At 68.6% G+C, this 57671-nt stretch carries 39 protein-coding genes (2 of these 39 cut by a window edge); 24 read left to right on the top strand and 15 right to left on the bottom strand.

All coding sequences use genetic code 11. The features are described from left to right. From OWM54_RS00235 to OWM54_RS00275, 9 genes are all read left to right on the top strand, one after another. Positions 1–619, top strand: partial view of an amino acid adenylation domain-containing protein gene (locus OWM54_RS00235; protein ID WP_267696282.1) — the final stretch only. Its footprint begins 2717 nt before the window's first position; the window shows 619 of its 3336 coding nt (coding positions 2718–3336); the start codon falls outside the window, past its left edge; it ends in the stop codon at positions 617–619. Between the two features lie 27 nt (positions 620–646). Then, positions 647–3955, top strand: a complete 3309-nt coding sequence (locus OWM54_RS00240; protein WP_267696283.1) for an amino acid adenylation domain-containing protein — start codon at positions 647–649, stop codon at positions 3953–3955. Next, entirely contained in the window at positions 3952–10557 is a 6606-nt protein-coding gene (locus OWM54_RS00245; protein WP_267696284.1) for a non-ribosomal peptide synthetase, read from the top strand. Before OWM54_RS00240 ends, OWM54_RS00245 begins: the two co-directional genes overlap by 4 nt. Further along, the gene (locus OWM54_RS00250) at positions 10554–12170 is read left to right on the top strand and encodes an AMP-binding protein (protein ID WP_223748743.1); all 1617 of its coding nucleotides are present in this window, start codon (positions 10554–10556) and stop codon (positions 12168–12170) included. Before OWM54_RS00245 ends, OWM54_RS00250 begins: the two co-directional genes overlap by 4 nt. 27 nt (positions 12171–12197) lie before the next feature. Continuing rightward, positions 12198–12497 (top strand): acyl carrier protein, encoded by a 300-nt coding sequence (locus OWM54_RS00255; protein ID WP_046713658.1) that lies wholly within the window; start codon positions 12198–12200, stop codon positions 12495–12497. After that, the gene (locus OWM54_RS00260) at positions 12494–13471 is read left to right on the top strand and encodes an amidohydrolase family protein (protein ID WP_267696285.1); all 978 of its coding nucleotides are present in this window, start codon (positions 12494–12496) and stop codon (positions 13469–13471) included. Before OWM54_RS00255 ends, OWM54_RS00260 begins: the two co-directional genes overlap by 4 nt. A 27-nt stretch (positions 13472–13498) precedes the next feature. Further along, positions 13499–15115, top strand: coding sequence for an FAD-dependent oxidoreductase (locus OWM54_RS00265; RefSeq protein ID WP_267696286.1), 1617 nt, complete (start codon positions 13499–13501; stop codon positions 15113–15115). Between the two features lie 128 nt (positions 15116–15243). Continuing rightward, positions 15244–19734, top strand: coding sequence for a CHAT domain-containing protein (locus OWM54_RS00270; protein ID WP_267696287.1), 4491 nt, complete (start codon positions 15244–15246; stop codon positions 19732–19734). A 95-nt stretch (positions 19735–19829) separates the two neighbouring features. Then, complete coding sequence (locus tag OWM54_RS00275) at positions 19830–20486, top strand: DMP19 family protein (protein WP_267696288.1); 657 nt, start codon at positions 19830–19832, stop codon at positions 20484–20486. Positions 20487–20502: 16 nt separating this feature from the next. Here the strand turns inward: OWM54_RS00275 and OWM54_RS00280 are convergent, their stop codons facing one another. Beyond that, the gene (locus tag OWM54_RS00280) at positions 20503–21408 is read right to left on the bottom strand and encodes a serine protease (protein ID WP_267696289.1); all 906 of its coding nucleotides are present in this window, start codon (positions 21406–21408) and stop codon (positions 20503–20505) included. A gap of 430 nt (positions 21409–21838) precedes the next feature. On the opposite strand from OWM54_RS00280, the gene OWM54_RS00285 reads away from it, so the two are divergent. Further along, positions 21839–23248, top strand: coding sequence for a hypothetical protein (locus OWM54_RS00285; protein ID WP_267696290.1), 1410 nt, complete (start codon positions 21839–21841; stop codon positions 23246–23248). Between the two features lie 24 nt (positions 23249–23272). Here OWM54_RS00285 and OWM54_RS00290 read toward each other — a convergent pair whose 3' ends face one another. The 4 genes from OWM54_RS00290 to OWM54_RS00305 form a co-directional block, all read right to left on the bottom strand. Beyond that, complete coding sequence (locus tag OWM54_RS00290; RefSeq protein WP_267696291.1) at positions 23273–23752, bottom strand: trypsin-like serine protease; 480 nt, start codon at positions 23750–23752, stop codon at positions 23273–23275. Positions 23753–23850: 98 nt separating this feature from the next. Continuing rightward, positions 23851–26913, bottom strand: coding sequence for a hypothetical protein (locus OWM54_RS00295; protein ID WP_267696292.1), 3063 nt, complete (start codon positions 26911–26913; stop codon positions 23851–23853). 55 nt (positions 26914–26968) lie between these two features. Next, positions 26969–28231: a Tat pathway signal protein gene (locus OWM54_RS00300; RefSeq protein ID WP_223783202.1), complete on the bottom strand. Its 1263-nt coding sequence runs from the start codon at positions 28229–28231 to the stop codon at positions 26969–26971. A 216-nt stretch (positions 28232–28447) separates the two neighbouring features. Next, positions 28448–31516, bottom strand: a complete 3069-nt coding sequence (locus tag OWM54_RS00305) for an error-prone DNA polymerase (protein WP_267696293.1) — start codon at positions 31514–31516, stop codon at positions 28448–28450. 497 nt (positions 31517–32013) lie between these two features. Here OWM54_RS00305 and OWM54_RS00310 point away from each other — a divergent pair, with 497 nt between their 5' ends. From OWM54_RS00310 to OWM54_RS00325, 4 genes are all read left to right on the top strand, one after another. Beyond that, positions 32014–32598 (top strand): DUF6310 domain-containing protein, encoded by a 585-nt coding sequence (locus OWM54_RS00310; RefSeq protein WP_267696294.1) that lies wholly within the window; start codon positions 32014–32016, stop codon positions 32596–32598. After that, on the top strand, positions 32595–33353 hold the full coding sequence (locus tag OWM54_RS00315) for a DUF5953 family protein (protein WP_223783199.1): 759 nt from the start codon (positions 32595–32597) through the stop codon (positions 33351–33353). The genes OWM54_RS00310 and OWM54_RS00315 overlap by 4 nt, the downstream gene beginning before the upstream one ends. Positions 33354–33375: 22 nt before the next feature. Next, on the top strand, positions 33376–33663 hold the full coding sequence (locus OWM54_RS00320) for a hypothetical protein (protein ID WP_267696295.1): 288 nt from the start codon (positions 33376–33378) through the stop codon (positions 33661–33663). A gap of 110 nt (positions 33664–33773) precedes the next feature. Next, complete coding sequence (locus tag OWM54_RS00325) at positions 33774–35063, top strand: adenylate/guanylate cyclase domain-containing protein (protein WP_267696296.1); 1290 nt, start codon at positions 33774–33776, stop codon at positions 35061–35063. Here the strand turns inward: OWM54_RS00325 and OWM54_RS00330 are convergent, their stop codons facing one another. Continuing rightward, a complete protein-coding gene (locus OWM54_RS00330) occupies positions 35064–36506 on the bottom strand; it encodes a serine hydrolase domain-containing protein (protein WP_267696297.1) in 1443 nt (480 codons plus the stop codon). 151 nt (positions 36507–36657) lie between these two features. Further along, positions 36658–37299, bottom strand: coding sequence for a hypothetical protein (locus OWM54_RS00335; RefSeq protein WP_223748755.1), 642 nt, complete (start codon positions 37297–37299; stop codon positions 36658–36660). Positions 37300–37806: 507 nt separating this feature from the next. Here OWM54_RS00335 and OWM54_RS00340 point away from each other — a divergent pair. Next, positions 37807–38901, top strand: a complete 1095-nt coding sequence (locus OWM54_RS00340; protein WP_267696298.1) for a helix-turn-helix transcriptional regulator — start codon at positions 37807–37809, stop codon at positions 38899–38901. Positions 38902–38950: 49 nt separating this feature from the next. Here the strand turns inward: OWM54_RS00340 and OWM54_RS00345 are convergent, their stop codons facing one another. Both OWM54_RS00345 and OWM54_RS00350 read right to left on the bottom strand, forming a co-directional pair. Further along, positions 38951–39649 (bottom strand): iron-containing redox enzyme family protein, encoded by a 699-nt coding sequence (locus OWM54_RS00345; protein WP_267696299.1) that lies wholly within the window; start codon positions 39647–39649, stop codon positions 38951–38953. 76 nt (positions 39650–39725) lie between these two features. Next, positions 39726–40544: a GNAT family N-acyltransferase gene (locus tag OWM54_RS00350; protein WP_223783193.1), complete on the bottom strand. Its 819-nt coding sequence runs from the start codon at positions 40542–40544 to the stop codon at positions 39726–39728. A gap of 271 nt (positions 40545–40815) precedes the next feature. On the opposite strand from OWM54_RS00350, the gene OWM54_RS00355 reads away from it, so the two are divergent. After that, complete coding sequence (locus OWM54_RS00355; protein ID WP_223748759.1) at positions 40816–41409, top strand: hypothetical protein; 594 nt, start codon at positions 40816–40818, stop codon at positions 41407–41409. A gap of 27 nt (positions 41410–41436) precedes the next feature. On the opposite strand, the gene OWM54_RS00360 is transcribed toward OWM54_RS00355, so the two are convergent. The 4 genes from OWM54_RS00360 to OWM54_RS00375 all read right to left on the bottom strand — a co-directional run bounded on the left by OWM54_RS00360 (position 41437) and on the right by OWM54_RS00375 (position 45491). Then, a complete protein-coding gene (locus tag OWM54_RS00360; protein ID WP_223748760.1) occupies positions 41437–42357 on the bottom strand; it encodes a hypothetical protein in 921 nt (306 codons plus the stop codon). Positions 42358–42586: 229 nt separating this feature from the next. Then, entirely contained in the window at positions 42587–44176 is a 1590-nt protein-coding gene (locus OWM54_RS00365) for a caspase family protein (RefSeq protein ID WP_267696300.1), read from the bottom strand. Continuing rightward, the gene (locus OWM54_RS00370; RefSeq protein WP_267696301.1) at positions 44173–44943 is read right to left on the bottom strand and encodes a hypothetical protein; all 771 of its coding nucleotides are present in this window, start codon (positions 44941–44943) and stop codon (positions 44173–44175) included. The genes OWM54_RS00365 and OWM54_RS00370 overlap by 4 nt, the downstream gene beginning before the upstream one ends. Next, positions 44940–45491: an RNA polymerase sigma factor gene (locus OWM54_RS00375; protein WP_141332539.1), complete on the bottom strand. Its 552-nt coding sequence runs from the start codon at positions 45489–45491 to the stop codon at positions 44940–44942. Before OWM54_RS00375 ends, OWM54_RS00370 begins: the two co-directional genes overlap by 4 nt. Positions 45492–46274: 783 nt before the next feature. Here OWM54_RS00375 and OWM54_RS00380 point away from each other — a divergent pair. Both OWM54_RS00380 and OWM54_RS00385 read left to right on the top strand, forming a co-directional pair. Next, on the top strand, positions 46275–47195 hold the full coding sequence (locus OWM54_RS00380; protein WP_267696302.1) for an NADPH-dependent F420 reductase: 921 nt from the start codon (positions 46275–46277) through the stop codon (positions 47193–47195). Positions 47196–47399: 204 nt separating this feature from the next. Beyond that, positions 47400–48149, top strand: a complete 750-nt coding sequence (locus tag OWM54_RS00385; protein ID WP_267696303.1) for a hypothetical protein — start codon at positions 47400–47402, stop codon at positions 48147–48149. Positions 48150–48164: 15 nt separating this feature from the next. On the opposite strand, the gene OWM54_RS00390 is transcribed toward OWM54_RS00385, so the two are convergent. Then, positions 48165–49454 carry a glycosyltransferase gene (locus OWM54_RS00390; protein WP_267696304.1) on the bottom strand — a complete coding sequence of 430 codons (1290 nt, stop codon included), beginning with the start codon at positions 49452–49454 and terminating at the stop codon, positions 48165–48167. A 267-nt stretch (positions 49455–49721) separates the two neighbouring features. Between OWM54_RS00390 and OWM54_RS00395 the strand changes: the two genes are divergently transcribed. The 6 genes from OWM54_RS00395 (at position 49722) to OWM54_RS00420 (ending at position 56394) form a co-directional block, all read left to right on the top strand. After that, on the top strand, positions 49722–51443 hold the full coding sequence (locus tag OWM54_RS00395; protein ID WP_267696305.1) for a Hint domain-containing protein: 1722 nt from the start codon (positions 49722–49724) through the stop codon (positions 51441–51443). A 118-nt stretch (positions 51444–51561) separates the two neighbouring features. Then, a complete protein-coding gene (locus tag OWM54_RS00400; RefSeq protein ID WP_267701072.1) occupies positions 51562–52011 on the top strand; it encodes a GNAT family N-acetyltransferase in 450 nt (149 codons plus the stop codon). Positions 52012–52248: 237 nt separating this feature from the next. Next, the gene (locus OWM54_RS00405) at positions 52249–52914 is read left to right on the top strand and encodes a hypothetical protein (RefSeq protein WP_223748767.1); all 666 of its coding nucleotides are present in this window, start codon (positions 52249–52251) and stop codon (positions 52912–52914) included. Between the two features lie 121 nt (positions 52915–53035). Beyond that, complete coding sequence (locus tag OWM54_RS00410) at positions 53036–53527, top strand: NfeD family protein (RefSeq protein ID WP_223748768.1); 492 nt, start codon at positions 53036–53038, stop codon at positions 53525–53527. After that, complete coding sequence (locus OWM54_RS00415) at positions 53527–54642, top strand: SPFH domain-containing protein (RefSeq protein WP_223748769.1); 1116 nt, start codon at positions 53527–53529, stop codon at positions 54640–54642. The genes OWM54_RS00410 and OWM54_RS00415 overlap by 1 nt, the downstream gene beginning before the upstream one ends. Before the next feature lie 249 nt (positions 54643–54891). Next, entirely contained in the window at positions 54892–56394 is a 1503-nt protein-coding gene (locus tag OWM54_RS00420; protein ID WP_267696306.1) for an ATP-binding cassette domain-containing protein, read from the top strand. Between the two features lie 3 nt (positions 56395–56397). Here the strand turns inward: OWM54_RS00420 and OWM54_RS00425 are convergent, their stop codons facing one another. After that, positions 56398–57671, bottom strand: the 3' portion of a protein-coding gene (locus OWM54_RS00425; protein ID WP_267696307.1) for a hypothetical protein. The gene runs 148 nt beyond the window's last position; the window shows 1274 of its 1422 coding nt (coding positions 149–1422); the start codon falls outside the window, past its right edge; it ends in the stop codon at positions 56398–56400.

A 57671-nucleotide genomic window follows, 5' to 3' on the forward strand; every position in this document is an offset into this window, starting at 1 on the left:
GGCCCTGTTGAGCCGACCCGAGGTGCAGGCCGCCGCGGTGGTGGCCGAGCGCACCGGCACCGATGGCGCGCGCCTGCTCGCATATGTCGTCCCCAAGGAGGGGCAGACGGTCGACCCGGCGAACCTGCGGGGAGCGCTCCGGCGAGCGCTGCCGGAGTACATGGTCCCCGCCGCGTTCATTCCGCTGGAGTCACTGCCCAGGACCTCGCACGGGAAGCTGGACCGCCGTGCGCTTCCAGCCGTGAGTCGGGATGCGCTCGCCCGCGCACGCGCGGAGCCGGTTGCGCCCCGCACCGCCACCGAGGCCCTGGTGGCGCGCGTGTGGGGCGAGGTCCTGGAGCTTCAGCGCGTCGGCGTGCTCGATGACTTCTTCGACCTGGGCGGCCACTCGTTGCTGGCCACCCGCATCGTGTCCCGGCTGTCCGCCGCGGCCGGGGTGGAGCTCCCGCTGCGCACCCTCTTCGAGCGGCCCACGGTGGCCGCGCTGGCGCAGGCGCTCGACACCTCGCGAGACAGCGGCGCGAAGTCCACCGAGCCGGCCCTCCTGCCGCTCGACAGGCAGGCACGACGCATCCCCATCCCCGTCGTCGGAAAGGACGCGCCCACCTCGGGGGTGTGAGCACCCACGAGCCGCGTGACGCCCACCATGGCCTCATCACCCGCGGTCCCCGAGCTTCGCGAGGCCTTCGTCTTCCCCGCCTCATACGCCCAGCGCCGCCTGTGGTTCCTCCACCAGTTTGAGTCCGCGAGCCCCGTCTACAACATCCCCTCACCCCTCCGACTGGGCTTCGCGCTGAACGTGGAGGCCCTGCGCAAGAGCCTCGACGAGCTGGTCCGCCGCCACGAATCGCTGCGGACCACCTTCACGGCCGTCGACGGCGAGCCCATGCAGGTGGTGGCGCCCTCGCGACAGGTGACGCTGGACCTCACCGACTTGCGCTCGATGCCCGCCGCGCAGCGCGAAGCGGAGGCGCAACGCCTGGCGGCGCTCGATGCCCTGCGCCCGTTCTCCCTCGCCGAGGGTCCGCTGCTGCGCGTCTCGCTGGTGACGCTGGCGGAGGCAGACCACGTGCTGCTCGTGACGATGCACCACATCGTCTCGGACGGCTGGTCCATGGGCGTCTTCCTGCGGGAGCTGGGGGCGCTCTACAACGCGTTCAGCGCGGGCTGGCCCTCGCCCCTGCCGGAGCCGCGGCTCCAGTATGCGGACTACTCCCATTGGCAGCGGGAGCTGCTCCGCGGCGACGTCTACACCCGGCACCTCGAGTATTGGAGGACGCAGCTCGCGGGGGCGCCGCCTCGGCTGGAGCTTCCGACGGACAGGGTGCGTCCGTTGATGCAGGCCCACCGCGGCGCGGGGCACCTGGTGACGCTGGACGCGGACCTCCATGACGGGCTCCGGGCCCTGGGCCAGCGCGCCGGGGCCACGCCGTTCATGGTGATGCTCGCGGCCTTCGATGTCCTCCTGTACCGCGCCACCGGACAGGAGGACCTGGTCGTCGGCACGCCCATCGCCAATCGGGGACGACCCGAGCTGGAGGGGTTGATCGGCTTCTTCGTCAACACGCTGGTGCTGCGGACCCAGCTCTCGGGCGCGCTCGGCTTCCAGGACGTCCTGGCGCGCGTCCGCGAGGTGACGCTGGGCGCCTACGCCCACCAGGACATTCCCTTCGAGAAGCTGGTCGAGGAGCTGCAACCCGAGCGCAACCTGGGCAGCAACCCGCTGTTCCAGGTGATGTTCTCGTTCCAGAGCGCGGAGCGTCCCCAGGGCAGCGCATCTCCCGGTGGACCGGAAGCACCTCGGGTACCGACCACGACCTCCAAGTTCGACCTGACGCTGTCGGTGGCGGAGGCGCCGCGCGGGGGGGCGTTCGCGCTGTTCGAGTACGACACGGAGCTGTTCGAGCCGGAGACGGTGACGCGGATGGGCTCGCACTTCCTCGCCCTGCTCCACGCCATCGTCCTTGCGCCGGCGCAACCCATCTCGAGGCTTCCCCTCCTGGGCGACGAGGAGCGGCGGCGGCTGTTGGTGGAGTGGAACGACACCACCGTGTCCCGGGAGGAGCCGGGGTTCCTCCACCGCGTCATCGTGGCGCAGGCCGCGCGGACACCGGAGGCGGTGGCGATCATGGCCGGGCTGGAGCGGGTGACGTACCGGGAGCTCGTGTCCCGCGCGAACCAGCTCGCGCGCTTCCTCGGGCGTCACGGCGTGGGGCCGGAGGTCCGGGTGGGCGTGTGCATGGAGCGTTCGCCGGAGCTGCTCGTCGCGCTGCTGGGCATCCTGCAGGCAGGTGGCGCGTATGTGCCGCTGGACCCGGAGTATCCCTCGGAACGACTGGCCTTCATGCTGGAGGACTCCGCGCCCGCGGTGCTCATCACCCAGGCGAGCCTCGCGTCGACGCTGCCCGGGACGCGTGCCCGCGTGCTCCGCCTGGACACGGAGTGGGCGGAGGTGGCTCGCGAACAGGACGGCGACCCTGCGCTGCCCGTGCACCCCGCGCAGCTCGCGTATGTCATCTACACCTCCGGCTCCACCGGGCGCCCCAAGGGCGCGATGAACTCCCATGCGGGCATCGCCAACCGCCTGGCCTGGATGCGCCAGACGTACCGGTTGGATGGGCGCGACAGGATGCTCCACAAGACGCCGACCAGCTTCGACGTGTCGATCACCGAGCTGTTCTGGCCTCTGATGACGGGCGCCACCGTGGTCATCGCGAAGCCCGGAGGACACCGCGACCCGGGTTACCTCATCGACCTGATGGCCGCTGAACGGGTGACCGCCGCGCACTTCGTCCCGTCGATGCTGCGCGTCCTGCTGGAGCACCGGGGTGTCGAGCGCTGCGAAACCCTGCGGCAGGTCATCATCAGCGGAGAGGCCGTCACGCCCGACCTGGAGGCGCGCTTCCACGCACGCTTCCGGGCGGAGCTGCACAACCTCTACGGCCCCACCGAAGCAGCGGTGGAGGTGTCCGCGTGGACGTGCCCCCCGAATGGCAGTGGTGGTCGGGTGCCCATCGGCAAGCCCATCCACAACACCCGGTTGTTCATCCTGGACGCGACGCTGGGGCCCGTTCCTGTCGGTCTGCCGGGGGAGCTGTTCATCGGCGGCATCGGCGTGGGACGCGGCTACCTCGGGCGCCCCGAGCTGACCGCGGAGCGCTTCATCCCGGACCCGTTCAGCACCGAGCCCGGACAGCGGCTGTATCGCACCGGTGACCGCGCGCGCTTCCGGGCGGATGGGAACATCGACTTCTTCGGGCGACTGGATGACCAGGAGAAGATTCGAGGGTTCCGCATCGAGCTGGGCGAGGTGGAGGCGGCGCTGCGCTCGCATCCTCGCGTGCGCCACGCGGTGGTGATGGCTCGCGAGGTGACGCCGGGCGACAAGCGGCTGGTGGCCTATGTGGTGAGCGGCCCCGGGGAGGACCAGCCCGGCGCGCTGCGACGCCACCTGTCGCGCACCTTGCCCGAGCACATGGTGCCCACCGCCTTCGTGGCGCTGGAGGCCTTGCCGCTGCTGCCCAACGGCAAGCTGGACCGACGCGCGCTGCCGCTCCCTGGAGAGCTCGATACGGCGACGAGGACGGCCTATGTGGCGCCGCGTGGCGCGGTGGAGGAGAAGCTGGCGCACGTGTTCGCCGAGCTGCTCGGCCGCGCGCGCGTCGGGGTCCACGACAACTTCTTCGAGCTGGGGGGACACTCCCTCCTGGCGACGCGCGTGGTGTCGCGCATCCATGACGCCTACGGGGTGGAGGTGCCGCTGCGCCGGCTCTTCGAGACGCCCACCGTGGAGGCGCTCGCGAAGGTGGTGGCGGAACAGGGGGCGACGCCGGTGGCCTCGGCCATTCCCAAGCTGGAGCGGGACACGGAGCTGGCGGACGTCGCCCACCTCTCGGACGCGGAGGTGTCGGCGATGTTGGAGGAGCTGGCCGCGCGCGGGGAGCTGGCGAAATGAGCGCTCCCGCCCTCGCCCAGCTCTCGCCGGATGAGCGCAGAGCCCTGTTGGCGCGGACCCTGCGGGACAAGGGCACGCGCCCCGAGCCTCCGCTCTCCTATGCGCAGGCGCGGCTGTGGTTCCTGGACCGTTTCCAGCCTGGAAACCCGACGTACAACCTTCCGGCGGTGACCCGGCTGACGGGGCCCATCGACCTGGCGGTGCTGCAACGCTGTCTCGATGCGCTCGTGCAGCGCCATGAATCCCTGCGCACCCTCTTCGCCCTGGTGCGCGGCGAGCCGGTGCAGCGGGTCCTGCCTTCGCTGGAGCTGAAGCTGTCCGCGGTGCGCCCTTCTGGCGAGGACGAGGCCACGCGCGCGGTGGAGGCGCAGCGACTGGCCATGGAGGAGTGTCGGCGACCGTTCGATCTGGAGCGCGGGCCGCTGCTCCGGATGACGCTCTACTCGTCGAGCGACACCGAGCACCTGCTCGTGCTGGTGCTGCATCACATCATCGCGGATGGCTGGTCGATGCGGGTGTTGTTCGACGAGCTGGCGCGGCTGTATGAGGCCTTCTCGGCGGGACGTCCCTCGCCGCTCCCGGCGCTGCCGCTCCAGTACGTGGACTTCGCGGCGTGGCAGCGGAAGACGCTGCGCGGAGAGGTGCTGGAGGGGCACCTGGCGTACTGGCGGAAGCAGCTCGCGTCGGTGCCAGGTCTGCTGGCGCTGCCGACCCATGGACCGCGTCCCCGGGTGGTGGGTCAGCGGGGTGGCCATCACGTCTTCTCGCTCGAGCCCGCGCTGATGGAGCGGTTGGGGGTGTTGGGTCGGAGGGAGGGGGCGACGAGCTTCATGTTGCTGCTGTCCGCCTTCGCCACCCTCCTCCATCGGCTCAGTGGTGAGACGGACGTGTGCATCGGCACGCCCATCGCGAACCGGATGCGTCCGGAGCTGGAGGGACTGGTCGGCTTCTTCGCCAACACGCTGGTGCTGCGCGCCGACCTCTCGGGGACGCCGAGCTTCCGGCAGCTCCTGGGGCGGGTCCGGGAGATGACGCTGGGGGCGTTCGCGCATCAGGACCTGCCCTTCGAGAAGCTCGTCGAGGAGCTCCGCCCCGAGCGCAACCTGGGTCACAACCCGTTGTTCCAGGTGATGTTCGTCCTGCAGAACACGGGGCCTCGTGATGCGAGCCGGGCACCGGCATCCGACACGCCGCCGTTGTATTCGAGCGGCACGGCCAAGTTCGACCTGACCCTCTGCGTGACGGAGGCGGAGGCCGGGGCTCACGCGTTCTTCGAGTACAACCTGGACCTGTTCGAGGGCGAGATGATCGCCCGCCTCGCGAGTTGCTTCCACGCGCTGCTGTGGGGCATCGCGGAGGAACCGGACCGGACGACGGCGTCGTTGCCGCTGCTGGACGCCGAGGCGCGGCGACGAGTCGAGGCAGCGCAGCCGTTGCCGGAGGTGCCGGTCCGGTCGAGCGTCGAACGTGTTCACGAGCAGGTGTCCGCGAGAGCGATGAGCCACCCGGAGGCCGTCGCGGTCCAGACCGGTGAGGACGCGCTGAGCTACGGCGAGCTGGTCCACCGCGCGGACCTGGTGGCCCGAGCGCTGCGGACACAGGGAGTCTCGCCGGGAATGTTGGTGGGGCTCTTCGTGGAGCCATCGCCGGAGCTGGTGGTGGCCCATCTCGGTGTGCTGTGCGCAGGAGGAGCGTTCATCCCGCTCGACACGAGCGAGCCCGCGTCTCGACTGGCCGCCACCGTGGAGGCGCTGCGCCCGTCGCACATCCTCTGCCAGCAACATCAGGCCGCACGGCTGCAGGGGCTCCCTGGACAGCACATCCTCCTGGAGCATTGCCTGAGCGCTGATGCGCCCCCCACCGGTGACATGGCACCTCTCGCGGCTGGGACGCGCTCCGCTGGATTCGCACCAGCGAAAGAAGACGATCCCATCCCTACGATTCGCGACGGGTTCGCTCGCGCCCTGCCACGTCCAGGCCCCGCGGCCCCACCGCTGGGTGCTGGCTCTCTTGAAGCGACAACGCTCGATGGGCTTGCCTGCGTCCTGCCTCGTCCAGGTCCCGAGGGCCGGCCGCTGGGCGTGGTGATGAGCCACGCGGCCCTCGCGGCGGCATGTCGACTGCCTGACCTGAGGCTGAGCCCCGACGATTGCCTCTCCTTCCCCGAAGGGACGTGGGACGAAGCCGCGCCCTTCTTCCTGTTGGGCGCGCTCGCCGCCGGTGCCCGGCTCGCGCCTCTGTCAGGCGGGCGAAGCCTGACTCCGCGCAAGCTGGCCATGCATCTGCGCGAGCACTCGGTCTCCGTCATCGCGTTGACCACGCCCATGCTCGTGAAGCTGGGCCGTGAGTTCCCCTGGTCCCTCCGCTCCCTTCGACTCGTGTTGTGGACCGGCGGCCCCGACGAGGAGGCCCTGCTGACGAGCTCGCTTCCTCCCGACGTCCTCAGTCGCGTCCTCCACGTGTACGGCTGGACAGAAGTCGGCGGAATCGCCGCGCTCCGTCCCGTGGCAGCGCCCTCTCCTTCCGAGCGCCCCGTCACCCGAATCGGTACACCCGTGGCGGGCATCACCCTGCACCTGCTCGACGAAGCCCTGTCTCCCGTTCCCTCGGGCTTCGTCGGGGACCTGTACGTCTCGGGTGAGCATCTCGCCTCCGGATATCTCTCCTCACCCGAGCGCACCTTCCCCCGCGACAACCTGGTGCGAACGGGAGACCTCGTGCGTCGCTTGCCCGACGGAGGGCTCGAGTGGGTGGGTCGACGTGATGGGCGACACCTGCATCGCGGAACACGCCTCGAACTGGGCGAAGTCGAACAGGCCCTGCGTGCGCATCCCCAGGTGACGGAAGCCACGGTCGTCATCCGGCCGGGCTCGCAGTTGGTGGCCGCCGTGGTCGCCCCGTCCTCCGAACGCGAAGCCCTCCGACAACACCTCGAGGACCGACTCCCCGACTCCGCCCTGCCCGACTCCTTCCTCTTCCTGGACGCACTGCCACGTGCCCCCACAGAGGAGCACGCACGCCGAGCCCTGCTGATCGAGCTCGAACGTCGAGACACCGCCGGTGCCTCGGCGGCGCCCTACGCGGCACCGCGAGCCCCCGTGGAGGAAACTCTCGCCCGCATCTGGGCCCAGGCCTTCAGCCTGGAGCGCGTGGGCATCCACGACGACTTCTTCCGCCTGGGTGGGCACTCCCTGCTCGCGACCCAGGTGGTCGCACGCGCGTGCGATGCGTTCGGCGTGGACCTGCCCCTGCGTCAGCTCTTCGAGGCGCCCACCATCGCGCAGCTCGCGCGAACCATCGAGCGACTCGGCCACGACTCCGGCCGTCCTCCCCCCATCCGCCCCGCGCCCAGGGACCGCCCGCTCCCGCTCTCCTTCGCGCAGCAGCGCCTCTGGTTCCTCGACCAGTTCGAACCCAACAGCGCCTTCTACAACATCCCCACCTCCTTCCGGATTCGGGCCCCCCTCGACGTGGCCGCGCTCCAGGGGAGCCTGAACGCCCTCGTGCTCCGGCACGAGTCGCTCCGCACCACGTTCACCGTGATGGACCAACAACCGGTCCAGGTCATCGCGCCCCCAGGCAGTGTCGCCCTGCCAGTCGTCGACCTGCGCGCCTGGCCCGAGGCCACGCGAGAACACGAGGCCCAACGACTCGCCGCCCTCGAAGCGCAGCATCCCTTCGACCTCTCACGCGGCCCGCTGCTGCGCGCCCGGCTCCTGCACCTCGCGGACAACGACTACGTCCTGCTCCTCACCGTGCACCACATCGTGGCCGATGCCTGGTCGGCCGACGTGCTCTTCCGTGAGCTGAGCGTCCTCTACGAAGCGGGCCGGACGGGCACACCCGCATCGCTGCCTCCGCTGGAGCTCCAGTACGCGGACTTCGCGGCCTGGCAGCGACAGTGGCTGACGGGCTCCGTGCTCGAACGTCAGCTCGCCTATTGGAAGGAGCACCTGCGCGGCGCGCCGCCCGTGGTGTCGCTGCCCACGGACAGGGCGCGTCCTCCGGTCCAGGTCTTCCGAGGCGGCCTCCATCCCTTCACCCTGCCCTCCACGGCCCTGCTGCGCTTCTGCCAGGCCGAGGGCTGCACGTTGTTCATGGGGCTGCTCGCGGCGTTCAACCTGCTGCTCCACCGCTACTCGGGGCAGGACGACCTGGTGGTCGGCTCCCCCATCGCGAACCGGGTGCGTCCCGAGCTGGAGGGGATGATCGGCTTCTTCGCCAACACGCTCCCCATGCGAACCCGCGTCACCGGCGAGGAGAGCTTCCGGCAACTGCTCGCACGCGTCCGCGAGGTGTCGCTCGGCGCCTACGCGCACCAGCACCTGCCCTTCGAGAAGCTGGTCGAGGAGCTGAACCCCGGACGCAACCTCGCGTACAACCCGCTGTTCCAGGTGATGCTCGCCCTGCAGAACACGGGGCGACCCTTGTCCGCGGAGGGCGCGAGACTGGCCTCCGGTGCCCCCGCGATGGGCACGGGCACCGCCAAGTTCGACCTCATCCTGTTCGTCGCGGAGACCTCGGAGTCCCTCCAGGCGAGCCTCGAGTACAACTCGGACCTGTTCGACCCGGAGACCATCGCCGGGATGGCGTCCCACCTGCGCAACCTCCTCGCCTCCGCGCTCGCCACACCGGACCTCCCCGTCGCGCGGCTCTCCATGCTGGACCCGGCGGAACAGGCCGCGCTGGCGCGCTGGAATCCGCCCCGTACGCCCGCGCCGGACCTGTGCGTGCACGAGCTGTTCGCGCGGCAGGCCGAGCGCACCCCGGACCTGCGAGCCGTCCTCCTCGGCCCCCGCGCCCTGACCTACCGCGAGCTCGATGAACGCTCGGAGGCCCTGGCCACACGCCTGCGTGGACTCGGCGCCGGGCCTGGGGTCGTCGTCGGAATCTGCCTGGAGCGCTCGCTGGAGATGGTGGTGGCGGTGCTCGCCGTCCTGCGCTCCGGGGCCGCGTACCTGCCCCTGGACCCCGGGTTCCCGAAGGAGCGACTCGCCTTCATGCTCACCGACGCGAAGGTGCCCGTGGTGCTCACCCACCGGGGCACACGCGAGCGGCTCCCCGTCGACCTCGCCCGGCTCATCGACTGCGACGAAGAGGACACCGCCCCGCTCCGCCCCATCGCGCCACGGGCACCACCGTCACCGGACTCGCTGGCGTACGTCATCTTCACCTCCGGCTCCACGGGCACCCCCAAGGGCGTGGCGATGCCGCACCGTCCGCTGGTCAATCTGCTCCACTGGCAGATGGCCCGCTCCCAGCTCCCCCTTGGCGCGAGGACATTGCAGTTCGCGTCCTTGAGCTTCGACGTGTCCTTCCAGGAGCTGTTCTCCACGTGGTGCGCGGGCGGCACGCTGGTCCTCGTCACGGAGGAGCAGCGCAGGGACCCGGAGGTGCTGTGGCGCCTGCTCGCGACCGAGGACATCCACCGCGTCTTCCTCCCCTACGTCGCGCTCCAGCAGCTCGCGGACCGGGCCCGGGAGCTGGGTGGCACCCCCGCCAGCCTGCGCGAGGTCATCACCGCGGGCGAGCAGCTCCAGATCACTCCGTCCATCGCCCACCTGTTCTCGCGCCTCCAGGCCACGCTGCACAACCAATACGGTCCATCGGAGACCCACGTGGTGAGCGAGCTGACGCTGGAAGGGCCTCCCGCGTCGTGGCCCGCGCTCCCCGCCATCGGACGCCCCATCCCCAACGCCACGCTCCACGTGCTGGACCGCTGGGGACAACAGGTCCCCGTGGGAGTCCCAGGTGAGCTGCACCTCGGCGGGATGATGCTCGCGCGCGGATACCTGGGCCGCCCCGTCGCGACGGCGGAGAAGTTCATCCCCGGCCCGCCCGATCCATCCCGGCCCGGCGAGCGCCTGTACCGCACAGGCGACCGAGCACGCTATCTGCGCGACGGCACCGTCCAGTTCCTGGGGCGCGTGGACGAGCAGGTGAAGATTCGCGGCCATCGGGTCGAGCCCGGCGAGGTCGAGGCACGGCTGCGGCAACACCCGGCGGTGAAGGAGGCCGCGGTGACGACCCGGCCCGATGGAGAAGGACGCCCCAGGCTGGTGGCCTTCTTCCAGACGGTGGACGCCCGCGACCTCGCCGCAAGCGAGCTGCGCGCCTGGCTCGGAGCCTCGCTGCCCGAGCACATGGTGCCGTCTGCGTTCGTGCGGATGGACGCCCTGCCTCTCACGCCCACCGGCAAACTCAACCGGCGCGCCCTGCCCGACTCCGACGAGGTCCTGCCCGCGAGCGCGGACCGCTTCGTCGCGCCGAGGACGCCCGTGGAGGAGGCCCTGGCGAAGCTCTGGACGGAGCTGCTGCGAGTCGCGCGCGTGGGCGTCCACGACGACTTCTTCGAGCTGGGAGGCCACTCGCTGCTCGCGACCCGACTGGTGTCCCGCATCCGCGGTGAGCTGGGGACGGAGCTGCCCCTGCGACGCGTGTTCGAGGCGCCCACCGTCGAGCGGCTCGCGGTGGTCATCGTCCAGACCCGTGCGGATGCAGCGAGTGAGGACGAGGTGGCCCTGCTGCTCGCGGAGCTGGAGGCGCTCCCCGCCGAGGAGGCCCAACGACAGTGGGCGGCGCTCCAGGAGGAAGGCCCATGAGCCACGCCCGGAACGAGGAGACGCCGATGGACGCCATCGACGTGCGTCGGATGCTGCCCCGCCTGCTGGAGCATCCCTCGCGCGAGGTCATCACCTTCGAGAAGGGCAAGGTCGTCCGCCGAAGCCACGCGCAGGTGCACGAGGACGTCGTGACGACGAGGGCCGCGCTGGAGCGCTGGGGCATCCGCCCAGGCATGCGCGTGGGCCTCCGGGCACCGAACTGCTACGAGTGGCTGGTCCACGACCTGGCGCTGCTCGAGCTTCGCGCCGTCACCGTCGCGTTCCCCGACGACTTCGCCGCGAGACCTCCCGACGAGCTGCTCGAGCGCTACCAGCTCTCCTTGCTCCTGGTCCCTGGAAGGCAACGGGAGGGACACACGAACGCCGCCCTCGCCGCGCTCGATGGCCCCAACGACGGCGTGCGCGCCATCGAGCGAGGCACCGAGCCACCCCCGGAGGGCTTCGACCAGCCCTGGCTCGTCTTCTCGTCGGGCTCCTCGGGGTGGCTGAAGGGGCTCGTCCTCAACCGCCGGGGGGTCGAGGAGAGCCTGGACGCCTTCGTCCGCGCGGCGAGGACCCGCTCCGATGACTCGATGCTGTTGTTCCTGCCCATCTCCAACTTCCAGCAGCGGCTGATGTACTACGCGGCGTTCTGGTACGGGTTCGACCTCATCGTCACGGAGCCCGTCCACCTGTTCCGCGCGATGAAGGAGCTGCGGCCCACCGCGCTGGTGGCCCCGCCCACGCTCTACGAAGCGATCGAGACCCGCTTCGGCAACCTGCCCCGCTCGAAGCAGCTGCTGGCCCGGGTCCTCGGAGGAATCGCCCGGCGTCTGCCCTCCCGGTCCGCGCGCGACGCCCTGGCCCGGAGGATCTTCCGCGAGGTCCACGAGACGCTCGGTGGACGCATGCGCTTCATGGTGACGGGGATGGCCCCCACCAAGCGCTCCACGCTGGAGCTGCTCGAGCTGATGCGCCTGCCCGTCTTCGAGACCTACGGCGTCACCGAGTGCGGCTCGGTCTCCCTCAACACCGCCGAGGCCCACCGGCTGGGGAGCGTGGGCCGGCTGCTCCCGGGTCCCAAGGTGGAGCTGGCGCCGGATGGGGAGATCATCGTCCACCGCGAGCACATGTACGCGACCGGCTACTTCGAGTGCGCGGACGGAGAGAACGAGAAGACCTTCATCGGCGGCAACCGCGTGGCCACGGGTGACGTGGGGCGCTTCGACGCGGAGGGCTACCTGTACCTGGTGGGCCGCAAGAAGGAGATCATCATCACCTCGGGCGGGGAGAAGGTGCATCCGGAGCTGGTGGAGGCGGAGATCGACCGCTGCCCGGAGGTGGCCAAGTCCGTGGTGTTCGGCGGCGGCACCCTGACGTGCCTGGTCGCGGTGGTGCTCCCCAAGAACCCCGACGACGTGGAGGCGAAGCGCCGCATCGAGCGCCACGTGGAGGAAGTGGGAGGACAGCGGCAGTCGCTGCGCGTGGGGCGCGTGGTGTTCGCGCAGGAGGCCTTCACGCGGGAGAACGGGCTTCTGCGCCCGAATCTGAAGTTGGACCGCAAGCGCATCGGCGACGTCTTCCAGACCCAGCTCGACCGCGCCGCGAGCTGAGCACCCCGCAGGACTTCGAGGAGCACCATGACGGGCGACCCGACGTTCGAGGAGAAGGTCATCGCGATGATTGCCCAGGCCGTGCCGCGCCGGTTCCGCAAGGCGGCGATCACACCGGAGCTGAGCCTGCGCAAGGACCTGGGCATCGACTCGCTCGGCGTGGCGAGCCTGCTGTTCCGGCTGGAGGAGACCTTCGGCGTGGCCCTGGACGAGCTCGCCTCGGATGTGGACCTGGGCCGGCTCCACACCGTGCGGGATGCCATCGACATGAGCCGGCGCCTGGTCGAACAGGCCCGCGCGGCCGGCCCTCGGGCGGAGTCGGCATGACGCAAGGCCCTCCACCGCGCATCATCGACGCGCACTGCCACATCGCCTCGGAGCGGTTCATCCCCCGCTCCTTCATCGACGGCGTCGTGGCCAACGGCGTCGCGGCCCTCACCGCGCAGGGCGTGCGCGCCACGCCCCAGAAGCTGGCGAACGCCTACCTCCAGAAGCTCCAGGACCCGCTCTGCGACCAGTTGGTGGCGGAGATGGAGGCCGCGGGCATCGAGTGCGCGGTGCTGCTCGCGGCCGACTACAGCTACGCGCTCACGGACTGTCCGCTCACCGTCGAGGAGACCCTCCTGGCGCACGCCGAGGTGCTGAAGCGCCACCCCGGGAAGCTCGTGGTGTTCGGCGGCGTGGACCCCCGGTGGGGGAAGGACGGAGTGGACCTGTTCGAGCGCTCGCTGGTGGAGTGGGGCTTCAGCGGATTCAAGGTGTATCCCCCGTGCGGGATGAGCCCCAGCGCGCCGGAGCTGTTCCCCTACTACGAGCTGTGCGCGCACCACCGCGTGCCGGTGGTGGTGCACATCGGGCCCACGTCACCGGTGCTGGCGTTCGACACGTCGACGCCGCTGATGCTGGACCTGGCGGCGCGCTCGTTCCCCACCGTCAACTTCATCCTCGCGCACGGCTCGGTGAGCTACCCCGACGAGTGCGCCATGCTGTGCGCGTACCGGCCCAACGTGTACCTGGATGTCAGCGGCTATCAGAGCCTGTTGAGGACGTCGTCAGACGAGGCCCTGCGGCGCGTGGTGGCTCGCGGCATCAACCACAAGGTCCTCTTCGGCACGGACTGGCCCGTGTTCCGCATGCAGGGGGACCAGCGTGCCTTCGTGGACGTCCTCACCGCCGCGGATGGCCCGCTGTCACTCATCACCGAGCTGGAGGCCCGCCTGGTCCTCCACGACAACATGGCGCGTCTGCTCGCCGGAGCTGCTGGGAACGCCTCGAACCAGGCTCGTGTCGCAAGCCGTTGACGCTGTCTCCACCCCGGAGAATGGACCATGACCACTGCCCCCGTCGTCGAAAACCTCTCATTGGCGAGCCGAGGTCCGACGCGCCCGCTGATCCTCAGCGACCGCCAGGGCTTCGACCGCCGCTGGTTCGCGCCGAACCTGAAGGCTGTCTACGTCCCCACGCACCCGGAGCAGGTGCTCGCCATCGTCAACGAGGCGCTGTCGACCCATGGGCGCAACGTGAAGATCACCTCCGGCCGCCATTGCTACGAGAACTTCGTCTACAACGACGAGACGGCCGCGGTCATCGACATGTCCGCGTTGAACCAGGTCGGCTTCGACAACGCGAGGCAGGCGTACTTCGTCGACGCGGGCTGTGAGAACTGGACCGTCTACCGCACGCTGCTCAACACGTTCGGGAAGACGCTGCCCGCGGGCTCCTGCTACTCGGTGGGCGCGGGCGGGCACATCACCGGCGGAGGCTACGGGCTGCTGTCCCGGCTGCACGGACTGACGGTGGACCACCTGAGCGCGGTGGACATCGTCACCTGGGACGCGGCCGCGGGCCGGGGGAAGCTGAGCCATGTCTCCGCGTCCAGCGCGGACCCGGACGAGAAGGACCTGTTCTGGGCCCTGCGCGGCGCGGGCGGCGGCAACTTCGGGGTCATCGCGCGGTACTACTTCCAGCAGCTCCCGGACGCACCGGACCACGCCACGCTGTGGACGCTGGCGTGGGACTGGTCCAGCCTGGACCTGACGGCCTTCACGAACCTGCTCGCGGAGTACGCGGACCTGGTGACGACGCTGCCCGACAGCAACTTCACGTTGCTCAAGTTGAACCACGTCGCGGCGAGCCAGGTGGGCATGGTGTTGCAGGTGACGTCCCCGGCCGGGACGAAGCATGACCAGCACCGCAGGCACGCGGAGGACAGCGTGGCGCGCATCCAGAAGCGCTTCGCGAAGGTCGCCCGGTCCAGACCGCTGGTGAGGCCGCTGGGAGGCCACCCGGGGATGATGACGCACCTGCTGGCCAGCGATGAGGCCCAGCACATCACCTATCTGGAGGCGCTCCAGACGCTGAACGGCTCCGGGCCCAACCAGTTCGGCAAGTACAAGTCCGCGTACATGAAGAAGGCGTTCCCGGCCGAGCAGGTGACGGCCATCTACGAGTGGCTCCACCGCTACCCCGCCGGGATTCCCCAGGCGGACATGGCGCAGAGCCTGCTGCAGGTGGACAGCTACGGCGGGGCCATCAACCGCTACCCGGCGGACTCGACGCCGGTGCCCCAGCGCAGCTCACTGATGAAGCTCCAGTACCAGACGTACTGGAACAACGCCTCCAAGCCCGGCGAGGGCCTGATGTCGCCCTTCCGGGAGCAGGCCGAGGCCCACGTGAGCTGGATCAACGGCTTCTACAAGGACGTGTACGCGGCGTACGGCGGGACACCCAATCCCACGCGGGACTCCACGGGCACGGTGGACGGCTGCTACTACAACTACCCGGATGAGGTGCTGGGCACCCATGCCCGGGGCAACGTGGACCAGGCCCTGTGGCTGTACTTCCTCCAGAACTTCCGTCAGGCACCGCGCAACCTGGTCAAGGTGAAGCGCCGCTGGGACCCGACCAACTACTTCCATCACGCCCAGTCGATTCCCGTGAGCTAGTGATAGGCTTTCGAGCGACCCTCCTTCACCGGAAGACACCCTGCGAGTCCATCGCGCGCTGACCTGGGAACGGGGCGGCCGGGAGACCGCCTTGCCAGGGGCCCGCCTCGGAGCTACAGCACGCGTTGATGACTGCCCAAAGGCCCCTGGTTCTGACGATCACCGTAGGAGATGACGCCAGGGTCGAAGCGCGGGACCAGGACGACACCTTTGCGGAACACCGCCCGGATGGCTCCGACCTCCTTCGGCAGATTGACGGGAGCTTGAAGGCCATCGAGCTGCGCCGAGCGAGCGACGGCACGCATCAGGATGTCGGCCGGGCGTTGTTCGACTTCCTGTTCGGCCCTCCCGTGCTCAAGTTGCTCCATGGGCTCTCGGAGAGGGCTGCGGCCACGCAGGGCGGAAGGCTCCAGCTCCGGCTCGTGATGTCGCAAGACTGGCAGCCGCTCCCCTGGGAGCTGCTCTTCGACGCATCCCAGGATGAGTTCCTCGCCACCTCCCCGAACAAGACGCTCTACCGGGTCGTCCCCAGTCCGCTGCCACCCAATCTGCCGATGCCGTCGCTGGACATGGCCGTCGTCGCGTCGACCCCGAGAGACGTCGAGTCCCTCGACACGGAGGCGGAGCAGCAGCGCGTCCGAGAGGCACTCGCCTCTGGCAGAGGCGCGCCCCCCAGGCTGTCCATCCACACCGGCATCACCCGAGGGCGCATGAATGAGGTGCTCGCCCGCGAACTGCCGGGCGTGCTCCACTTCATGGGACACGGGAGATACGACAAGCTCGGGCGTGAGGGCTCCCTCGCGCTCTCGACCGACAGCGGAGATGTGGACTGGGTGCCCGAGCGCGAGCTTGGGGAAATCGTGAAGGGCTACGGTCGGCTCGGGTTGGTGGTCCTGACCGCATGCGAGTCCGCCCAGACAGACGAGCGCAGAGCGTTCTCCGGAGTCGGTCAGCGCCTGGTCGAGGCACGCATCCCGGCCGTCATCGCGATGCAGTACAAGCTCCTGGATACCAGCGCGCCCATCTTCTCCCAGAGCCTCTACAAGTCCCTGGCCCAGGGCGAGGACATCGCGGTGGCCACGCAGGCCGCGCGCAAGCAACTCTTCGTCCAGCAGCGTACGCGGTTTCGCGAAGCCTTCACCCCGGTGCTCTACCTGCGCGGGGCACCCCTGCGGCTGCGTCCTCCGCTGAGCCTCACCGCGGGTCCACAGGACGTCCCCGTCCTCACCGAGGACATGGAGACCTTCGTCGCGCCTCGCGTCTACTCGCTGATGGAGCAGGTGCTGGACAAGGAGCACCGGCTGCTGATCGCTGGACCTCCCGGCAGCGGGAAGACGCTGTTCGCGCGGATGCTGATGTACCACTACCGGACCCGCGCGGAGCCGTATGAGGTCCGCAGGGTGGAGACGCCAGGGCAGGTTCTCGAAGGGCTCCAGGAGCGAACCCCCGTCCTTTTCTATCTTGAGGACCCTTGGGGCATCGACGAAGTGAAGCCACAGGTGAGCTGGCGCTCCCAGCTCCCGAAGCTGTTCCGTCAGGTCACCGCGAAGGGATGCATCCACAGACTGTTGGTCACGACGCGCCAGGCGAACCTCGGTGATTCCTACGGCCAGGGTGTTCCTTCCGAGCTGGTGGAGGGATGCAGGGCACTGACCTACGACGACTACGACCCGCAGACACGCAAGGACATCCTGCGGCTCAAGGCCAGGAGCTTGACGCCCTGGCAGCAGGACTACGTGACGGCGCACGAGAAATGGATCGTGGAGCGGCTGGAGGTCCCCCTCTCCATCGACCGCTTCATCTCCGGGCTACGGTCCGCGAAGACCGAGGAGCAGATCAACCTCAGCCAGCTTCTGCACAAAGCGCAGGTCGAGGAGCTGGGCGCGACACTTCAAGGCGAGCTTCGGGAACTCGAGTGGGCGACGCGCCCCGCCCTCCTGCTGTGGGCCCTCGTGGGATCAGAGACGCTCTTCAAGGCAAGCGAGGCCCTGGCGCTGGCGAAGCAGGTCCAGAATGGTGCCGACAGTCCGCCTCCGATGCAGAAGCTCATTGGCTGGATGGAGACCGCCGGATGGCTCGAGGTGGAGGACAAAGCGGAGGGCCGCTACCGGGCGCACCCCACGACGGTCAGCGGGCTCGAGAGACTGCTCAGCTCGGAGCCAGATGAGGCGGACCACCTCCTGTCGCGATTGCTGGACCAGCTGTGCGCGGCCGGGGACGCGGCTGGGGCGCTGAAGCTCTACGAGAAACTCCCTGCGTCGCGTCGCGGGATTCTATCGAGCGACGTGAAGACCGCCCTCCAGCGACATGTGCTCGCGCGGCTCCTGGGCGCGGGAGACCGTCGAGAATTCTCTGAGTACATCCGAGCCGCGATGGAGTGGCTGGAGGGAGGGCCGATCCACGCGTTGATTCTGGCGTTGACCCAGAGGACCCAATCCCCGCACGCGTGGGGACTGGGGCATTGGGAACCTCCCCAGTGGGATGAACGACAGCGTGTCGCAGTGCTTGAGTCGCCGGACGCCAGGCGGGTGCTCGACCTCTACATCCGCCACGTATTGCCGATGGGGGATTTCGATCTCAATGAGGAGCTCATCCAATGGTCCGTCGAACTCACGGGGCCCCTGACCGAGTCGTACCTGGATGCCTTGAGACGTGGGCTCAGGCTCGCGACCTGGGCTTCGACGGATCTGGTCCACGGCGCGCTCGCTGGGACTGCGCCACCGTACGACGAGGTGCTCACAGTCATCCTTGGAGCACTTGATCGGCATGCAGCCGAGGAGTGGGTCGACGCCGAGGAACTCCGGAGGGCCAGACAGGGCGTCCTAGGAGACGCTCATGCCGAGCATGTGCAGGAGAGCGGCTGGGAGCACTTCTCGGTGGCCGCGACCGCGCTCGAAAGGTACGTGAAGCTCCGACGACAGCGAATGGGCTACCAGTGGATCCTCGAACACCCTCGCAGCAGGGATCTGATGATGGCCTGGGGCGACGCGCTTCGAAACGACCCCGCTCCAATCCCGGACAACGAACTCTCGGACTTCTATTCGGCGACTCACAAGTCCGCCCCTCTGACCACATGGTGGGTTCTCAGGGAGCTCAAGGCCACCGCTTTTGTCCCGAAGGTGGTCGCGAGTCTCGAGACCACCGCGCCCAGGCTGCTTGGAGACGGCATCAGTGCGCTGAGGGTCATTGCCTCCCCTGAGGAGGTAGAGCCCCACCTCCGAACGGCGGCGGGAGGATGGACCGAGGAGCGGCGTGCCGCCGTCCTGCTCGCCGTCCACATGCTCGCCGCCCGCGGGACCGACAAATCCCGGGAGAGCCATTGGCGGATTTTCGAGGACTCGCTGGGGACAGATCTCGAGCGGGTCATCACGGCCTGCGCGCGCGCCCTGGCGGACGACGAATCGAAAGAGAAGTTCGCCACGCTGCCCCCCGAGGACCTCGCCCGCCTCCGACGCTGGGCGGAGCGGCTGGACGAGAACCTGGGGCGCGCCAGTGTCCTCGCACTCGCCGCGACGGGTGCCCCAGTCCTGGAAGAAGCCAGGAAGGCGCTCGTGCATCACGAAGTGGACGTCCGTGTGGCGGGCGTCAGGGCGCTTCGGTTCGACGCCTCACCCGAGGCGCGGTTGCTGCTTCGCAACGCGCTCTCGGATGTCGACTCGCAGGTCCGAGCGTCCGCGGTGAGAGTCCTCGCCCCGTCCGCGACATCGGACGAGCGAGCGAGAATCATTCCGCGCAGCAAGGACGAGAGCAACACGGTGCGCTTCGCGTGCGCCAAGGCCATCGGTGAAGGACGCTGGGACGAGGGCCGAGACGCGCTGTTCGAGCTGCTGAGTGACAGCCACGACTCGAACATGGACACGAGGTTCGAACACGCAGAGCACCATATCGCGCGCGAGGCGGCGCGGCTGCTCGTCGCGTGGAGCCCTCATCCTCCAGCAGAGCTCACCCGGCTCTTGAGCTTCGTGGAGGGAGGCCTCACCTCGAATCGAGACGTGAACGTACACAGCCTCCTGCTGGACTTCCTCGAGAGGCTCGACGACGGACGGGTAGCATTGAGCTTCGCGAGGGCGCTCGAACAGCTGAGCATGGCGGGCCAGCGGGATGATGCCCACGACCTTCGCTGGGTGGTGGCGACGGCACTCGTGTCCCATCTCCGCATCAAGCCCACGTCCTCGGCACAGGTGCCGCTCAATCCCATCGTGCGCCAGGCCAGGCACTTCAAGCCTCTCCATGCGGGCATCGCGTTCATCCTTCTTGGAATGCTCGGGCAGCGCGCCCATGCGGAGCTTGCCGCACTGCTGAAGGACGAGGAGCACCTCCTGGAGAAGGCCTTGCTCAGCCTGCTCGGCGCTGCTGGCGTCGATGCCGCGCCCTCTCCGGAGGCCGAGCGCCTGCTCGCGACGGCGGCACAGGCGAAGCAGGTCGTCACCTGGGCGCGTGAAAAAGCCCCGCCACCCGCCTCCACCTGGGCCGAACGATGGAAGAAACACCCCCACATCCATGCATGGCTTGCCGAGCACAAGAACAAGGAGGATGACTGGTCCACCCTTCTCACGCGCGCGATCAACGTCTGCCTGGGAGAGGCCTTCCAGAAGAGCTTCGCGTCAAACGCTCCGTGAGCCTGCTCCGCTTTGCTGGGATGTTGTTACGCAGGGACAGCACGCGCTCTCTCACGCATTCTTGGGGTGCCCCAGTTGCATTAGGCTGACGCGACATGTTGCCAGACGACAACCGCATCATCGACGTGCGCTTCGACGAGCAGGGCCTGCTGCTGCGCCAGACGGACGGCCGCGTCCTGGCCCTCCCCATCGCGGATACATCCCCCCTCCACAAGGCCACGCCCGAACAACGCCGTGAGTGGGTCCTAACCGAGGACGGCCGCGGCATGAACTGGCCAGCCCTCTGGCCGCTCGCCCCCGATGGTATGGTCAGCGTCTGGGCAATCGAACAGGATGCCCTCTACGAACATGCCCTCGCGCGGCTGCAACAGGTCCACCGGGATTTGTCCGCATTGCCGCCCGACGAGCGGGAGCTGGTCGCATTGTGGCGCATGGAGGCCGGCATCAACAACGGCGGCTTCATGCAGTTCTTCTGCAACTGGGGCGAGGAGACCTGTCACCTCGCCATCGAGGCGCTGGGCAGGGTGGGCGCCCAGGGCACGCGGCAATGCCTGAATGACATGCTGAACGTCGCCGCCCACTACGGTGAGACCGAGGAGATGGTGTCCCTCTCCGATCTGCCGGGCATGCTGCCCCCGGACGAGAGGGACCGGCCGTACGCGCTGGACCAGGCGTTCTGGAAGTATCCCGAGTCGCTCGCCAAGGCGGTCGTGCGTCACTACGCGCCGCGAGTGGCGAGCCACACCGGGTGACGCGCGGGTGCCACGGCTACCGGACGCTGCTGAGCTCGGCGACGCGTGCCTGGATCCACGGAAGGAAGCTGGAGACCTGCGTGTAGACCCCAGGAAGCCCCGCCCTCGCGCAGCCCACGCCGAAGCTCGTGATGCCGTGGAGCACATACTTCGTCCCGGACTCCACGACCAGCGGCCCTCCGCTGTCCCCCTGGCACGCGTCCTTGCCCCCCTGCGAGTATCCGGCGCCCAGCATCGTGGGGCCGTCGATCTCGATACCTTGCGAGCGATAGCTCTGCGCCAGGGCTCTGCCTCCAACGATGGGAACACCGACCTGCATCAGGATGCTGGAGGTGTCATAGCCACCCTCTCGCGTCAGGCCCCAGCCCGCGATGGACGCCATCGTGCCCTCCGCGAGCTCCGCGCCCACGGTCGGCAGGCACACGGCCTGGACCCTCAGCGCGTCGTTGAGGGACACGACCGCGGAGAGGTTGGGACGCTGGGGCACGGCGGGCTCGCCACACGTGCCCCTGATACGGATGGGGCGCTCCAGCTTGAGGACGGCGAGGTCGTTCTTCGTCGTGTCCGGGTCGTACCGCGGATGAGAGACGGCGTTCGCCACGCGGACCGTCACCTGCGCGGAGGTGGGCCGGTAGAAGTCATGGGCCCCCGCGACCACCGTCACGCCCGAGTATCCATCCTCGACACAGTGCGCGGCGGTGAGGACGATGTCCGTCTCCTGCTGGCTGCCCACCCGAATCAGGCTACCACCGCAGAAATGGCTCCCGCCCTGTTGCAGGCTGACGATCCAAGGCCACGAGCCAGGACGCGCCTCGACGCCTCCAACGATCTCCTGGGTCCCCTGCGCCACCGCCGCCTCGGGCACCTCCAGCTCCGAACCACCACACCCCAACAGCCCGACCGCGACCACCACACTGCTCACGAAACGCAATGCATCCTCCAGTTCCAGGTGAGCGTGGAGGATTGCAATGCGTGAACCAGGGGCCGCCCAGAGTGAGCCCCTCGCGCGAGCCCCGCCACGGGGCATCGCTGACACGTCAAGACCTGTCGATTCGGGCAAATGACTCGTCAACCGTCAGCTACTACTCAGTAGGGAGGGACTGACCTCAAGCCAAGAAGCCAGAAATATCGTATGATAGAGGACGAAACCGATTCCTTCACTACAGCCGATCCGCACTGTCGGAATGAGGGAGCACAGCTTGCCAACGAAGCCAAGTGAGCAGCCGGTTGGCGCCTATGCCGCAACAAACGCCGACGCCGCCTCTCCCGGTTCAGTCGCCCCGCTTGTGATAGGACTGAAGCCGCCCCAGCCAGAGCCTACCCAGCCCAAACTCTTGAACGGGCGACTTCGCATGCTTCTGACAGGAGTGGCCTGGGCACTCGCTGTCATCCTGGCCCCTTCAGTTGCAAGTAGATACAATCTCTCTCAGTCACCCCATCTCGCGGGAATCTCAACAGCTGGCGCAATCATCCTATGGTCCTTCTTCGGAGGCGATCCAGCCAAATCGGCACATGCCTTCATGCGCGGGACGCTCCTAAAGAACACTTGGTTCGCCACCCACCTCGCCTTGGCAATAGCAGTTCTCAGCTGGGAGACATCAGTCTTAATAAGGACGAACCCATCAACGCTCATCTACAGAGCACTTCTGGAACAGGTAAAGGAAATCAAGGACGACGAATTTTTCGACATCTGCCTACACACACTCCCGCCTCTCGAGAAAACAGTCGGCTTCAACGGAGGCTTCCTGAACGCCTACACCTCCGCTTGCAATATAAACTGGCGCGGTCTGCTAGAGGGCCCACGTCCCAAATTCCTCTTCGGAGAGCCCGGCTCCGGCAAGAAGTTCGTATTTAAATGGCTACAACAGCATCTCAAGCAGAGCAAAACCGCAAGCGTACTGATCGACCTCAACGACTGCCCACCTTTCACACCAGAAAATGCCACTCGACACATCAGTGAGTGTATTCGACATCATCTTCGAGGATTGGTCCCAGTTGGAACCCTCAACCCTGATGGGGCAGTCGATGACTTCCTTGCAAGAGACGACTGGTGGCTATTCGTCGATGCCATGGATGACAGAGGTGACGCTTCGCTGGTAATTCCTCTATTAAAAGAGATGCCGCAGCTCGCACGTCAGCGGGCGAGCAAATTCTTAGCAAACGGTCGAGGCGAGAACCTCGCGTATATCACCCACCAGAGCAACACCGACGATACCGTTCAGTCGTTCGTTGGACTCGATCGAGTCTTCTTGTCAGGCTTATCGCTCCAGGGAACGCGCGACGCGTTGTGGCACTTCGAGAAAGGAGGCGTTTTCTCATTCAATTTCGTCCGATCGATGAAGAACTGCCCTGACCCCAACAAGGCTCTCGCAGAAGAGTTTCTCTCGAGATACCCCTTCATCAACAGGTGGCAGGCTAAGCCTCTGAGCCTGGACACTCTCGCCCCCTGCTCAAATGAAACACAAGTCGCCATCTCCGACTGGATGTTCCGGATGCAATTCAACGATTACTGCCAACACTCCCTGTGCGACGATGCCGAAGATAGGCTAGGCCTCGAAGAGGCCCTCCTCCACGTCAGGCTCGCACTCAAGCATCGTTCATCCTCCACATTGAGAGCCACAGAACTAACGGCGCTTTTGCCTGTCCCCAGAGAAGGCCAATCACGCCCCGGAAAACACAAAGTCATCCGAGCATTGCTGGAGACTGGCATACTCACGGTCGTCGGAACCGACGAGTTCGAGATACGGCAACACAGACTGTAACGCTCGCAGCCCGATTCTGGGTCGTCATCGGTGCTGGACGTCGCTGAGCTTGCGAATCCGCGCGTGGAGCCACGTGAGGTAGTGGGAGACACACGTGTAGACCCCGGGCAGTCCCGGTCGTCCGCAGCCCAGGCTGAAGCTCGTGAGGCCATGCAGCACATTGGCACCGTCCTCCTCGACCAGGACCACGGGCCCCACTGTCTGACACGAGTCCCTGTCCCCTTCCGGGTACCCGGTGCCAAACATCAGCACGGGGGCGATGAGAATCCGCTCCTGGGCGTAGGCTGAGACCAGCGCCTCATCACCGACGATAGGGACCCGCACCTGCATCAGGATGCTGGACGTGTCGTAGTCATCCTCTCGCCTCAGCCCGCGATGACGCGAGCGCGCCGACGGAGACCTGCTGCCCGGGTGAAGGCAGGCAGAGGGGTTGCGCCACCGGCCGTCCTCCGAGAGGAGGACGCAAGTCCCCCGAGGTGCGGTGCGGAATGGAGGTCCGCCCACAGGACATCGAGGACCTGCTCCCGAACTCGACAGATGTCTCGAGCTTGAGGACGGAGACGTCGTACTCCGACGTCTCCGGGTCGTACTCCGCCCAAGGTTCAGACCATGACGAAGTCGTCGTCGTCGTCCGAGTCTTTCTTGCTGTTGTCCACGGGAGGCTGTGGCTTCGGGAGCTCCCCGCTCTTGACCAGGGGCTTGGGCGAGTCGAAGTAGTCCTCCACGATGACGAACTCGTCCATGAACTGCCGGTTGAGGTTGTCCAGGACCTGCTGATGCTCCGCGCGGAACCCGACGGCGGCGTCACGCGGGTGGCGCGCCGTGGGAGGCAGGGCGCCATCGTTCGCGACGAGGTGCCGGGCGATCTGGATGATCCACGGACCGCAGCTGTGCTGGCCGTCCTTGTAGCTCCCCATGACATCGTCCTGGTAACGGATGCCGGAGCGCTCGACCAGCAGGTCCGGGAACGCGCGCCGCAACGTGCCCAGGTTGGGCACACCTTGCGGCCCCAGCGGGTCGACGAAGAGCACACGCGCCTGGCCCCGGACGCCTCGCGCCGGGGGCGCCACCTTGATGTAGATGAGCCCCCAGTGGTTGCCATTGATGTTGTAGGGCTGGACGAGGACGCGGGGCGGGCCATCCGCGACCATGCCCTGGAGCGCCTCGTCATACGTGTCCGGCGCGATGCGATTGAGCACGTAGAGGTTGATGCCACGCAGCACGACCACGTTCGGCACGCCGCGCAGGTAGTGGCGCAGGAGCGTGTCGATCTGCTGGTCCGTGTAGTAGTGCGACCCCTCGATCTTGTCGTGGTTCTCGAAGGCACTGGAGGACGAGTCCTTCGTCGAGGGCGAGGACCCGCCCGTCGTCGTGGAGGCGGTCTGCTGCGTCGTCCCCGTCGACGGGGACGAGGACACGGGCTGCAGGCGCTTGAGGCGATCCCGCTCCTCCTTCTCCTTCTTCGCCGTCTCCTCGTCCTTCTTCAGGATCTCCATCAGGTCCGGCGGCGCGCGCAGGTCGACCCGCAGGACCTTCCCCTGGTTGCCGGCGTTCAGGAGCGGCTCGGACCAGTCCTGACCCGAGCCCTTCCGGGCGAAGAACGAGGACGACTGGAGCCCCCCTGGCATGCGGCCACCGAAGAGCTCGGGACGCGGCAGCGGGCTCCCATGCCCCATGCCCATCAACAACCGGCTCGCGGGCAGCTCGGACATCACCCCACGGCCCGACCTGGGCTTGGGAGGATTCTTGAGGGTCTTGCATCCCCCATCACAGCGGGGATTGACGCAATGCTTGCCCGAGAAGGACCAGAGCGGCTCCCAGTAGTTGCGCAGCATGTCGCCCACCGCGACCGGCCCCTCCACCAGGTAGTTGAACTCCGAGAGGAAGCCTGGATACAGGTTGTCGGACCCGACCACGTACGCCTGGTCGTCGGCGATCATGATCTTGGAGTGGTTGCCCGGCGCCGACGGGACCTTGGGGAAGACCGCGCCACTGGCCTTCTGCACGGACTCCACCGCGTTGCCGATGATGCCCTTGACCGGCGGCACCTCGGAGAGCGCCTTCTGCTTCAAGGTCGCCGTGTAGCCCTCGGGCGTCAGCTGCGGCCAGAAGTACGACTCCCCCTCCCGCGTCTTATCCCGGGGCACGTCCGTGTAATAGAACGGCGCGATGTGCAGGCGGTCCAGGGCGCGAAGCCGCCGCTCGGCATCCGGCCGCAGCGCGTCCTCCAGCGTCCTCGCCATGTAGTACTGGAACAGCTCGAACGTGCGGCACGCGCCCGAGCCGAACGAGTACTGGTCTCCTTCCGCGCCCGCGCCCGCGTCCAGGGGCGACACCACCACCTGCACCACCAGGTGCGGGTTGACGAGCAGCGACTCCATGATCCAATGACAGACGACGTGCGAGGACCACTTCTTCTTCCACGCGCTCACCAGGTCCATCTGCGACAGGCGCAGCACGTCCGTGCAGCCCATGATGAGGTTCTCCTTCATGAGCTCGGACGCCTTCTCGTAGTCTTCCTTCATGTCCGAGCCGGACCAGTGCTTGCCGATGGACAGCACGCGCGTCGCGCGCTTGTACTCCCCCATGCCCGCGTAGCCGATGGTCCGGTCCTCCTCGAAGACGGGCTGCTCCAGGTCCCTGAGCGTCTGCAGGTCGTCCTCGCGGATGACATCCGGCAGGAGGTCCTCTTCGGTGTCCTCCTCCCAGACGGTGGGCAGGGGCTCGTTGCCGATCCGGCGGCGGGCGCGAGGACTGTCCACCGGCAGACCGCCGATGTGGATCCTGGAGAAGAGCTCGTAGCGCTGCGCGCGCAGGTCCTGGGCCTCCTTCAGGTCCAGCGGGTCCAGGGGCTTTCGCACCTCCGCCTTGTCGTCGTCCCCGTTCACCCACGTCAGGGTGTCCGGGTCCAGGCGCTCCTTGGTCACCACGTCCGTCCTGCAGGACCACATCCGGTTCAGGAACCGCTGCGCGCCCAGGGCCCCCGCGCCGTGCATGACGACGGACACGTCGTGCACGGGGGGATAGCTGGTGAACAGGTCCATGTTCAGGTTGTGCCCGCCGACCAGCGCCTCGGCGCCATCCGAGGCGACGATCTTCGAGTGGTTCCACGTCATCTTCGTGAAGTCGTCGTCGGAGTCCGGCGCCAGCCACGACGGCAGCGACGCGCTGACGAAGGCGGAGAAGCCCGACAGCAGGCCCTCCTGCAGGCGGTAGAACTTCGCCATCCAGATCTCCGGCACCGCGCCCCAGTCCTTCTTGCGAGAGCGCACCAGCCGGATCAGCGCGCCCTGGAAGTCGATGAGGTTGGGCGACGTGCCGTCCTTGAGGAGCATGGGCGTCTGCCCGAAGAGGAAGCGGATCTGGATGGGCTTGCCCTTGTTGGCGGACATAGCCGTGTCCAGTGCCCCCAGGATGATCTTCGCCCAGGCGGGGTCCGGGCTGTTGAGGGACGCCACGTCGCAGCGGAAGCGCGTCTTCTGGAGGACCTCCACCAGGGCGCGCTCGAAGTCGTTGGTGCGGCGCCGGGCCTCCTGCATGATCTCCGGGCCGAACGGCAGCCCCCAGATGCGGGGCGTGTCCAGCAGCCGCACGTAGCAGTCGTGGCTCACGTGCGTGAAGTACTTGTCGGGCACCACGGACAGCACGTCATCGATCTTGCTCATCGTCGTCGAGCTCCACGCCTGGAGGGGTTTGCGATGTCTCGGTGGCCGCGCGGGCTCACAGGAAGGTCCAGTCGATCCACCCGTCCCCGGCCTGTTCGATGGTGCAGGGATAGGTCAGGTTGTAGGGAGGCGTGCCCACCACGTCCTCGAGGTAGTAGCGGTCCCAGGTGCGCATGCCGTGGATGGAGGAGACGCGCCGCACGGACTGGCGCAAGGGCAGCCGGGACGTGCGGACCTCACCGAGCGCCATGGTGTCGAAGTGGGAGTGCGCCGTGTGGATGCGCCTGCGCAGTGACTTGACGCCCTCGCGCACGCGGCTTCGCGTCTGGAATTCGGTGTCCCACTGGGTCAGGTACCCACGGGCCATCTTGTAGACGAGCCGGGGGACCGCGCCGACGTCGTCGCTGACCTTGGAGGCGTCATAGAGCCCGTCCGTGGTGTAGATGCCCGCGACGGTGCCGTGGCGTCCCCGGATGGCGTAGAGCTTGTACCCCTCCGGCTGGGGCAGTTCCTGACGGACGAGGGGGTCGGCGAGCTGGCGGTTGTTCGCGAGCGTCGCCCAGGTGCTCCCCAGTCCCCGTCCATCCTCGATGTCCTGGTGTGCCTGCTGCTTGGTCATCCGGGCGTTGGGCCGGGGAATCACCGCGCTGAAGCCCGTGTCCAGGTGGTCCCACGCATAGACGCCGACGTAGTTGGCGACCTGGGGGGCCAGCTGGGTCTGGATGCTGTACCACTCACCCATGCCCGGGACGGGGTCGATGGCGAAGATGTTGATGGGGATGTTCTTTCGAGCCTCTCCGCCATAGGCGTAGAGGAACCAGGCGGCCATGATGGCCTCGACGCCGCCACGGCTGTGCCCGATGAAGTTGTATTGCTCCGCGCCGCTGGCCGCCGCGAGGCTCGCGCCGTGGAGCGCGAGCGCGGCGTCGGCCCACCCCAGGCCCTGGTTCGCCATGCCGCGTTGATCGCCCTCGGAGTAGCCCGACACGTATTTGCGCAGGTCTCCGGGAGTCAGCTCCAGGTTGCTGAGCAGGGGGTCGCAACGGTCCATCTGGTCGTACCAGTCGTTCTCACCCACTCCTCGCACGGAGCCGCTGCGCTTCGTGTTGCGCAGCCCGCCGGAGATCTCCTTGTGGATGCGCACCGGGATGTAGCCCGTCTGCGGGTCGAAGATGTTCTTGTCGCTCTTGAGCTGGCGCTCGGTCTTGGACAGGAAGCGGACCAGCGAGGTCTTGTAGTCCCAGTACCGGGTCTCCTCGCCTTCGTCGCGCGCGCAGCCGGTTCCACAGAAACACACGGTGAAGACGTCCTTCGGCATGCCAGTTCCGTCCGGGTCGAGGAGGGGGTGCGCCCCCTATTGCCAGCGGCGTGCCGAGGCGGCTCCACACGGTGCGCCCCGGTCCCTCCGCCAGGGACGCGGTCCACGAGGACGCGGCTGCGTCGCGGTGGTACGCGAGCCCGGCGCCAGAGGGGTAGACAGGCACCCGTGGCGTGTCCGGAGTGACGTCGGACCGGCAGTGCGTCCTGGCGGGACTCAGGCGGAGGTGCGGCGCCGCTCGCTCGAGGGCTCCAGGCGGGCGGCGGCCTCGAGCCCCCACACCGTCTTCACCTTCACGTTGGTCACCTTGCCCGAGCGCTCCAGCACGCCCTGCCCCACCAGGAACAGCGCGCCGTGGAGCTCCTTGCGGCAGCGCTCGTAGACGTCCGGAGGCACCACGAGGTTGGCGATGCCCGTCTCGTCCTCCAGCGAGAGGAAGCACATGCCGCGTGCGGTGGGAGGCCGCTGGCGGCAGATCATCATCCCGCCCACCGTCACTGTGCGCCCGGAGGCCACCGTCTTCAGGCCCTCCGCCGTCACCGCGCCCTGGCGCTTGAGCAGCGGGCGCACGAGCTCCAGCGGGTGTTTCTCCAGGGAGAGGCCCACGGTGTCGTAGTCCGCGCAGACGCGCGCGTACACGTCCATCGAGGGCAGCTCCACCTTCGTGCCGTCCATCGACATGCCGAAGAACAGGTCGTCCGAGTCCAGCGGCCCCAGCGCCTGGAGGTCCCAGAGGGCCTGTCGTCGTGAGCCGCTCAGCGACGCAAGCGCGCCGGCGAGGGCCAGGCGAGTCAGCTCGTGCCGGGGGATGCGGGCCCGCCGCGCCAGGTCTCCGACGTCGGTGTAGCCGTGCTCGCCGCGCCCCGTCTCCACGCGGCGGCCCGCGGCTTCGCCCAGGCCGCGCACCATCCGCAGCCCGAGCCGCAGCGCCCTGCCCTCGTCCTCCAGCGTGCAGTCCCACCGGGACACGCGCACGTCGACGGGGCGCACCTCCACGCCGTGGCGTTGCACGTCCGCGACCAGGGTGTGCGGGGCGTAGAAGCCCATGGGTTGGGAGTTCAGGAGCGCGGTGGTGAAGGCCGCCGGGTAGTGGCACTTGAGCCAGCTGGACGCGTAGGAGATCAACGCGAAGCTGGCGGAGTGGCTCTCGGGGAAGCCGTAGTGCGCGAAGCCGCGGAAGTTGTCGAACCACTCCTCGGCCTGGGCGCGGGCGTAGCCGCGTGACAGGCAGCCCTCCACGAAGCGGCCCCGGTACTGGAGGAGCATCGACTCGGCGCGCTTGTGGCTCAGCACGCGACGAAGGCCGTCCGCCTCCTCGGCGGAGAAGCCGGCGGCCACCATGGCGAGCTTCATCGCCTGCTCCTGGAAGAGCGGCACGCCGAGCGTCTTGCCGAGGATCTCCTTCACGGCCTCGCTCGGATACACGACGGTCTCCTCGCCGTTCCTCCGGCGCAGGAACGGGTGGACCATCTTCCCGACGATGGGGCCGGGGCGGATGAGGGCGATCTCCACGACCAGGTCGTAGAAGGTCCGCGGCTTGAGCCGGGGCAGCATGTTCATCTGGGCGCGGCTCTCGATTTGGAACACGCCCACGGTGTCCGCCTCGCACAGCATGTCGTAGACCCTGGGGTCCTCGGCGGGGATGGTGGCCAATGACAGCTCACGGCCGTGGTGCTCGCGAATCAGGGTGAAACACTTCGAGAGCGCGGTGAGCATGCCCAGGGCGAGCAGGTCCACCTTGAGCAGGCCGATGGAGTTGATGTCGTCCTTCTCCCACTGGATGACGGTGCGGCCGGGCATGGCCGCGTTCTCCACGGGGACCAGCTGGGTCAGGGGCTCGCGGGTCATCACGAAGCCACCGACGTGGATGGAGAGGTGTCGGGGGAAGCCTTCCAGCTCGGAGGCGAGGGACAGGGTGCGCTGGACGCGGCGGTCGAACGCGGACAGGCCGGCCTCGAGAAGGACCTCTGGCGTCACCTCGAAGCCGTGGGCGGCGGAGACCTTGGAGAGCCGGTCGACCTGGTCCAGGGACAGGCCCATGGCCTTGCCGGCCTCGCGCAGGGCGAGCCGTCCCCGGTAGCAGATGACCTCGCACACCATGCCGGCGCGGTGCCGGCCGTGCTTCTCGTAGACGTACTGGAGGACCTCCTCGCGCCGCTCGTGCTCGAAGTCCACGTCGATGTCCGGGGGCTCCCTGCGGGCCATGCTGAGGAAGCGCTCGAACAGCAGGCCCATGCGCACCGGGTCGATGGCGGTGATCTGCAGCGCGTAGCAGACCGCCGAGTTCGCCGCGCTGCCTCGGCCCTGGCAGAGGATTCCGCGTCGCCGCGCGAAGCCGACGATGTCCCAGAGCGCCAGGAAGTAACCCGCGAAGTCCAGCGCGGCGATGAGGCGCAGCTCGTGTTCGATCTGCTTGACCACCTCGGGGGGCACACCCGCTGGGTAGCGGACGGTGAGCCCTTCGTAGGTCAGGGCGCGCAGGTGCTCGTCCGCGGTGCGGCCCGGGGGCAGGTCCTCCTCGGGGAAGCGGTAGCGCAGGTCGTCCAGGGAGGCGCGGCAGCGCGAGGCCAGCTCCACGGTGCGCTCCAGCGCGTCCGGCCGGTCCGCGAACAGGCGCGCCATCTCCTGGGGGCCCTTCAGCGTGCGCTCCGCGTTGGGCATCAGGCGCGTGCCCACGCGGTCCACGGTGGTGCCGTACCGCACGGCGGTCAGGACGTCCTGGAGCGGCTGACGGCGTCGGTGGTGCGTGTGCACGTCGTTGTGCACGACGAGGGGGGTCCTCAGCTCTCGGGCCAGTGCGACGGCTTGCGCTTCGCGCGCGGAGTCTCCGGCGGACAGAGTGCGGCACAGGCCGACGTGGAAGCGCTCCGGGAAGGCCTCCGCGAGGGGGGCGATGCGCTCCAGGGGGGCGGGTTCGGGGAGGAGCGCGAGGAGGCCCCTGGAGCGCTCCGCCAGGGCGCGCCAGGGCAGCCCGGCTTCACCCTTGGGGTGGGTCATGCGGCTCTGGGAGACCAGGGAGCAGAGGTTGGAGTAGCCCCCGGCGTCCGCGGCGTAGACGACCACGCGAGGCCCGTCCTCGAGCGTCAGCTCCGCGCCCAGGATGAGGCGCAGGCCGTGCTCCTTCGCGGCCAGGTGGGCCTTCACGGCCCCGTAGAGACCATCCGCGTCCGTCAGCGCCAGGGCGCGCTGACCAAGCCGGGCGGCCGTGACGATGAGCTCCTCCGGGTGCGAGGCCCCGCGCAGGAACGAGAAGTTGGAGCGACAGACGAGCTCGGCGTAGTCCACGCCCGATCAAGACACTGACCGGCCGTTCAGGCGCTAGGTCGGATCTTCGTTCGACGTGCGAGGGACTTGGTGGGTTCGGTTCCGCTGTTTCCACGTGCTTCCAGAGGGACCCGCGAGGACCGAGCCTCCTTGACCTGCGGCTTCGTCACTTGATTGAACGGGCGTGACCATGAGCTCGCGCGCCTGTGCGGCACTCCTGCTGTTCCTCACGGCGTGCGCCACGTCGGCACCGGGTCCGAGGGAACTCGGACCTCGGACCTCGGGCCACGCGGCTCGCCAACCTCCAGCGGGCGGCGGAGCTGCCGTGGAGGGATGATGGACGATGCGTCGTCCGCGAGGCCTCCCAACCGTGGCCCGTACTCGCGGAGCGCTGCTTCCACGCGCTCGACCATGACCGGGTCCGGTTCAACGACCCGACACGGAGATGCACGGTCGCGTCGGCGGGCGCGGCGGCCCTGGGTATCGGCCTGTGTGTCCTGGCCGCGCCCGAGATTGTCGTGGGCGCGGTGATTGTCTTGGGTGTCGTGGTGGTGGGGGTCGTCATCGAGGAAGCGCTGGAGGCGTATGAGCTGCGGGGGAGCAGCTCGGAGAATGACGAGGCCTCGCTCCAGACGAAGCCGGCCCTGCGGGAACCTTCCGCGAATCGAAAGCGCGAGCCAGCGGGTCAGGACGCATTCCCACCAGTGCCAACCGAGCCTGCGGAGCAAGAGCGTCGTCCGGAGTGCCGGCCCATCCCTGTGCCACACGCAGGGAATGATGCTCCGCACAACGCGTGCGCCGACACGTTTCCTCCAAACCGTTACCCTGGGATGGACGTCATCGTGAACGGAGTGCGCTTCGATGCGCTACAAGTCGGCGCGAGCGTGCTGTGGGAGATCAAGACCCATCAGTTCGACACGTACAATGCATTCGTCCAGCGGCAGGAGATTGAGCGAGAATATGCGCAACTCGGAAGAGAGCGCGCTGCCGCTGCGGCCTGTGGATACAAACTCGTCGTGGGAGTGAGTACCCAGGCGCACAGAGTCGCGCTGTTGCGACGAGATCAGTCTCTCACCATCGTTGTCACAGGCTGCAGGCGATGACTCAGCAAAAAACTCTCATTATCACTGTCTATGCACCCGCGCTCGCAGGTAACGACGGCCGCCCACTGTCTGTCATCCATGGAATGGAGAAGGCGCTCTCCGGCCTTCGACTGGAGTGGCGACTCTCCACCGGAGGGCGCCCCGTCGCATTGCCTCAACGAGATGAGTGGCTCTCAAAGAATACAGTAGATGGAGGCTTCCCTCTCATGTGTAACGGGGACATGGGCTTTCCCGTGACAGTCTCTGGTTCGGAAAGGGATGGACTCTTCAGCCCAGGCGGCCATGCACAGTTTCAAGTGCATGCGGAGCTGCCCTTGGAAAAACCCGTGATCGCGGCGGCGACGGCGATCTTCGAGGGCATGGCAGAAGGAGCCCGCGCATTCTGGGGACGTGCGACGCCCGACGACGCCGCAACTGACATCGCCCATCAGACAGCCCCCACACTGCAAGGGCCGCCGTCTCCACTCAGGGGACTGCCCGCCTTGAAGCTCTTCGAGGACATCCGCTCGCCCGAGATCCCCTACTACCTCGGGTGGCTGAATTACTGGTCGGAGGCCGCCGCCAAGGCCATTGGATTCCCAGACCCTGCACGAGACGCAGACCTGCTCTCCCGGTCGCGGCGCACGGCATCGGGTGGGTGGGTCGTGCAACTCACGGACGCTCCACTCGATCTCGACAACCCCGCCCACCTGGATGCCCTCAAGCGAACTTATGAGCGTTTCCCGCAGATCGGCGGCCGCTCGGACTTGAGATAGATTGTCCCACCAGGAGGTGGCCATGACCTGGGTACTTCAAGCAGCGGTGGTGCTGTCGGTCCTGATGGGTCTCCTGGGAGCAGTCTGGGCAATCGTCTTCGGCTACCGCTACGCGCGAAAGTGTCGACAGGCCGCCGCTGAAGCAGCCCTCGGCATCTACGGCCAACGCGAGCTCGAACTCACCGGCTTTCGCGGCTGGCTGGCGGATTGGGTCGATGGCACCTCCAGCGAGACCTGTGCCTCCAGTTCGGACGCGTCTCCCAGCATGTGCCAAGACACCTCCGACTCGGCCCACGCGTCCTCGGACTGAAACCACAGGCATCACCCGGGGTGACGGAGCCCCCGTCCGAAACACACCCCGGGTGACAGACCCGCTTCACGCGAAAGGGCCCGGGTCGCCTCTGGTAGCGTCGTGAATACATGCTGCCGCAGCTCGTGACGCCTCTCCTCGACCCGGCTGAGCCGGACCTGTCCATCGCCTTCGAGCGCAACCTCGTCGACGAACGGCTCCGCGTGGCCCGACGCCTGGGCGCGCTGCGCTTCTTCGGTGTGCTCGCCTGGCTCTGCTTGAGCCTGAGCCTCTCGTGGCCCGCGTCCCCAGTGGCGCTGGGCGTCTACCTGGTGCTCGCGGGTGTGCTCTGGGCGGCGGCGGTCTTCACTCGCGGGTACCGCTATGCGGGCCTGGCCGTGGCGCTGGTGGACGCGCCCATGGTCTTCATCCAGCAATACGTCACCCTCCTGGCTGATGTGCCCGCGGATCTCGTCGGCCCCATGTCCTGCGGGGTGTTCTGCGTGCTCCTCGCGCTGTCGGTGCTGTCGCTGGACGTGGGCACCGTGGCGCTCTGCGCGGTGATGAGCATGGGCTTCTCGGTCTTCCTCATGAGTCAGGGCACCGCCGAGGACTGGAGCCTCGCCCCCGTGCTCGTCGTCATCCTCGGCGTCACGGCCCTGACGCTCGCCTATGCCACGCACCGCATCCAACACCTGCTGCATGGCATCTCCCGCGAGCAGGCTCGCCGCGAGCGCCTGGGTCGCTACTTCTCCCCCGAGGTGGCCCGCCACATCGCCGATCGAGGCACCGGCCTCGCCACGGGCCAGCATCGCGAGGTGACGCTGCTGTTCTCCGACATCCGCGGCTTCACCTCCATGTCCGAGCGGATGGACAGCCCCCAGGTGGTCGCGCTGCTCAACGAGTACCTGTCGCGCATGGTGGAGGTGGTGTTCCGCCATGGCGGGACGCTCGACAAGTTCATCGGCGACGGCATCCTCGCTTACTTCGGCGCCCCCCTGGACCACCCGGACCATGCGCGCGCGGCCGTGTCGTGTGGACTGGAGATGCTCGACGTGCTGGCGGCGCTCAACACGGAGCGCGTGGCGCGGGGCGAGGAGCCACTGCAGATCGGAATTGGCATCCACACCGGCCGCGTCGTCGTGGGAGACGTCGGCAGCCCTCAGCGGCGCGAGTACACGGTGATCGGTGACGCGGTGAATCTGGCCAGCCGCATCGAAGGGCTCACCAAGCAGGTGGGGACGCCGCTGCTCGTGTCCTCATCCACGCGCGCCACCGCGGGAGAGACCTTCACCTGGTCTCCTGCCCCTCCGGTGGCGGTCAAGGGCAAGAGCGAACCCGTCGCAACCTTCGTCCCCTCCACGGCCATCGCGCCACCGACAACGCCCGAAGGAAGGCCGGTCATCACCCCGCACGCCTGATTACGGCTTCGCCTTCACGGCATCGGCCAGTCGCCGCGACTTCGCGTAGAGCTCCGCCGCGATCACCGCATCCCCCAGCGCGGCATGGCATTCAGCCAGGCTGTCCCAGGCATTGGCTGACTCCGGATGAAGCACGGTGTTGAGGGTGAACACCTTCAGCGCCGCGCGGTCGCCGAGGTTCTCTCGGACGGAATAGCCGGCGCTGTTGATCGCGCGCTCCAACTCCTCCGTGGCGACGCCGCTGCCGTCGCGCAACCAGGTCTTCAATGCCGTGTCGTCCGCGCCATCATCAGCGAGGGCATGGGTGATCAACCGCTCGGACAGCGTCTCTCGAGGAAACAGCCGTGGCGCCACCTGCGCCATGGTGCTGTCCACCAGCGTGCGTGACCAGACATTGCGCACGCTGCCGTTGGTGAAATAAACGAACGTCCAGGTGTCACCCGCCAGCGAGTCCTTGAACAACAGGCGAGCCCGAACGCGAGTGCCACCGTCGTGGCTCATCTGCCGATAGTCGCCGCTCTGCCCGAACTCCCAGCCACTGATGAATCCACTGTCGCGACCCGTGCTGAGCTTCCGCGGCTGAAACAGCGTCTGGAGCGTCGCCCGACGCACCAGATTGCCGGCGGCCAGCGCCTGCAGGAAGCGATCGAGATCTCCCACGGTGGTGTGCAGGCTGGCATGCCCCAGCGCATAGGCGGGCCAGGCGATATCATCCTCCCGCCGCAGCGCGCCGTCCTTGCCGATGTACCCCCTGGCCAGGCGCGCGGAGGGCACGCCAGCAGGTCCCAGCCAGGTGTTGCGCAGCCCCAGTGGCTTCAGGATGCGCTGGCGCACGATGGCCGCATAGGGCTGACGATAGTGCGCTTCCAGCAACGCGGTCAGCACCAGGAAGTTCGTCTGCGTGTAGCGGTTGCTGCTGCCGGTGGCGAACTGCATCGGCGTGTCCGCCAGCCCCGCGAACGCCGCCTCCAACGTGGGCGCAAGCCCCGCGTGTCCCTTCGACACCAGGGTCCCCTCGCGGTTCTCGAAGTACTCCGGCACACCGGAGCTGTGGTTCAGGAAGTGGCGCACGCTGATCGCCTTCCACGCATCGGGAAGCTCGGGCAGATAGCGGCTGGCGGGTGCATCCAGCTCGACACCGCCCTGCTCGACCAACTGCATCACCAACACACTGGCCAGCAGCTTGGCCAACGAATAGGCGTTGAACACGGTGTCGGTCGACACAGGCGCGTGGCGCTCGACATCCTTTTCACCGGTCGCGGCCTGATAGACGAGCTGACCGTTGTGGCGGATGAGCACGGCCTGACCCGCGATACCGTAGCGCTCGCGGTTGCGCTTCAGTTGCGCGTCGAGGCGAGTGGTCAGCTCTGGATTCGCCGCCGGAGCAGCCAACGGCCCCACGGCAAGCACGCAGCAGAGCACGGCGACAAGCTGGCGAGACATCCCGGTGTTCCTTCCAGAGGTGGAAACACACCTTAAGGAGCCCCCTGGCGCTGGGTCAATCCACGGTGAGCGAGCCGGTGCACCCGCCCCGAGCGCCACGCGACGCACCTGCTCCGCGCGTCGCATGGCCACCGCTACGCGGTACTTCGACTCAGTGGATGTTGAGACACCCGTCGCTCAAGTCGACGCCACCGAGCACCTCCACGGGCTCGACGGGGATGATCTCCAGGGAGTCGAAGGACTGGTCCTCGCGGCAGACGCCCCGCGCCAGGTTGAAGCCGGGCTTCAGCGCCTCCAGGTTGGTGACGAGCCCCCTGTTGCGCAGCCACGCCAGGACGTCCTCCGTCACCTCCGGCACGTAGAGCACCGCGTGGTGGATGGAGAGTCCCTGGAGGGCCTCGTCGTCATCCAGGTCCATGACGCCATCACCGTCCACATCGTCGTAGACAGCGAAGTACCCCGTGCCCAGCAGCCCGGGATTCAAGTGGTTGAGGGCCGCCGTCGGAGGTGCGTCCTCCAGCGTCAAGGTGAACGCCCCAGGAACGCTCCCGGTCAGCAGGCGGTTGCCCTGGGAGACGATGACGTCCCCCGATCCCATCCAGTTGTCCCAGGCGATGGTCACCTTGCTGCGACCCGAAACCATCGCGGGCTCCAACGACGTCACCTGCCCGCTCAAGGTGTAGCCCTCGGACTCCTCCGTCGAAGGTCCCGGCTTCTTCTCGGCGTCATCTCCACAAGCGGTGAGCATGGACGCAGCAAGGCCCGTCGCGACAATTGCGATGTAACGGTTCATGGATTGCTTTCGTGATGGCGCAGTGGCGTTCGCGCCGCGCGGCCACTCGCCAGGAGACACTCGACGACATCCGAGCACTGCGCGGCTGAGCGCCTCTCTAAAGAAGCGCTGGCACCACCGCAAGCACGTAGAAGCCCACACGCCGACCGTAGAGGTTGCGCCTCAGGCGACGGGGCCATCCGCGAGCAAGAAGAGAGCGCCCGCGACCACCGCGACGACCTTCTCGAGACCAGGGACGAGCACGGGCGCGAGCCGAGGCGTGGTGGTGCCATCACGCCCCGATTCATGCGATGACGCTTTCAACGAGGAGGGGCCTGGTTGCCTGTGCGCCGCACCAGTCCGCGGACTCCATGCACTGAGTCGTCTTTGACTCGGCATACACCAACGCCCATCGAGGCCTCCTGTCCATACCACTGCGGGGTGAGGGACAGATTTACAGCCCGGACTTATGTATGGATGAAGGACATGCTGGCGCACCCCACGGGGTGGCCTGACCAGGAGGAGTGGATGTTCAATCCGACGGACTTCAACACTCGAGAGCTCGTGGTCCGGGACAACGCAATCATCGCGCTCGGCAGCCAGCGCTCCGTTCCGAAAGCCCTCGAGGCGAGCCGCACGTCGATGCTCGAGTTCGTCCAGGCCGACGCCATGGCGCTGTGCCTCATGCGCCTTGCGCCCACGCTCGACTTCCGCTGGCACGTCCCCGGCCACCGCATCCCCATCCTCGAGGAGTATGCCGGCCTGGTCGACCATGACTTCCTCCGGGACCCCATCCTCGCCAAGCCCGGCGTGCCCATCTGCGATACGCAACTCCTCTCACGCCGGGACTACGAGCGCACCCTCGTCTATCAACGCAGCCGGGAGCTGGAGCAGCCCCTGGAGCACATCATGGCCGTCCTCGTGCCCATCCGCCCGGGCCTCGTCGGCGCCCTCGCGTTCTACCGGCACCAGCGCTCGCCCTTCCCCGACCAGAGCGTCACCGCCCTCGCCAGCGTCACCCGGCACTTCGCCAACACCCTCGGCAACTGCCAGGACTTCCAGGACATGACCGCCGGCGCGCAGCTGCTCCAGGAGCTCTACCAGCGCGACGACTCCGCCTTCATCATCCTGGAGCCGCCCAGGCGCGAGGTGTTCCGCTCCCAGCACGCCACCCATCTGCTGGAGCGCTGGTTCACGCCGTCGGAGCTCCACGCCTCCGGGCTCCCGTTTGCCTTCAAGGAGCAGCTGGACACCCTCATCCGGATGACCCCGGACGAGCGGCTCGGCAAGAACCTCTGGGTCGTCAATCATCCCGACGGCTACCGCACGTGCCGGTTCATCGAGCTGCCCGCCAATGACGCTCCTCGCCAGTGGGCCCTCCTCTTGACCGAGCTCCCCCACTCCATCCCCCTTCCCCTGCACATGCAACGCGAGCTCACCACCCGCGAGCTCGACATCGCGAAGGGCGTGCTCCGCAACTGGTCCAACGGGCAGATCGCCGACGACCTCAAGATCTCCGACCAGACGGTGAAGACCCACGTGCGCAACCTCTTCGGCAAGCTGGGCGTCGACGACCGCGCCGACTTCCTCTACCAGCTCGCCCTCCTCAGCAAGCCGGTGTGACGCGCCCCACCGCGAGTCGGAGGTGCCTCCGACTCGCGGGCGCGGAGCGCTACCTCGCGAGCTCACCGCCCTGACGGAAGATGCGCGGGTAGACGCACCGCGCGACCCGGGCAGAGAAGAGGATCGCCTCCTGGTCCTCCGGCTCCGTCAGCCCCGCGAAGAGCCGCTCCATCTCCGCCACGTGGTCCCCGTCCAGCGCGCCGTGGCTGCGCAGGAACGTCACCGACTTGCGGATGTTGGGGATGGTGGACAGCTCCCGCAGCCGCTCGGCCCACAGGCCCGCCCGCGTCTGTGACAGGTACTCCAGCACGTACGCGGTCCCCAGCGCCGCCGTCGCCACGCCCGCGCGGGAGGTGAAGAAGTTCCACCCGGTATAGGCCTTCACCGCGGGGCTGCGCGCCGCCGACTCCACGACCTCCTCCGAGCACCCCAGGTTCTTCAGGTCCGACAGCAGCCACCGGTCGTGCCCCCGCTCCTCCTCGCCCTTCTGGATGAGCAGCGTCGCCAGCTCCGGGAGCCGGCCCTGCTGCCTCAGCCGCACGCCCGCCTCCGCGAGGATGGGCGTGCTCCAGCGGGCGTAGTGGTACGTCTGGATGAGGAAGTGGATGTAGCCCTCCTTGTCGAGGGTGCCCTCGAGGAGGCTTCGAGCGTCGGGCTGCGCGTCCACCGCCGCCACCAGTCCTCGCGCCTCCGCGTCCAGCGCCGCCAACCAATTCGCTCCCACGTGATTCTCCGTCTGGGTGTGCACGTACGTCTCCTGTCCGGTGCCCCTGGGGCTCCCGGTCGCTGCGTGTTGAAGGTGAAGGGAAAGGAACCGCGACCGCCTAGGCGGCCAGGCTCACGCCGTGCTCCAGCGCGTGGAAGCGCGCCAGGGAGTCCGTCGGAATCTCATCGAGCGCCATGACGAGCGGCAGCGTGAACCACTGGAAATACGTGTCGTAGAGGGGCTCGGCGATGAAGCGCGCGCCCATCGTCCTGGCGAAGAGCGCGGGCGCCCGGGGCAGCCGCAGCCCGTCCCATTGCCCCTGCGCCGCCCTCGCCCGCTCCTCGGGCGTGTAGAAGGGGCTGCGGGGCCGTGCCGGGGCGCGACACGTGTCGGGGATGGAGACGCGCCAGTGAGGGCTCAGCCAACCGCGTCGGGCCGCCACCCGCCACGCGAGGCGCGCGTCCTCGGCCGAGTCCGTCTCCAGGTTCGCGGACGCAATCCAGTGCGTCACGCCGCGCCGCCGGCTCTCCGCGTACATGCCCGCCTGCAGCCACGTGACGGCCTCCGAGCGCCGCCACTGGGGCAACACACAGAAGCGCGAGGGCTCCGCGACCAGCCTCCCCGGCTGGAGCAGCCCCGAGAGGTCCACCCGCTGCTCCATCTCGAGCCCCACCTTCCCGCCCAGGTTCGCCGCCACCTCCGCGTTGGGCAGCGCCACGCGCATCGTCGCCACCGGCTCGTCACCGGCATGGACGAGCACGTGCACCGTGGTGTCGAGCGTGTCGACGCACGTCACCTCCCGCCGGGACACCGCGGACTGCTCGGACAACAAGCCCAGCTCTCCGCCGAAGACCGCCCAGCGGATGCGCGCCACGGCATCGAGTTCCTTCTGGGTGGCGGCGACACACCAACGCCAGCGCCCGTGTCTGCACGTCATGGGTACCCCTCCTGGTCACGAAGAGGGTCGGTGTCTCACCGCCCTCTCACGTCCTTTCGTGACGGGAGACCCGAGTTCGACGGCGGAGGAGCGCTGGCGCACGTGGGTGCGCGATATCACCCGGGCGGATTCATCCCCGCCCAGTCGTTCTTCATCCCCCCCGCAGGGGTTGCCACCATCCACGTCGAGTCATCAGCCCGCGCCGCACCCGATGCGGGGAGACATCTTTCGATTTCTCTCCCCGAGAGCCCCCACTTAAGGTGCTTCCTCCATGAGCCCATCCCGCCCGTCCCCCGCGCCCAGGTCCAACAACAAGGTGGTCCTCTTCGCCGGCGCCGCAGTGATGGTCATGGCGGGCGCCCTGGGAGCCGGGGTCATGCTGGGCGGGTCAGGTGGCTCGGCCGGAGACAGTGAGGAGATCGACGTCGGCGCGCTCCAGGAGATGGCCGGCATCCAGGCGCAGCTGGGCTCCCTGAAGCTCTGCAAGGTCCAGTACGGCGTTCGAGGACGGCGGATGAAGTCGGGCTCGCACGAGTCCGTCTGGGTCAGCGCTTGCGAGCAGGACCGGTTCACAGGGGCCCGCATCGACGTCCCCACCGAGCGGCAGGTGCAGCACGTCACCTTCGACCTGGAGCGGACCTCGGTCTCCGAGCCGTGGAAGATCCTGGTCGACAAGAACCGGGTTCCCTTCCCCGACCTCCAGCGCGCGCTCGAGCAGCTCGCCCCGCTCCTCCGAGAGAAGACGCCGGAGGCGCTGACGCGCGCCATCGAAGAGCGCGCGGCAGCGGACCGTCGGCGAGAGGAGAGCGAGGCCGCGGAGCGCGCCCGCCGGGAAGCCGCGAAGGACTCCTATCCGCGGCAGTGACGGGCGCGGGCCCCCGCGGTCGTCACCTCAGGGCGTGGTCACCACCGGGCAGGGCCACCAGGACGGCGGCGAGGCCCGGTCATCCCAGGTGCCATCCCAGTAGTCCTTCAGCATGTACACCTCCGTGTTCGCCACGGAGCAGAAGCGCTCGGGGTGGGGATTCACGTACAGCACCTGGTCATTGCGCGAGATGGAGTGGATGAACGTGCCGCACCGCTGGGTGCTCCCCACGGGCGGAGGCCCCACGGTGGAGGCGCGCACCGTGTCCAGGAGGACTCGAGCGTTGGGCTCCTCGCAGGCGAGCTGCTGGAAGGCCTGGTTCGCCTCCAGATCCATGTCCAGGTCCACCCTGCGCGTCTTCACGGTGCACTCCGTCCCTTCTTCCGTGTAGTGCAGCGTCACCACGGAGTACCCCTGGGGAATCTCCGGGCAGTCCGGGAAGTCGAAGCGGTAGAGCGGGTGGAGCGCGCCCTCGCGGTACAGGATGAAGGACTGCTCCGTCGAGTCCGCGCTGAAGCCCGACTGGAACCCGACGACGATGTCAGGGCTGGAAGTGGCCTCGTTCGACACCCGGTCCAGGGTGCCGTTGCCGTTGCCGTCCACGTAGGCCATCACGTAGGCCATGCCCAGCTTGGAGCCCTCCTCTCCAATCAGTGCCGCGGGATCCGGCAGGCGATTGAGGGACATGCTGAAGGTGTTGGGGAAGTGGCCGTTGACCCTGACGTCCGCGTCGGGGTGGTGGTACGACGTCTTCGGGGCCAATCGCTGGCACCGGGCGAGGCCCTCCGGGTACGTCCGCTGGACCATGCAGTCCACGACGACCTTGGGCCAGACATCCCAGAGGAGCGACGCGCGAATGCGGTCGGAGTTCCCCAGGTCGAAGGTGGAAGAGGCGCGCAGCGTGCCCTCCAGCGTCAGCAGGGCTTCGTCCTCCGCCTCGTCTCCCATGACACCACCGCATCCCGTCAATGCCAGTGCAAGCAGGCTCCACTTCCAGAAACCGCGCTCCCGCATCGTCGTCATATGGCCTTCCTCTCGGACCCGGGCGCAATCCCAGGTCACGTGACAGGCATCAGCCGGCGAACCCGCGCGCCCTCTTCTCGAAGCGCTCGCGCCATCCAGTCGATGCGAGCAAGGAGACGCGTGGACGGACTCACGTGGGACATGCCACCCACGCTCACAGCCCCCAGGTGCAACCCAGCATCAACTGTGGCGCGAGTTGCGTCCTGAGCTTCTCGTCCTCGCGCATCAGCGCGACATGGCCGCCCAGCCGGGCGAAGAGGCCCGTGCGCGCGCTCACCGGGACCTCCGCGGAGAGCGCGGCGAAGGTGGCCGCGCCCGCGCCCGTGCGTGTCCGTCGCGTGGGGAGGCCCAGCTCGCGGCGGCGCTCCGCATCCGGGCTCGTCGCGCGCTGAGCCAGGCCCAGCACACCGAGGCCCGCGTGGGCTCCCATCCAGACTCGCCCCACCGAGCCCGCGAGGCCCAGGCCACTCCACAGCCCCAGCTCCACCTGCTCGAATCTCTGCGCGTTCGTTGCGCCCCGGGTGCCCCCCAGGCTGAGTCCTCCGAGGAAGGACAACCCAAGCCCACCGGAGCTCTCCCTCGCGAGCAGCACTCCCACCTGAGGCCCCCACCCTCCCAGCTGCGTCGACGAGCGGCCCGCGCCCACCGCCGCCTGGAGCCGCCAGTTGCTGGACTCCAGGAGCGCGCCCTTGCGCTGGTGCAGGGCCAGCGTGCGGACCTCCAGCGACGCGGGCTCCAGGCGCTGCTTGTCGCCCCAGGGCAGGTACACCTTGCCGTAGAGCACCTGGGGGCCTCGCCGCACCTGGACCCGATAGCGACCCGCTGGCAGCGCGACGCGCACCGGCTCTTCACCTCGGGGCTCCACCTCCGCCATGACCTGCAACGTGCGCTCGTCCACGAGCACGACGCTGTCTCCCACCCGTGGTGGCAGCTCGAGCTGCGCGTGGGCCCGCGAGAGCGTGGTGAGGAACAGGTCCCCTTCTCCCGCGAGCTGGCTGGACAGCTCCGGGTGCTGCACCGCCGCCGTGGAGGCGTGCGAGCCCGCCAGGGTGCGGTGGTAGACGTGGCCATAGGCCTCCGTGAGCGAGACGCGGCCATCGGCGTCCACGTCCGCCGCGCCCCTCAGGCCTGAAATCAGGTGGTGCGTGAAGAACGAACCCCGGAGGCTGTCCGACTCCTGCGCCACCTCGTGAGCCCCCGCGGATGCGATGAACACGCGCCCCTGCGGTCCCACCTGGCGGAGGAAGGAGATGTCGAACGCGGGCGCGGACTTGAGGCCCTTGGAGCGGCCTCGCACGAGCGCGCCGCTGTGACAGGCGTCCAGCACCGCGACGGTGACGGTGGCGGGGACCTCCGACAGCAGGCGTTGCAGCTCCGCGAGCGGGAGCGCCTCGCCGCCCAGGCGCAGGGCCGACTCGTCACCGTGGCCCGAGTAGAAGAAGAACAGCAGCGTGCGCTCTCCGGCGCGCCGCGCCTCCTCGATGCGGCCTCGCATCCGCGCGAGCCCGAGCTTGAGATTGGAGACGGACTCCCCCCGCAGCAGGAGACGACGGTCCTCGGGGACTCCGCCGAGCTGGCCGAAGACGGCGTCCATGCGCTCGGCGTCCTGCTGGGCCCAGCGCAAAGGCTCGTCCGTGTCCCGGCCCAGGTTGTGGCCCACGCTGATGGAGAACCGGCTCTCCGCGCTCGCGACGGAGGTAACGACCAGGGCGAGCAGGACACCGAAGCGCAGCACCGTCCTCATGGCAGCTCCTTGGGGAGGACGTGGACGGTGTGGCGGGTGCCAGGGAGCGGCGAGGGTGACGGGGGGAAGGCCGTCTCCCTCGCCGCGTGCTCCAGCCAGCGCTGGACGGTCTGGGGCGATGGAGCACTCGGGGCATCGGAGGCGAGCACCACCACCAGCGCCTCCTGTTCGGGGGCGGCATCCAGCTCCAGGCTCCCGGGCAGCACCCATCGGCCTGGCCCCATGGACAACGCGCCGCCGGTGGCCTCGAAGCCCTGGAGCGGTGTGACGCGGCCGCGCTCGCTCAGCGCCAGGACATAGAGCGCGCCGCCGTTGACGTCCTCCACCTCCACCCGGACCCGGTCTCCGGGGCGCAACACCACACCGGGCCCCTGCTCGAAGACCGCGTCACCTCGCTTGACGAGCACTCGCGCGGTGAGCCCGCCGCGCACGCGAACCTTCTCCACCTCCTCGAGGGTGACGAGCCGGGGCAGCACCGCCGCGAGCACGACGCCGAGCACCAGCACGGGATGGCTCCAATGCCAGAGCCCGCGCCAGCGGCCCGGACGCGGGGTCTCCAGTCGGGCCCGCACCGGGCCGAAGGGGCGCACGAGGGCGAAGGCGGCCTTCTCGGCCTGGCGCTCCCGCAGGTGCGCCGCGAGTTCGGGCGAGACGCGCGCCGCCTCTTCCACGCGCCGGGCCTCTTCCCGGGAGAGCTCGTCACACAGGTAGCGCTCCAGCAGGAGGTCCGGCACGCCCGGGAAGCGAGGGATGGAGGTGGGGTTCATGCGGGGGCCGTTCCCTTTCGAGGCTCGGTGCGGGGGGCGACCTCCAGGAGTCGCCGCGCGGTGTCGAAGAAGGTCTGCAGCTTGCGCTGCACCGTCTTGCGGGAGACGTCGAGCAGCGTGGCGATCTGCTCCTGCTCCAGCTCGTCGATGAAGCGATGGGCGACGATGCGCTGGACGTCCTCCGGACAGTGCGCGAGGACCCGCCTGACCAGGTCCGCGTCCACCAGCAGCCGCTCCAGCGCTGCCTCCGGCGATGCGCGGGCCTCCGGAAGTGGCGCCAGTCGAGACAGCGCATGGGTGGCCTCGGTGCGCTGGCGGCGCAGCACGGAGAAGCATTGTCGGTCCGCCACGGTGAGCAGCCACGACAAGGCGGAGCCCGCGGCGCGCAGCTGCTTCAGGTTGGAGTGGACGCGCAGGAAGACCTCCTGCGTCGAATCCCAGGCCAGCGCCTCATCGCCGAGCAGTCGCAGACACCGCCGATGCACGGCTTCGCCATAGCGACGGTAGTAGCCCTCGGTCTGCTCGACCTCGTTCGCCGGCTCGCGCACGCACGGACCTCACCCTGGGCCGATTGCCGCCCCCGTCGTCAGTCTCGCCCGGCACGGGCGCCAGCGGGGGCACGTCCCGCCAGGCGAGACGCATGACCCTCATTCCGTGGGACATTTCCCGGGACATTCATTCCCAGCTTGACGGGGAGACGGTCGACACGCTTCGGCGAACGGGACGCGCGACTGGGGGGGGCGCTCTCCGCCCCCCCTCTCACAAGGACTCACGTCACGTGCATCACAGAGGGTCAGGCCCCCCAATGCATGGCGTGCACGTGTAGCGGATACCCGAGGAGCAGTCTGGGTATGGGATGGAGCTGGTGGGACAGAAGCCCGCCCGACACGGGAGCTGACAGGTGTACCAGTACGTCGGGGCAAGATCTCCTTGCGAGACGAGGTCCTCGATGGGGGCCTCGGGGGTGAGAGGTTCCGGGGCCTCCGGACCACCGCAAGCGGTGACCCACAGCAGCGCGCACGACAGCAACACGATCTTCTTCATGCATCCTCCGTGACGAGGGACTGCGCTGGGACTGCGGGAGTGAGCCCAGCACATCCTTCACGGAACCCCAAGCCGGTGGGCAACGCACGGCCTGGGTACCGACGGAGGGAAGGCGACGCCTCTTCCCATGAGGAACGGCATCCTGCCTCCCTGGCATCTCCGTCCCCTGGTTGATTCGAGGGATCGCGCAGCAGCGCAGGGGGCAGGAGATCGTTTTCAGAGGTCGGCTCCGCCCTTCCCCCCTGTCGGGCAGCCTCCACGTCCATTGGTCTGGGCGCTGGCGCGCCTTGAAACACAGGCATCGGTCCGCCCGGCGCGATTGCCCCGCCTGTCATGTCGTAGCGGGGCAAGCAGTCGCCTCCCGCCAGACTCCGTGCGGGACAGTCCGACTTCGCGAAAGATGGATTTCTTCCGGGCAGGCGTCGGAGGAGCTGGTTATCAGGCGTGCCCCATCGGTCGGGAGCCCGCATGGCCGGCTCCCCTCCTTCCAGGAGGCACACATGAAGATCGGCATCATCGGAGCGGGCCACATCGGCGCCACGCTGGCGCGCAAGTGGGTGAAGCTGGGCCACCAGGTCTCCCTGGCGAACTCGCGGGGACCGGACTCGATTCGGGAGCTCGCGGCGGAGATCGGCGCGACGGCCGTCACGGCGGCCCAGGCGGCGAAGAGCGGCGAGGTCGTGGTCGTCACCATCCCCCAGCGCGCGGTGATGGACCTGCCCAAGGACCTCTTCCAGGGCGTGCCCGCCGACGTGGTCATCATCGATACCGGCAACTACTACCCGACCCGGGACGGCGCCATCCCCGAGCTCGAGCAAGGCAAGACGGAGAGCGTCTGGGTCAGCGAGCGGCTCGGCAGGCCGGTGGTCAAGGCCTTCAACAACATCTACTCCCAGTCCCTCGCGGACAAGAGCCAACCTCCGGGCACGCCCGGCCGCGTCGCGCTCCCCGTCGCCGGCGCCCCCGAGGCCAAGGCGAAGGTCCTGCGCCTCATCGACGAGCTCGGCTTCGACCCGGTCGACGCCGGAGACCTCGAGGGCTCCTGGCGCCAGCAGCCGGGCACGCCCTGCTACACCCAGGACCTCGACGCCCCGAAGCTGAAGGCCGCCCTCGCCGCCTCCGACCGCGGCCGCATCCCCGAGTACCGGAAGGCCGCGGATGACGCGGCGAAGCCCTTCTTCCTCGCGGCGGCCCAGCGAAAGCCCTGACGCGCGTCGGGAAGAAAGCACCGCCGCCCGCAGCCAGCTTTCTGCGGGCTGTGCGTATCCATGGTGGACCGAGGCACTCGCGGCAACCGGCACACGGTCCGCGAGCGCCTGGCGGCTGCCGTGTCTTTCCATCCCGAACCTTCGTCGCTCGAGCAGCCCGATGCGTCGCGCCCGCCCTGGGCGTCACCCGTGAGCAGACACACCATGCAGATGCGGAACTGGCTCGTCTCGACCGTGCTGGGCCTTGGCCTCGTGGGAGGCGCTGGATGTGGCCCCCAGGAGGATGGACGGACGCCTGGCGTCCCCGCGGAGCCCACCCAGCCGGAGCCCCCTCGGGAAGAGGTGGGTGGAAGCGTCTCCGCCATGGCGGCGACGGGCATCTCCTGGGCGGACTTCTCCGCGACGCAGGTGAAGTATGTCTTCTCCTGCGCCACCAGCGTCTACGCGCACTCATGTGCGTTCTGCGCCGCCGACGGCTTGTATGCCGCGGAGTACGCCACCAGCGGCTGCACGTCCCCCGGGGACATCACGCACACGTGCTTCACGTGTGACAAGGCGCTCTTCCCGATGACCGAGCGCGTCGAGCTGCCGGACGGAGATCTCATCGACGTGACCATCGACCACGGCGTCGCGGCCTCGAACGTCGTCGAGTTCCGCCTCCAGTCCGCGTCGAACATCAGTCGCTGGAAGCAGGTGACCCTCCTCAGCAGCAGCCAGCCGTGGAAGGTCTGGAACGAGTCCGGCAACAGCTGGTGCAACTGGCCGTCGCCTTCGACCGCGGGCTGCGACACCAACTCGGAGTGGTCGAGCATCGTGCTGGATCCGTCGACCCGCTTCCTCTTCAGCAAGTCGAAGGGCCTCTTCGGAACCCATACCGACGTGTATGAGCTCTCGAACCTCTCGGCGCGGCTCACCGGCGGGGATCGCGTGACGTTCCGCTGGGTCCAGGACTGAGCGGCGCCACCGCGCTCACTTCGACAGTCGCAGCACCGCTTGCACCGCGCGCTCGGTTCCGTCCACGCCCTCGATCGAGGACGCGAGCGCGCGGGCCCGGGTCGTGACGGCGGGCTCCAGGAGCCGGGAGAGCGCGCTCGCGACGGAGGAGGCCTCCAGCGCCGAGGGGAGCACCACGCGCCCCACGCCGAGCCGCTCCACGCGGCGCGCATTCGCGAGCTGATCCCCACCGAAGGGAATCACCACCATGGGGCGACCCGCGGCGAGCGACTCCTGGACGGTGTTGTTCCCGCCGTGTGTCACCACCAAGTCCACGCGCCGCAGCAGGGGCACCTGGGGCACCTGACGGAACACGAGCGTGCGCGGGCCCGCGCGTCGCTCCAGCCGCCCGAAGCTGGCGCCCGCGCTGACGACGGTGTGGACGTCGTGTCGCGCCAGTCCGTCGAGGATGGCGTCGAACACGCGGGGCTGGCCGTTGAACACCGTCCCCAGCGACACGTACACGTGGCGACGTCCGGGCTGGAGGGAGCGCAGCGCGGGGTCGTCCCGGTCCGCGTCCCGCGCACGGGGAAGACAGGGGCCGGTCATCTCCACGGGCCCCGTGAGCGGCTTCAGCCCGGGCTCCAGCTCCGGAAGGGTGGCCAGCAGGTTGAGGTCGTCGGAGATGGGCGCGGAGAGCAAACCGCCAGGGCGCAGGCCCACGCCCAACGCTCGCGCATCCCTGGCGACCCGGGCATCGAACCACGCGCCGAGCGCCTGGGTGGCCTGCTCCGCGCGCGCCCAGGTCTCGTCGCGAGGCGCGTCGTCCGGCAGGCCGCTGCCGAAGGGAGACGCACCCTCCACGGGGAAAGGCAGCGCGGAGTGGTAGAACGCCGCGTAGGGCCGCCTCGTCAGCCGGGCCGCGAGCAGCGCCGCGGGCATGAGGTAGTCGCCGAGCACCACGTCGATGCCGGACGCCTCGATTTCCCGGGCGAGGTGGCGGGCCTGCGACTTCATCCCGGCGGTGAACAGACGCAGCGCCAGGGCCAGCTCGTCGACGCCCCGAGCGTGCGGAATACGGGCGCCGTACCAGAGCATGGCGGGTGCGGGCTGGAGCCGGATGAGCCGCAGACCGTCGCGCTGGATGGCCTGGGGCAGCGTCGTCGCCACGCGCAGGGGCTCCGGCCAGAGGTTCGAGAAAGGGAGCGGCGGCGCGGCGAGCGCCATCGCGACGTCGTGCCCCAGCTCACGCAGCCGCACGCCCATGGCGCGCAGGGCGTTGGTGTGGCCCGCCGTGGGGTGGGCCGCCATGAGGATCTTCGACATGGAGGACGCTTATCACCGAGCTGTCCCACCGTGGAAACCCCCATGTCGCCTCGTGGGAAACCACCAGGCCTCCTCGCCCTTCCATGCCTCCAATCGATGTCTTTGTTTTGTTCGGAACCTTGCGGGACCCTGACGGATGTCAATGAATAACAACTCTTGATATGCCTTTGCCAATCCCTGTCATCCACCCCACGTTCCTCCCCAGGGACGGACACGCGTGCACTGGCACGGCCGCTCTCACCGCAGTCCCACCCCCAGAGGTAGACCATGTCACGACGTCTTTGCAGACATGCTGCTCCCTTGTCGTTGCTGCTCACCGTGAGCCTCGCCCTGGCCGGATGCCAGAAGGAGAGCCCCCAGGACTCCGGGCAGAGCCCCACCGAGGCGCCGGGCTCGAACGAGCTGCGCCCCGGAGACCTGTCCCAGGTGCGAGCACTGGCCGCGAGGCACGGTGGTGTCGTCGCGCTGGACCTGTCCGACGAGGCCCAGTACCGCTTCCTCCGAGCCCGGGTGGCGGCCGCGGGAAAGACCCCAGAGAAGTATCCCCAGTTCTTCGCCATGCTCCAGTCGGTGCGCGAGCGTCACGCCGCGCGCAGGCAGGGCGTGAGCGCCCAGGTCTCCGCGGAGGCCCCCAGGGACCACTTGATCGGCAAGGTCATCGTCGGGCCGGACGGGAGGACTTTCGAGGCGACGGCGTTCTCCACCGTGCAGGGAGGCGCGGACTACAGCTTCCTGGACGTGGTGGTCTGGGACGAGACCCAGCAGAACCAGGTGTCTGACTATGGGTGGGGCGAGGTCTATGCCGATGGGCGCAAGCTGTGGGCCCGCGCCACGGGAGTGCTCCCGCTGACCCGGGATCCGCTGCTCTACGTCGACTCGGCCAGCCTGGTCTCCTTCGGTGGCCAGGAGTACGTCCTCTACAAGTCGGCCACCGTCTCCCCGTCGCCGGGCTGCGACATCGTCCACCCCAGGGACCTGGCACCCGCCGCGAGGCCGGACAACATCGTCACCATCTGCCTGCAGCGCAACAACGGCGATTGTGACTACCCGCTGGTCAACTTCCAGCAGGTGCAGATTCCGCTGAAGGGGACGATGACCTTCCCCTTCCCGGTGACGAGCATCAACAACACGCCGGGCACGTACGCCAAGCTCGTCGAGGAGAGCGGTGGTCCTCGGGAGATGGCCTTCGGTACCTTCTTCAACTGGCTGACCATCAACCCCTCGGACCTACGGCAGGTGCAGTGGGACATCCCCCAGAACCAGGGCGTCTTCACCGGGGTCTTCTTCCAGCCCTACGAGGACGTGGACCTGTTCATGAGCATCGACGTGACCATGAACCGCCTGGGGAGGCCCACGCAGGTCACCAAGCAGTTCTCCTCGTCGCCCACCTTCACGCCGAGCATGGTGTGCATGCCGAAGATCCAGATCTCCTACAGCTGTCTGGCGGCGGGCACCCAGGTGAAGCTCGCGGGAGGAAAGAGCGCCCCCATCGAGCGCATCGCCCAGGGAGCCCGCGTGGTGACGGACGGCTCGGGCCAGGCGCTGCGTGTGGCGGACACGACGGTGGGCACCGAGAGCATCGAGATGGTCCGCCTCCGCGACGACGTGGGCCATGACCTGCTCTTGACGGGCACCCACCCGGTGATGACGCCGGACCGCGGGGTGGTGTGGGCGGAGGAGCTGAAGGTCGGCAACCGCGTCCTCACCGACTCGGGCATCTCCACCCTGGTGAAGGCGGACCGCGAGATGTTCGCGGGTGCCGTGCACAACCTGAAGCTCGACCGGAGCTCGCTCCAGGAGAAGCGCGAGGCCAAGGGCAGCACGCTGTACGCCAACGGCTTCCTGGTCGGCGACGTCACCATGCAGCGCGCCTACGAGTTCAAGGACCGGGCGGCGCTGACGGCCGAGCTGCTCGCGCGGCTCCCCGCGCGGTGGCAGGTGGACTACCAGAGCAGCCTGAAGGCGGGGACGCTCCCCGCGGGCCGATGAGGACGTGAGGGCGGTCGCGCTCGGGCCGCCCTCCCCCACCTTGCATTCCAGTCATCGCGAGCGGGGCCGCGGGCTACACTCGCCGCGGCACCCGACTCGTGGAGGCTGGACCCTCTTGATGCACCTGCGCAACGTCACGGACGAAGACCTCCCCCTCTTCTTCGAGCACCAACGCGACCCGGTCGCGCTGCACATGGCCGCCTTCCCGTCCCGGGAGCGCGAGGCCTTCATGACGCACTGGCGCACGAAGGTCCTCCGCCCCGAGAACGTCACCCGCACCATCGTCGTCGACGGACAGGTCGCCGGGTACATCAGCAGCTGGGAGCAGAACGGCGAGCGGCTCATCGCCTATTGGATTGGCAGGGAGCACTGGGGTCGGGGCATCGCGACCCGCGCGCTCTCGGAGTTCCTGACGGTGGAGCCGACACGTCCGCTGCACGCGTGCGTCGCCGTCCACAACGTCGGCTCCGTCCGCGTCCTCGAGAAGTGTGGCTTCCGCGCGGAGCCCCAGGACCACCCGCAGGTCGTGGACGGCGTCGCCGAGCTCTTCATGACCCTGAGCCCGTAGCCACGACGTTTCCAGACAGCCCTTCGTCCGAGGTCCTCGTTCGACCTCGGACACGCGCGCGCCACACCCCGCGAGGCTGTCCGCGCAGCAACGCTCGACTCCTGAGAATCCCTGTCACGCCCGTGCGCGGTGCCTACCGTCGTCGTCCGCTCGGCTCTCGCCCCATTCCTGGCGCGAGTCGCTCCGGAGGGCGGCATCGGCCCATGTCGCCCCGTCATCTCCCGACGAGGAGGACCCATGTCGTCGCACGGCCTCAACCGCTTCGCCCTTCCCTTCCTGTTCATCCTCGCGTCCGCCCTGCTGTTCCCGTCGCCAGGCCAGGGCGCGGAAACGCGCTACGCCTCCCGCAAGCCCGCCCCCTGTGGCGTCAACCGCGAGCTGTACCTGGGCACCTACAAGGGGCGCGTGTTCAAGGAATGGCAGACACCCCTCACCGACGCGCAGCTCAAGGACCCGCTGGTCCGCATGGCCAATGACGCCCTGCTCAAGAACAACTACACGCTCACCGTGCGCTTCCACCGCGATGAGCGGGGCGCCTACTGGGCGGACACCCACGTGCAGTTCGACAGCCTGACCCCGGATACCGCGGGCCCCAGCCACCGGGACACCAGCGACTACGTGCTCGACCTGGAGCGCTCCCCCGCCAAGGTGGAGTTCATCGTCACCCGCCGCCCCGCCAAGTCCTACCCCGTCCGCCCCCAGGAGCCACCCCGCACCGTCGGAATCGAGAAGACCACCTCCCACTCCAAACCCCTCCAGCACACGCTCGTCTTCAAGGAGACACTCGCCCTGGAGGCCCTGGACTGCGACAGCACGGGCGTCCCCCAGCGACTGCTCTTCACCCGGACCGTCGGCGGCTATCAGCCCATCGTCGAGACGCGGGAGCTGTTCCGGGTGAAATAGCCTGGAAATGTCCGGCGTTGAGGGGACGCGGCGCCTTTGGCCCTCTCAGTCCTGAAGGACGCTTTCGTCCCGGCCGACCCCCGTTTGACAGGGAGGGGAATCGACTGACAAAGAGACCTTCATGGACCTGTTCCCCTCCGCATGGCAGCTCTGGGTCGCCGCCGCCCTCGTCTTCGGGGTGCTGGAGCTGAAGCTGACCGGCTTCGGGCTCGTGTGGTTCTCGGCCGGGGCGCTCGTCGCCTCGCTCGCCGCGGGCCTGGGGCTGACCTTCATCGTCCAGCTCGGGCTCTTCAGCGCCGTGGCCATCGGGTTGATCACCGCCTCGCGCACCCTGTTCAAGAACGTTTTCATGCGGGATGCCTCGCACTTGAAGACGGGCATCGAGGCCATGGTCGGTCAGGAGGCCGTGGTGACGGAGGCCATCGACGCGCCCCACGGGGGCACGGTGCGCATCAACGGCGAGCTGTGGATGGCCCGCTCGCTGACGGGCGCCATCCTCGCGGGCGAGCTGGTCACCGTGGAGCAGGTCGAAGGACTCAAGCTTTGGGTGCGCCGCCCCTCGGCGACGCTGTCATCGGTTCCCCCCGGGGAACAGAACCAGGAGAAGCGCTGATGGACGCAGGGACGGTCGTACTTCTACTCGCCGTGGTGGGCGCGCTGGGCTTCCTGCTCTACACCTGCGTGCGCATCGTTCCCCAGGCCAAGGTCATGGTGGTGGAGCGTCTGGGCAAGTTCCACGACGTGGCCACCAGCGGGCTGAACATCCTCATCCCGTTCATCGACAGCCCCCGCCCCATCGAGATGCGCACGGGCAACCGCTACATGCGCAGCACCATGGTGGACCTGCGCGAGCAGGTCATGGGCTTCGAGACGGTGCAGGTCATCACCCACGACAACGTCAACATGGAGGTCGGCTCGGTCATCTACTACCAGATCGTCGACCCCGCGAAGGCGCTGTACCAGGTGGAGAACCTGGCGCTGGCGATCGAGCAGCTCACGATGACGAACCTGCGCAACGTCATGGGCGGCCTGACGCTGGACCAGACGCTGACCAGCCGCGAGACGGTGAACACGCGCCTGCGCATGGTGCTGGACGAGGCCACGGAGAAGTGGGGCGTGAAGGTGACGCGCGTGGAGCTGCGTGAGATCGAGCCGCCCCAGGCCATCAAGTCCGCTATGGCCAAGCAGATGACCGCCGAGCGCGAGCGCCGCGCCGAGGTGACCAAGGCCGAGGGCGACAAGGCCGCCGCCATCCTCCAGGCCGAGGGCGAGAAGATCTCCCGAATCCTGCGCGCCGAGGCCGAGCGCGACGCGGAGATCGCCCGCGCCGAGGGCCACAAGCGCGCCACCATGCTGGAGGCCGAGGGCAAGGCGGAGGCCACGCGCCTCACCTTCGAGGCCATCCACAACGGCCGCGCCACCCCCGAGGTGCTCGCGCTGCGCTACATGGAGACCCTCCAGGAGATGAGCAAGGGGGACAACAAGATGTTCATCCCCTACGAGGCCACCGCCACGCTCGGCGCCGTCTCCGCGCTCAAGGAGGTCTTCTTCAAGGACGAGGAGGCCGCCAAGGCGAAGGTCCCCGCGCAGCGGCAGGTGCCCACCGCCGCGGCCCTCAGCGCGCAGGCGATTGCCCGGGGCAACGTGCTCTCCGAGTCCGCCACGCTCGCCGGCGTCCCCGCCGTGCCGCCTCGGCGCCCTCGCCCGCCCACCGAGCAGGACGAGTAGCCGCCGTCGCTGTCTGGAAGGCTTCACGCCCGCCGTCGGACCTGGACGGCGGGCAGGTCGGGGTTGCAATCCGCCCCGGCGCGCGTCATAGATTGAAGGCACGCATCCACCGGAGGGCCTGACAACCCCTCCCTACGCGAGGTCGATTCCCCCTTGAGGCAGAACCGCTGAGTCCCAGGTCGTTCGAGTCGTCATCGCGCTGAGCCGCCTCGTGCGTGCTCGCGCCCTGGATTCAGGAGTTCGCCTCATATGTCATCCCTCCGCGCGCATCGCGTGTCGTACGCCTATTCCGACGCTGTCACCGTCCTCTCCGAAGTCGACTTCCACCTGCCCGCGGGCTGGACGGGCCTGGTGGGCGCCAATGGCGCGGGCAAGTCCACGCTCCTCCGCCTGCTGGCCGGAGAGCTGACGCCCACCGAGGGGCATCTCCAGTTCGAGCCGCCCTCCCCCACCCTGCGGCTGTGCCGTCAGGAGGTCGAGGCGCTCACGCCCGACATCACCGAGTTCGCCGAGTCGTGGGACTCGCTCGCGCGGCGGCTGCATGGACAGCTGGGCCTGGACGTCTCCGCGCTGGAGCGCTGGTCCACGCTGTCACCGGGAGAGCGCAAGCGCTGGCAGGTGGGCGCGGCGCTCGCGGCCGAGCCGCACGTGCTGCTGCTCGACGAGCCCACCAACCACCTGGACGCCGAGGCCCGGGCCTGGCTCGTCTCCGCGCTCAAGCGCTTCAAGGGCGTGGGCGTGGTGGTGTCACATGACCGGCCGCTGCTCGAGTCACTCACCACGAACACCTTGCGCGTGCACGGCGGCGACGCGCGGCTGTGGCCCGGGGCCTACCTGGCGGCGAAGCAGCACTGGGAGGCCGAGCGTGAAGCCGAGCTGGGCGCCTATCAGCAGGCCAAAGCGGAGCAGAAGCGCACGGCCCGGATGCTGGACCAGGCCCGGCGCGAGCAGGCCTCCGCGGACGCGGCGCGCAGCACCCGCAAGCGGCTCAAGGACAAGAACGACAACGACGCGCGCTCCATGGGCGCGTCCGTCGTCGCGGGCTGGGCGGAGAACCATGCGGGCCGCCGCGTGGGCGTCCTCCGCCGGGAGTTGGAGCGGGTCAGCGACGCGGTGGGCGAGTTCCACGCGGACAAGACGATGGGCCGCTCCGTCTTCGTCGACTACGTGCGCTCGCCCAACCCGTGGCTCATCACGCTGGATGCGCCGGAGCTGCGCGCGGGGGACGTGCCGCTGCTGGGTCCGGTGAAGCTGTCGGTGGGACGCGAGGCGCGCGTGCGAATCGAGGGTCCCAATGGCGCGGGCAAGAGCACCCTGGTGCGCGCTCTGCTGGAGAACACCCGCGTGCCGCGCGAGCGCATCCTGTACCTGCCGCAGGACGTGGGCGCCGAGGAGGCCCGGGCCACCCTGGACGCGGTGCGCGCGCTGCCTCCCGAGGAGAAGGGCCGCGTGCTGTCCCTCGTCGCCGCGCTCGGCGTGGACCCGGAGCGACTGCTCGGCTCGGAGCAGCCGTCCCCGGGTGAGGTGCGCAAGCTGCTCATCGCGCGGGGCCTGGGTCAGCACGCCTGGGCGCTGGTGCTCGACGAGCCCACCAACCACCTGGACCTGCCCTCCATCGAGCGACTGGAGGCGGCCCTGCGCGAGTACCCCGGCGCGCTGCTGCTGGTGAGCCACGACTCCACCTTCGCGCGCGCCTGCACCAGCGAGTGCTGGCGCGTGGAGCACGGACAGGTGGAGGTGACGAGCGGGTGAGCCTCAGGGCGGCGAGAGGATGCCGACCCACGTCTCGTTGGATTTCGCGCGGCTCCCGGGCCCCCCCGTGGTCCGGGAGCCGTCGATGCCGAACGCGAACACCACCGAGTCCCCCACGCCTTGTCTGGCGATGAGGACGTGCACGGCCTCTTCTCGCTGAAGCTGGAACAGCCCCTGCCGCTGGCCGCTCGCATCCACCGTGAGCAGGAAGCCCTTGCTCTTGCGCTGCTCGGGGTCCGTGGAGTCCTGCGCGAAGCCCGTGTCGCCCGCGAAGCAGTAACGCGCCGGGCCGCAGGCGACGAAGGACACGGGCACGTCGTCACGCTCGATGTCGAGGGCGCGCACGAGGTCGTCCTCCGAGGCGCCGTCGATGCGCCCGGAGGCGAAGTACAGGTCCGGGGAGAGGGTCCTGCCGCCCACCAGCGCCCGCTCCCTGGCGCCGAGCGCGAAGGTGCCTGACCGCACCACCAGGCCGACGATCTCCTGGGGCTCGGGCGCGGACACGGCGCGCGCGGAGACGAACGCGCCCGTGGGCGAGAAGGAGGACAGGAGGAAGGCGCGTCCCGTCGCGCCCGTGGGCTCGCGCCCGAAGGACGCCACGTAGGCGCGCCGCTGGAGGTCCATCAGCGGCGTGGCGACGTGGACCTGGTGCTGCTCGTCCACGTCCAGGCCCCAGCCGACCCAGGGGGCGCCCACGGCCTCCATCTGCTCCCAGGTGGAGAAGTCCCTCAAGGCCACCGAGGGCGCCACGGGACTGAGCCACAGCGTCTCCAGGCGCGCGTCGAGCCGCCCCACGCGGATGCCGTCGAGCGCCAGGAGGAAGACGACCTCCTCCCCATCCGCCCGCGCCAGCATGACGGCGGCGTTGCGCTCGGAGTCCGGGAGCTGTGCCCGCCCCAGGGCGCCGTTCGGCAGGGCGATGAAGTCCATGCGCTCCTCCGAGGGAATCGCGTGGGTGAAGCGCCGCTGCGCGACAAGGGTCCCATCCGGTCGGATGCGACGCACCTGGAGGGCGAGCGGGTCCTCCTCGCGCTCCCAGCCGAAGACGGTGAGTTCGCCACTGCGATGGACCACATGGTGGTGGACGAAGTCCGGCAGCGCCAGCTCGCCCCGCCACCCTCCCTCCGCGTCCACCTGCGACAGGCGCTTGACGGGCGGGAAGAAGAAGGTGTCCTCGCCCCGGTCCTCGTACTCGCCGCGGCGGAGCCAGGTGGTGCCATCCGCCCCCACGGCCAGCTCGCCCACGCTGCTCTGGAAACCGCAGTCGACGCGCCGCG

The sequence above is a fragment of the Myxococcus sp. MISCRS1 genome, assembly GCF_026626605.1.
GTDB lineage: Bacteria > Myxococcota > Myxococcia > Myxococcales > Myxococcaceae > Myxococcus > Myxococcus fulvus.

Coding starts and splice junctions, on each gene's coding strand:
- OWM54_RS00240 (WP_267696283.1), top strand. CDS start 647: ATGGCCTCATCACCCGCGGTCCCCGAGCTTCGCGAGGCCTTCGTCTTC.
- OWM54_RS00245 (WP_267696284.1), top strand. CDS start 3,952: ATGAGCGCTCCCGCCCTCGCCCAGCTCTCGCCGGATGAGCGCAGAGCC.
- OWM54_RS00250 (WP_223748743.1), top strand. CDS start 10,554: ATGAGCCACGCCCGGAACGAGGAGACGCCGATGGACGCCATCGACGTG.
- OWM54_RS00255 (WP_046713658.1), top strand. CDS start 12,198: ATGACGGGCGACCCGACGTTCGAGGAGAAGGTCATCGCGATGATTGCC.
- OWM54_RS00260 (WP_267696285.1), top strand. CDS start 12,494: ATGACGCAAGGCCCTCCACCGCGCATCATCGACGCGCACTGCCACATC.
- OWM54_RS00265 (WP_267696286.1), top strand. CDS start 13,499: ATGACCACTGCCCCCGTCGTCGAAAACCTCTCATTGGCGAGCCGAGGT.
- OWM54_RS00270 (WP_267696287.1), top strand. CDS start 15,244: ATGACTGCCCAAAGGCCCCTGGTTCTGACGATCACCGTAGGAGATGAC.
- OWM54_RS00275 (WP_267696288.1), top strand. CDS start 19,830: ATGTTGCCAGACGACAACCGCATCATCGACGTGCGCTTCGACGAGCAG.
- OWM54_RS00285 (WP_267696290.1), top strand. CDS start 21,839: ATGCTTCTGACAGGAGTGGCCTGGGCACTCGCTGTCATCCTGGCCCCT.
- OWM54_RS00295 (WP_267696292.1), bottom strand. CDS start 26,913: ATGAGCAAGATCGATGACGTGCTGTCCGTGGTGCCCGACAAGTACTTC.
- OWM54_RS00300 (WP_223783202.1), bottom strand. CDS start 28,231: ATGCCGAAGGACGTCTTCACCGTGTGTTTCTGTGGAACCGGCTGCGCG.
- OWM54_RS00315 (WP_223783199.1), top strand. CDS start 32,595: ATGACTCAGCAAAAAACTCTCATTATCACTGTCTATGCACCCGCGCTC.
- OWM54_RS00320 (WP_267696295.1), top strand. CDS start 33,376: ATGACCTGGGTACTTCAAGCAGCGGTGGTGCTGTCGGTCCTGATGGGT.
- OWM54_RS00325 (WP_267696296.1), top strand. CDS start 33,774: ATGCTGCCGCAGCTCGTGACGCCTCTCCTCGACCCGGCTGAGCCGGAC.
- OWM54_RS00330 (WP_267696297.1), bottom strand. CDS start 36,506: ATGTCTCGCCAGCTTGTCGCCGTGCTCTGCTGCGTGCTTGCCGTGGGG.
- OWM54_RS00335 (WP_223748755.1), bottom strand. CDS start 37,299: ATGAACCGTTACATCGCAATTGTCGCGACGGGCCTTGCTGCGTCCATG.
- OWM54_RS00340 (WP_267696298.1), top strand. CDS start 37,807: ATGTTCAATCCGACGGACTTCAACACTCGAGAGCTCGTGGTCCGGGAC.
- OWM54_RS00350 (WP_223783193.1), bottom strand. CDS start 40,544: ATGACGTGCAGACACGGGCGCTGGCGTTGGTGTGTCGCCGCCACCCAG.
- OWM54_RS00355 (WP_223748759.1), top strand. CDS start 40,816: ATGAGCCCATCCCGCCCGTCCCCCGCGCCCAGGTCCAACAACAAGGTG.
- OWM54_RS00360 (WP_223748760.1), bottom strand. CDS start 42,357: ATGGGAGACGAGGCGGAGGACGAAGCCCTGCTGACGCTGGAGGGCACG.
- OWM54_RS00365 (WP_267696300.1), bottom strand. CDS start 44,176: ATGAGGACGGTGCTGCGCTTCGGTGTCCTGCTCGCCCTGGTCGTTACC.
- OWM54_RS00370 (WP_267696301.1), bottom strand. CDS start 44,943: ATGAACCCCACCTCCATCCCTCGCTTCCCGGGCGTGCCGGACCTCCTG.
- OWM54_RS00385 (WP_267696303.1), top strand. CDS start 47,400: ATGCAGATGCGGAACTGGCTCGTCTCGACCGTGCTGGGCCTTGGCCTC.
- OWM54_RS00390 (WP_267696304.1), bottom strand. CDS start 49,454: ATGTCGAAGATCCTCATGGCGGCCCACCCCACGGCGGGCCACACCAAC.
- OWM54_RS00395 (WP_267696305.1), top strand. CDS start 49,722: ATGTCACGACGTCTTTGCAGACATGCTGCTCCCTTGTCGTTGCTGCTC.
- OWM54_RS00400 (WP_267701072.1), top strand. CDS start 51,562: ATGCACCTGCGCAACGTCACGGACGAAGACCTCCCCCTCTTCTTCGAG.
- OWM54_RS00405 (WP_223748767.1), top strand. CDS start 52,249: ATGTCGTCGCACGGCCTCAACCGCTTCGCCCTTCCCTTCCTGTTCATC.
- OWM54_RS00410 (WP_223748768.1), top strand. CDS start 53,036: ATGGACCTGTTCCCCTCCGCATGGCAGCTCTGGGTCGCCGCCGCCCTC.
- OWM54_RS00415 (WP_223748769.1), top strand. CDS start 53,527: ATGGACGCAGGGACGGTCGTACTTCTACTCGCCGTGGTGGGCGCGCTG.
- OWM54_RS00420 (WP_267696306.1), top strand. CDS start 54,892: ATGTCATCCCTCCGCGCGCATCGCGTGTCGTACGCCTATTCCGACGCT.